A 56541-nucleotide genomic window follows, 5' to 3' on the forward strand; every position below is an offset into this window, starting at 1 on the left:
TAAAACTAAATATATTCATCTTAAACAATTGACTATACGCAAATTTACTAAATTTAGGTGAAATTACGGATATTCAAAAAAAATTTAAACAGACTCTTATGATAAAAAAAATCGGTCATTTTTTGATCGATTTTTTATTGTATGTGTTCATTTCGATTTAAAAACAGAGGAATTTAAAACAAAAACTAAAATTCTACCATCCTCCTGAAGCACCACCGCCTCCGAAACTTCCGCCTCCTCCGAAGCCGCCAAAACCGCCTCCTCCTCCGCCGGAACTTCCACCACCAAATCCACCTCCGCCAAAGCTGCCTGGAAAAGGGAAAAATCCACCCGGATAATTTCTGCGGCCTCTTCTGGAAAGGATCACATCGTCATCATCATAATTTCCGCCGCCTTTTCCTCCTCCTTTGTTTCCGAAAAGGATGGCAATAATGATGAAGATAACAAATGCAATAATGATAATTTTAAAAATACTTCCGTCTCCATTTCCGCTTTCACGATTGTTCAAAGGTTTAAATTTCCCCTGAACCGCTTCCATAATTGCCGATGTTCCTCCGTTGATACCTTCGTACCACTCGCCTTGCTTAAAATGGGGGGTAACAATATAGTCTAAGATCTGTCCTGCAACAGATGCGGTAAGGTATTGTTCCACCGCTCTTCCCTGTTGGATAGCCATCGTATGATCTTCCGTTGCAATAAGAAAAACGATTCCGTTATCCACATCTTTTTTTCCGATCCCCCATTTCTCGCCAAACATCGTTGCCAGAAAATTAATGTCTTCTCCTTTTGTGGAAGGAATAATAACCACTTCAATCTCTGTAGAGGTAGAATCTGCAAATGCGATCAGTTTTTTATTAAGCGCATCTTTTTCCTCCTGCTTCAGAAGATTGGCATCATCATAAACAGGATACAGAACGTCTGGTTTTGGGGGAATGGTATATTGTGCCGATACAAAAGTGTAAAAGCATACCAGTAAAAATGAAAAAACTATTTTAAGAGAACGTAATTTCATTAGGAAGTTCGTTGTGGTTTTCTCCTGTTACAGGAAAATATTTTTTTAGTTCCAGACCGGTTTCCAGAATTCCGCTTTTTAAAGCCTGATAATAATTTCCTTTGGCAAATTCAGACGTAATATAGTCGTGCAGATGATCCCAGTAAGATTGGCTTACTTTTGCATGAATTCCGGTATCTCCGATGATGGTAAGATATTTCTGTTCGAAATTGACATGAAAAAGCACCGCATTTCTTTCTTTGGTTTTGTTCAGGCATAACTCTTCAAAAACTTTGAAAGCAATTTTTGCATTGTCTTCATCCGTATTTGAATCGATATGCACTCTGATCTCGCCGGTAGAATGCTCTTCTGCTGACTGAATAGCTTCCACAAGGGAAGCTATCTGCTGATTTGTTAAGAAACTGGTTGCCATTATTCTGAGAATACTTCAGGTGCCTTTTCTGCTCCTGCTTCCGCTTTGAACAAAGGTTTTTCTTTAAAGTTGGTGAAATTCGCCAGAATATTATTCGGGAATTGCTTTATAGATACATTATAATCTTTTGCTGCATCATTGTAGTAAACAGTTTCTGTTCTGATGCTGTTTTCTATCGCGATATACTCTCTCTGGAAATTAATGTATTGCTGATCTGCTTTTAAATTAGGATAAGATTCCACCACTGCCATCAATCTGCTTAAAGCTCCGGATAATTCTCCCTGTGCAGCCTGAAATTTAGCAATATCCTGCTCAGTCATATTGGTAGGATCAATATTGATAGAAGTTGCTTTGGAACGTGCCTCAACAACTTTCGTTAAGGTTTCCTGCTCGAATTTGGAATAAGATTTTACCGTTCTTTCAAGATTCGGGATAAGATTTGCTCTTTTCTGATAAACTGTTTCTACGTTAGACCATTTTGCATTAACCGTCTGTTCTTTGTCTACAAAGCTGTTGTAGCCGTTTTTGCCCCAGAAGAAAATAACTGCGACAATAATAAGAAGAGCGATACCAATAGTTCCTGCGCTCAGACAACCTTTATTTTTCATAGTTTGAATTTTTTTAATATGTTTTGTGCTAACCAAATATACAAATTATGTGCTAATTTTGTAAAAATTTATTTTAATGACAACAATTGTGGTGGCAATGGGAGAGAAGAACGAAATTGGTTTTGAAAATCAGTTGCTTTGGCATCTTCCGAAAGATCTGAAACACTTTAAAGAAATCACTTCGGGGCATCCGGTGATCATGGGAAGAAAGACATATGAAAGTATCGGGAAACCGCTTCCCAACCGTACCAATATTGTTGTGTCCAGAAAAACCGACTGGTTCGAAGAAGGAATTTTAATCGTCGGAAGCATCAAAGAAGCCGTAAAATTCGCTAAAAAAATTGACGAAGAAGTTTTCATCATCGGAGGTGGTAAAATCTATGAACAGACGATGGATGTCGTTGATAAACTGGAAGTAACTTTGGTAAAAACAGATCTTGAAGCAGATACTTTCTTTCCAAAGATCGATCCAAGGATCTGGAAAAAAACAGAGGAAATCTGCCATGAAAAAGACGAAAAAAACCAGTATGATTTCTGTTTTCAAACGTTTGAAAGAGTTTAATGTTTAAAGTTCTCAGTTCAGGATTTAATACAAAACTTTAGACTCTGAACCTTAAACTTTGAATCTTAAATTTCTTATCTTTGCACTTCTAAAATTTAATAATGAATAAATATATAAAAATTGCAGTTGCGGCGGTTCTTATTCTTTTAGGACTGTATATGATGTTCTTTACGAGAAACTTAGGCTGGGGAATCGTTGTGTTCCTTCTGGCTGCAGCACCTATTCTGCTTTTCTTTAAAAATGAATATATTCTTTTGGCTTTCTGGCAATTAAGAAAGCAAAATATGGAAAAAGCAGGTGAGTGGCTTAAAAATATTACAGATTACAAAAACCAGCTTCATAAAACGCAGTATGGATATTTTCACTATTTAATGGGATTAACTCAAGCTCAGGATCATCCTACAAAAGTGGAACCTTTCATGAAAAAAGCTTTGGAATATGGTCTTAACATGAAGCATGACAGAGCTATGGCAACTTTAAATCTAGCAGCCGCAGCAATTTCTAAAGGAAGAAAACAGGAAGGACAAAAACTTCTGGACGAAGCAAAACGATTAGACAGTGCAGGAATGATGACCGACCAGATTAAAATGATGAAGGAGCAACTGAAAATGCCAACGATGCAGAAACATATGCATAACCCGAATATGAGAAACAGAGGTAAATTCTTTTAATGAATAACTCCAGTAAAAATAACAAAAGCATCTAATTTTTTAGGTGCTTTTTATTTTGCGAATTTAGGAGGTGGAGGTGGAGGTTCTGGTGATTTGAAGAATGTATCATTAGGATAAATTTTCTTACGGAGTAATCCGAAACGATCTAATTTTTCAAGATTATCTCGCAGACCATCACTGTAAAAAGATTTTGCTTGGGCTTTGTTTTTATAATGAATGCTTACAATTGCAGAATTTGTTTCCGTTTTTGGTTTATTTTCTTTGGATAAATATTTAAAATAATTCTCAAAGCTCAATTGATTTTTATTGCTTGCTTGGTAAACTATTTTTGGTAATGTCTGTTCTCTTTTTTCAAATGAACTTATTTCCGAATAGGTCTGAAGAAATACAGTATCTTTTTGTTTGATAAAAGTATACAATTCATGAGATAAAAATAAACAGGCTGAATGATTTACACTTACTTCAATAGTATCACCATTTTCCATTTTGTCTGAAAATTGATATAAATCTTTTTCTAAATCAAAATTACTCTCTTGCTGACAAGAGAGGAGCAATAAGAAAATGAAAAAAGAAATGCATTTTTTCATACATTACATCTCAGAGTTATTCTCATACCCATAAAATTTCGGGATCTGCCAATGATATTTCACGGCTAAAGTTCTTATGGATACAATTAAAAGAATCGTGAAAATCTGAACGATAGTATAAGTTAAAGTAGTAAATTTTGTCAATAGTAAAAAAGCAGAACCTCCCACAATACAGGCGGTTGCATAAATTTCTTTCCTGAAAATTAAAGGAATTCTGTTGAGCAATATATCCCTGATAATTCCACCGAAACAACCTGTAATTGTTCCCAACCCGATACAGATTAATGGATGAATATCTGCATTTAAACCCTTCTGAACACCAATAATGGTAAACAATCCTAATCCAAAACTGTCAAAAATAAATAAAGTTACCCTGAAATTTTTTTCAAAAGATTTAAAAATCATGGTGAAAATACTGGTCAGAATAATCAATGCACACGTAAGCAAATCATGCATCCAGAAAACCGGAATATCAAGCAGAAGATCTCTCACGGTTCCACCACCGACAGAAGTTACAAAAGCAATAATCAGCACACCGAAAGGATCGAGCCGCTTTTGCATCGCCGCAAAACTTCCCGACATCGAAAATGATATCGTTCCCAAAACTTCTATGGCAAAATTGAACTGTTCGTGCATGTTTTATGGGTAATGAGTAATTGGTAATAAGTAATATGATTATAGTATTGTATTTTGAGATAATTTAAATTTATAAGCAGTCATTACTTTTACCAATTCATCACATTCTGATCTTAAATGTGAGATTTTTCCGGAATCTAAATATTCCAGCTCATCAATTATTTCTAACCAGAATTGAGTTTCATCAATTTCTTCTACAACAATGCAAATTTTAGCAAATCTTTCCTTTTCGGATCTTGCTCTCGCGACTGCTCTGTAATTAGCAGCTACAGAAGTTGCTGATCTTATAATTTGTTTTCTTATAACTGAAAGATCATCAGAATAAGGTAATGGTGATAACGATTTAATAATCGAAATCGAAAAATCTTTAGTTCGATCTCTAAACACCTGATTAAAATCCATAGTTGTAAAAATTACTCATTACCAATTACTCATTACTTATAATTGCACTCTCACCGAATCCGGAACCAAGAGCTCATATTCTCCGCCGTGATTGATGATTTCCCTTACAATGCTGCTGCTGATGAAAGACTTTCCTGAAGACGTTAACAAAAATACCGTTTCCAGTTTTTTGTGGGCTAAAGTTCTGTTGGTGTGGGCAATGGCTTTTTCAAACTCAAAATCAGCAGGATTTCTTAAACCTCTGATGATGTATTGTGCATTTTTTTCGAAGCAGTAATCAACGGTTAATCCTTCAAAATAATCCACTTCCACATTTGGGAATTCTGCAACGGAATTTTGGATGAATTCCATTCTTTTTTCCAGCGGAAACATATATTTTTTCTGGGAATTCTGCCCGATCGCAATTATCAGTTTATCAAAAAGCGGTGCCGCTCTTTCTATAATATCATAATGTCCTAAAGTAATCGGATCGAATGACCCCGGAAAAACAGCAATTTTCATGCGTATAAAAGTTATAAGTTATAAATTATGAATGATGAGGGTAGAAATGTAGAAATCTAAACTTCCAGCTTTTATCCTCAATCTTCCATCCTTTTAATTTTTTTGTAAAGCTTTTTCAACCTCGTTTCCACAAAGATCTGTGATGGAAATTCCGTAGATTTTTGCCTGTTGCGGAAGAATACTTGCGGGAGAAAATCCCGGATTGGTATTCATTTCCAGCATGTAAGGAATTCCGTCCATCAGAATATATTCACTTCTTGAGAAACCACTCATCCCAAGAGAATTGTAGGCTCTTTTTGCGATTTCTTCTACGCGGATTCTTGTTTCATCGTCGATTCTTGCAGGCGTAATTTCCTCAGAAGCTCCTTCGTATTTGGCTTCATAATCGAAAAATTCGTTGGTAGGAACGATTTCTGTAATTCCCAGAACAATTGTTTCTCCTTTATAATCGATTACTCCCACAGAAACTTCCATTCCGTCGAGGAAACTTTCAATTAAAATTTCGTCATCTTCTTTAAATGCGATCTCGGTTGCAGCAAGGAATTCAGCCTTTTCTTTCACTTTAGAAATTCCCAAAGATGATCCCGACTGATTGGGTTTCACAAAAACAGGCAAGCCAAGAGTTTCTATAATTTCGTCAACCTTAATTTCTTCTCCTTTTCTTAAATAAACACTCTTCGCAGAAGGAATTCCGTATTTTGAAAGTACCGCTAAAGTATCTTTTTTATTGAATGTTAAAGCACTCTGATAAAAATCGCATCCCGTGTATTTCTGTCCGATCGCGTCCCAATACGCCTGAAGAATTCCGTTTTCGCCCGGTGTTCCGTGGATGATATTGAAACATACATCAAATTTCAATGGGGCATTGTTATCTAAAGTCACAGAAAAATCGCCTCTGTTTATGGGGAATTTCTGCTCATTTTCGCCTAAAAAATACCATTCATCTTTCAGGATAACTACTTTATATACATCGTAAAGATTTCTGTCTAAGGAATCGTAGATTAATTGTCCGCTTTTCAATGATACAACATATTCGTCTGAATAGCCTCCCATCACTACGGCAACTTGTTTTTTGCTCATTTTTGTTTAGTATCAATTAAGGCAAATTTAATGATTTTATACAACGCGTAAACCTAAAACCTGAAATTTTAAAATCAAAAGTGAAATGTGTTAAATTAAAAGCACATTCTAAAATTATTAGTTATATTTGCTGTCTAATTATAGTCATTTTAAGTATGCTTAAATCACTTTTCAATTGGAAAGTTTTACTGAACTTAGTCGTAGCCATCGGTGTTTTTGTGGGGTTGGTTTGGCTTACGTTTCGTTGGTTAGAATATCATACCAATCATGGTCAGGAAATTCCCGTTCCAAATATTGTTAATAAAACTGTACAGGAAGCCATCAAAGTATTGGATGATTCGGGATTGGAATATGAAGTAGATAGTGCTGAATATAATCCTAAATACAGACCTTTTCAGGTGTTACAGGTGTACCCGGTTCCGGGTTCCCGTGTAAAAGACGGAAGAGCAATTGTTCTAAGAGTAAATCCAAGAACCTGGGCTAAAGTTGAGGTTCCGGATGTGATTAATAAATATTCAGGTCTTGCTTTCCAGCGTCTGGAACAGGTGGGTCTGAAAGTTGGAGACACCATCTTCGAGCCAAGTATTCAGAAAGATGCAGTTATCCGAATTTTATATAACGGAAATGAAGTAAAACCAAAAACTAAACTGGCGAGATTCTCTGTGGTGGATGTCGTTATTGGTTCAGGACCATTACGAAACATTGCGATTCCTAATGTTGTAGGATTAACAGTGAAAGAAGCGAGACAGGTCATTGCAAGAAGTATGTTTGAAGTAGGTCTTGTAGATCATGAAGACGGAAGCAAGGATGAATCCGATGTTATCTATTATCAGGATCCTGCAGCCGGAGATGTCCGGGATCAGGGAATGCAGATCGATCTTTGGGCAAGTAAGAAAACATTGGCTGAACTGAGTGCAAAAATCGAACAGCTAAATTCTACCTATAGAATGAAAGTAGACACCGCTCTGCCTCCGATCCAGTATCAGGAAATGCCTTCACGTCAGGAGCCGTCACAGGATATTCCTCCGCCGCCTGTAACTCCGAGAAGAGAAAATCCTAAACCATCTACAGATGCGATAAAGACAGATGCTTCTAAAAGTACAGTAAAATCAACGACATCAGTAACCGAAAATAAACCAAAAACTACTACTTCCAATACAGGTAGTAGTTCTGGTAATAATACATCAGTAAATAAAACTGCTGCGACGACTTCTGCAAAACCTGCAGAAAAGCCGAAAGCTAAGAAGATGGTTATAGAATAAAACTATAAATATTATAAAAAATACAGGCTTCAACTTTCATTATGTTGAAGCCTTTTGTATAAAAGATAAAACAATGGCAGAAGATAACGAAGATTTTTTGGACGAAGAATTATTAGATCAGAACAGTATCGATAATCTTGATATTGATGAGGAAAATAAAGGATTGTATGAGCACCTTAACATCACGGTAGACAAAAGTCAGGAACCGTTGAGGATCGACAAGTTTTTATTGATTTTCCGTCAGAATTCTTCCAGAAATAAAATTTCACAGACCTGCAGAGCGGGAAACGTTATTGTAAACGGTGTTGCGGTGAAGCAGAATTACCGGGTAAAACCGGGAGATCAGATTTCTGTACTTTTGGCACATCCTCCGAGGGAAAATGTTATCATTTCGCAAAATATTCCTATCAATATTGTATACGAAGATGATGATCTTATCGTTGTAGATAAAGATCCGGGAATGGTAGTGCATCCGGGATTCGGGAACTGGGACGGAACTTTGGTGAATGCTTTGGCGTACCATTTTGAGCAAAATGGCGAAAAATCTGATCTCGACAGGGTAGGACTGGTGCACAGAATTGATAAAGACACCTCCGGATTACTGGTTGTTGCAAAAAACGAATATGCGCTGAGCTTTTTGGCAAAACAATTTTTCGACAGAAAAACCAAAAGGTTGTATTGGGCATTTGTTTGGGGAAATGTGCAGGACGATGAAGGTACAATAAGAGGTCATATCGGTCGTCATCCGAAAAACAGGATGCAGATGCACACCTATGAAGACGGAAGTCAGGGAAAGCATGCTGTAACGCATTACAAGGTTTTAGAAAGATTTAAATACATGACCTGGGTAGAATGTAAGCTTGAAACCGGAAGAACCCACCAGATCAGAGCGCATTTCAAACATATTGGTCATACTTTATTCAATGATGAAAGATATGAAGGGCATACCCCTCTCCGTGGAGTGAATCTTCCTAAGTATAAGCAGTTTATAAAAAATGTCTTTGAGATTTTACCCAGACACGCGCTTCATGCCCATACTTTAGGATTTATACATCCTACTACCAAGAAGGAATTATATTTTGAAAGCCCAATGCCGAAAGATATGGCGGATGCTGTAAAAAAATGGAGAAATTATTTAGAAAACTAAAAATATATTGAGAATTTTTTTATATTTGTTGAATTGAAATCAAGATTTGTTATGAGAAAACTATATGCTATCGTATGTTTAGCTCTTTTGTCAAATGCATACAAAGCACAAGAAACTTTACCGTACTATCAACAATATCTTTTAGACGGTGAGTTTTTGTTCAACCCGGCACAATACGGAAAGACCGACTATGTGCAGCTTAATCTTAACTATCAGCAGCAATTTTCTAAGTTCAGTGAGTCTCCAAACGTTCAGTCGGTAGGGATCAACGCGAACATTTTTGATAGAGTGGGAGCAGGTTTATCTGTATTCAGAGACAGCAACGGCCCTATTTCTGCAGGTGGTATTACAGCGGGTGCTTCATATTTTATTCCTCTTAGCAGCGACGGAGACAGAAAAGATCAGTTCTCTTTCGGTACAAGCGTTAGCTTCTACAATATGAATTTTGATTATTCAAAGATTAATACGCAGGATGCTTCAGATCCATTATTGCAGGGAAGTGAAAGTAATATCTTCATGGCTTATGCAAACTTCGGAGCACAGGCAACTTACAAAAATATTTTCGCTGGAGTTTCAGTTAACGATATCGCACTTACCAACGATGAAGCGATCGTAAACGGACGTGAGCCTTCTCCAATTAAGTTCTTCTTAAACTTAGGGTATGACTGGCATGTAGGTGATAACATCTATTTCACACCTTCAGCTTTAATCAACCTGAACACAAACTCTACAAGAACGATTGATTATAACTTAATGGCAACGTTCTTTAACGATATCAATGCATTCTCTTTCGGGGTAAGCTACAGATCTGTTCAGAACAGATTCGACAGTCAGCAATTACAAATCGCTCCGGTTGTAAAAGTAAGATTCAACAAATTCATGATTGGAGCTACTTACAACTTAGGTTTGTCTGATATTCAGGAATATGGAGGAAACAGTTTCATGATCGGGTTAGGATATAACTTCGATAACTTCATTAACCACAGAGGTTATAGATATTAATTGATTTAATTTAAATAAATTTGAGCTCTGAATTTTTTCAGAGCTTTTTTTATGATTTACATTCACATTCCGTTTTGCAGGCAAAAGTGCAGCTACTGCAATTTCCACTTTTCTACATCTTTGAACTTTAAGGATGAAATGCTGGCTGCGATGAAGAAAGAAATCTTTCTCCGAAAAAATGAATTGCAAAACAAAAACTTACAGTCACTCTATTTTGGTGGCGGAACACCTTCCATTCTTTCGTCGGATGAAATCAAATCTTTAATTGATGAGGTATTAAAACATTTTACTTTTGAAAAGGATATCGAAATTACTTTAGAAGCCAATCCCGATGATTTGGATAAAAACTTCCTGAAAGGACTGTCGGAATCTCCTATAAACAGATTATCAATCGGGATCCAAAGTTTTTTTGAAGAAGATCTGAAATTAATGAATCGGGCACACACTGCAAACGAAGCCGAAGATTCCATCAAAAGAGCCCAGGATTTTGGTTTTGAAAATTTAAGCATTGATCTAATTTACGGTTCACCAACTTCCAATCTGGAAATCTGGAAAGAGAATTTAAATAAAACCATTGCGCTTGAAGTTCCGCACATTTCTTCTTATGCTTTAACGGTTGAGCCGAAAACGGCTTTAGAAAACTGGATCTCAAAAGGAAAAGTAAAAAGCCCGAAGGAAGAAGAACAAAACAGAGAATTTTACTACTTATCGGATTTTCTGAAAGATAATGGTTTTGAGCATTATGAAGTTTCCAATTTTGCCAAACCCGGATTTTACTCAAGACACAATTCTTCCTACTGGAAATATAAAGAATATCTGGGAATTGGTCCTTCTGCTCATTCTTACAACGGTTTTGATGTCAGAAGCTGGAATGTCGCGAACAATCAGCAGTATATCAAAAAATTAAACTCAAATCTTTTGGCTAAAGAAGAGGAATTTCTTTCGCAAAACGATCAGTTTAATGAAATGCTCATGATTGGTTTAAGAACAATATGGGGTGTTGATCTGGAAAGCTTAAAGGAAAAATTTAATGACAGCATTTTAGAACATTTTCAGAATGAAATCAAATCAAAACTGGAAGAAGGAATTCTGGTAACAGAAAATAACCACCTTAAAATTCCGGAAAAACACTGGTTTATGGCAGACGGAATTGCTTCGGATCTGTTCATCGTCTAAGATGAAAGTCTAAAGCCGGAAGTCGGAAGAACGGTTTGTGAAAAACTTATAACATCCATATTTTGCATCCAACAATTTCACTATTTTTGTATAAAATTTCAGCTCAATTTTGAAAACTAAAAAGCAGGATTATTCGCATCTTTCCCAGAAGCAGCCTATCGGAATTTTCGATAGCGGAGTGGGCGGACTTACAGTTGCCAAAGAAATAAAAAGACTTCTTCCAAACGAAGATCTGATCTATTTCGGCGATACCAAACATCTTCCGTATGGTGAAAAATCGAAGGAGGCGATTATCGAATATTCTACAAAGATCACCAATTTTCTGTTGGAGCAAAACTGTAAAGCGATTGTTATTGCCTGCAACACAGCAACGGCAAATGCGCTGAATGAAGTGATGCAGTCTGTTGCGGGAAAAGTTCCTGTGATTGACGTAATTAATCCGGTTGCAGAAAAAGTATCCTATGAAATCCATAATAATGTGGGTGTCATTGCAACGAAAGCTACTGTGAATTCGGGATTGTATAAAAAAAGCATCAGAAAGCACAATAAATGGATCAAGGTGGATGAACTGGCAACGCCTTTATTGGTTCCTGCCATTGAGGAAGGTTTTAAAAATCATCCGATTACGCATGCGATTATCTACAATTACTTAAGCAACAGTAAATTAAAGAATATTGAGACCTTAATTCTGGGTTGTACGCATTATCCGTTGCTGATTGATGAAATCAAGCAATATTACGGAAATCGTGTCCGTGTGATTGATTCTCCGAATATTGTCGCCAATCATTTAAAAATCATTCTGGATAAGTATCATCTGCTGAATGAGCAGAATCCGAAACCGAATTACCATTTCTATCTTTCAGATTTAACGAAAAATTTCGAAAAAATCTCAAAGAAATTCTTCGGGAAAACCATCGATTTAGAATTGAAAGTATTATAAAAAACAAAAGCTGTCTCAATTTGAAACAGCTTTTTCTATATAAGATTCTTTAACGCAAAGATTTATTTTTCAAAGTTTATTTTTAGTGAGCTAAGAATTAATCAATTGAAAATTGATTTTATAAAGCATACTTCATAAGCGACTTTGTCGCCACTCTTTGCTCTCTTAAATAATTTCGGGGATTATATTAATCTTTGCATTTAAATAAATTAAATTTCCAAAATTACGTGCTGTCTTTCCAGTCTTCTTTTCGGGGTATGAACCGGCTGATTTTTATCTTCTTCAGACTTTACTCCAATCACTACTGCAAAAACACTTTCGTATTTTTCGTTCTTTAAAATCGCATCATACTTTTCAGTTTCAATTCCTTCCATCGGAGTAGAATCTATTCCCATATCTGCACACGCAGAAAGCAAAACGCCCAATGAAAGATAAACCTGATGTTTCAGCCATGATCTGATCTCCGCTTCTCCTTTCGGTTTTACAAAAGTTTTATAATAAGTTACCGAACCTTCCGGAAGATTTTCTTCAATCTGCTTTTCAAAATCTTCAGGGTTTTTCAGTGCCTGAAAAACGATAAGGTGACTTCCGTCCAATACTTTTTCCTTGTTAAAATAAGAAGCTTCGGCAAGCTGTATTTTTGTTTCCGGATCCGATACAAACACAAAATTCCATGGCTGACTGTTAATGGAAGATGGACTTAAATGCAGAATTTCTTTAAGCTGCTGAATCTGCTCTTCACTTATTGTACCTTGAGGATTATACTTTTTTACGGTATATCTCGATTTCATTTTTTCTAAAAAGCTCATAATTTTTATACTATATTTTTTATAGTTGCAAAATTAATGTATGTTTGATATATTTGCAATAACGGTCTAAAATGATAGTATGAAAAAAATGTATTCCATAGATAATAAAGAATATCCGTGCTGTACAACAGTTACCATGAGATTTATCGGCGGAAAATGGAAAGCGGTCATTTTGTTTTATCTGATTGATGGAGCAAAAAGATACAACGAGCTAAGAAAATTAATTCCCACAATTACAGAAAGAACGTTAAGTTTACAGCTAAAACAGCTTGAAGAAGATCATATTATCGACAGAAAGGTGTACACAGAAAAGCCGCCTTTAATGGTGGAATACACTTTAACGGATTTCGGGAAAACGTTGCTTCCTCTTTTAAAAGAAATTGCAAAATGGGGCGAAAGTGCGGTTGTTTCTTCTGAAAAAGTAAAAATTGTTTAAAACAAAAAATCAGGAAAATTATTCCTGATTCTGTATTTCTGTAGTTTCTTCCTTATTCGGTTCAAAAAAGCTGAAACTTACATTTCCGTATTTTCGGGTATCGATTAAATTCGGATGATCAAATTTCATTCGGCTTTGGTGTTCTATCACTAGAATTCCGTTTTCCTTCAGGTATTTATTGTTTAAAACCAGAGAAATAATTTCCTGATACTTTTTTTCTTCCATTTCGAAAGGAGCATCGGAAAAAACGATTTCAAAAGATTTTTTGTTTCTGAATTTCTTCAGCCAGTCGAAAACATCACCCCGCTGAACATTCACCTGCAGACTGAATCCAAGTTCAGAAGCGGTAGAATTAAGAAAAGACGTATGTTTCGGATTCATTTCTACGGACGTAATATCCTGACATCCTCTTGAAGCAAATTCAAACGAAATAGAACCGATTCCCGCAAAAAGATCCAGCACGGAAACCGACTGCATATCGTAGGTGTTTTCCAGAATACTGAAAAGTGCTTCTTTGGCAAAATCCGTGGTCGGTCTTACATCAAAATTCTTCGGAGCGGCGATTTTTTTGGCTTTCCATTTGCCGGATATGATTCTGTACATAATTGATAGGTTTTAGATTGTAGTAAAAGATTGCAGATAAACTAAAACCTGCTATCTGATCTTCTGCAACCTAATTTAATATAAAATTTTTAGAAGGAATATTATCAAATACAATTTTCAGATTCTTTACGAATTTCTGAAGCTCTGAAATAAAGGTTTCATTCTCAGTAGTTTCTCCGTACGCGTAGAAATTGGTTTCATTGATCCCGAAACCGATTTTGCTTAACGTAAACATCACGAAATAAAGAAAATCGACCTCAGAATTAACATCCAGATTGTTGTATAAAATAATTTTTTTGTTGTCTATCGCGAAAAACTCACATTGATTATGATACAGGTTGATGTGAATTTCTTTGCTGTTTTTGTTATTAATGGAATTTAAAAACTTTTCACCGGAAAAATTAAACTGAACAGGCAGCGCGAGTTCTTTAATCTTTTTGTAAAAATGCTTCGGGAATGTATAATAAAACTGAATTTTAAACTTTTCATTAATCGAAAGCATTAGTTCTTCTTTCTCTTTATCCACAGGAGCGTTGAAGGCGATAAGATCGAATCCTGCTTCATGTTCCGAAAAACCTTCCGGCATCAACGTGAAATGATTGAGTGCGGAAATCACATGGATCTCATCAAATCTCTGCAGAAGAAGCACTTTATCCAGCATATCCGAAATAAAGTTTTCCGGAGATTCTTCATCCACGAAATACGATTTCTCTTCCACAATGCTCTTATTTTTAGCAATCTGGTAGATTAATCCGTCTTTGGTAAAAAGTAAATTAAGTATATTCATAATTTGATTCCTGCAAATTTAGTGAAATTCTACCATTACCGCACCCGATTGATGATGAAGTATTTCCTTATTATAAAAATCTACATTTGTCTGGCTTTCTAACGTATCGAATACCATTTTCTGCAAAACTCCGTCTCCGATTCCGTGTACGATTTCCAGCCTTTTCAGATTGTGTTTTCTGCAAAAGTTGATGGTTTCCACCAGTCTTTCTTTTTGGATGAAAAGTCTTTCAAAACTGGTATAATCATTTGGATTTTTAACTAAATTATGAAAATGAAGATCAAGAACCAAATGATTTTTCTGATGTGCTTTGGAAATTACCTTTTTCGGCTCCGCTTTTTTTATGATGGGGGTATTTTCATAAAAATCAGAAATTTTCGGAACCAGTTTCTCCTTCGGATATTGATGCGTAAAACCGTATTCATCTTTAAAAACCACGATATTTCCTTTCACGGAAGTAACCACCCCGCTTAAATCTTCATCTACCACAGAAACTTTATCACCAATTTTCATAGTACTGTCATTGCGAGGAACGAAGCAATCTCTTATTATTCTTAACTCCTCAATTTTTTTCTTAATGGTTTAAAAATTATTTTAAAACTTCGGTCCCAATTCAATAACCTCCAAATCCTTTATTTCCGTATCATCGATTACAAAACGCATCATCGTTCGCATTTTATGCCATCCCTGTTTTCCGCACGCTCCGGGATTCAGGTGGAGAAGATTGTTTTTTTCATCAAACATTGCCTTCAAAATATGAGAGTGTCCCGAAATAAACAGCTTCGGAGCTTTTTCAGCAATCTCCTGCTTTGCCAAAGGTGTATATTTTCCCGGATAACCGCCGATGTGGATCATAAGAACTTCTACATTTTCGCATCTAAAACGACTCACTTCCGGAAACTCGGAACGGATTTTTGCGTTGTCGATATTTCCGTAAACTCCTTTCAGTGGTTTTATCTTTTCAAGCTGCTCGATGACATCCATACTTCCGAAATCTCCGCCATGCCAGATTTCATCCGCCTGACTTGCATATTCTAAAGTGCGGTCGTCGATGTATGAATGAGAGTCGGAAAGAAGTAGGATTTTCGTCATTATTTAAAATTCTCTGCAAAGATAAGATTTGAAATTATTTTTTCTTAAGATTTATAAACATCTTTAATGTTAACTGTTCTTCTGTGAGATTTGAAATGATATAGTTTCCTTTTAAACTTACATTTGTGGTGAAATTGATATGAATGACAGAGTCTGAAATCTTTTCCCAACTTCCTTTTATCTTTTTAAATTTAAACTTCGGTTTTTTATCTTCTGAATAACAAATATTTTCAACCCAGTTGGCAATAACTTTTCCATCTTTACTAAGTCTAAAGTTTAATGTGTTCTTATCAGAATATTTGCTTTTTTCATAAACAGCATTTAGGTGTTCCGTATTCTTAAATTTCCATGTTTGAAATAAGTATGGATTATCGACCGTATTTTGACTTTTAATCAAATTAAAAGGAAGTTGTGTTAGTAGAAAAATATAAACTGAAGTTTTCATCACAATAAAAAAGTATTTTAACCGAAAATAAAGAATCTTTTTTTGAATTGATGAATCTTTACATTTAAATTTGAAAAGAGTTTAAACCGCTTTATTTACTACATTTGAAAAAAATTAAAAATGAAGCAGAAACTTTCTTTTTTCCTTCTTCTTTTATCGGTTGGTATTGCGAATGCGCAGGTTGAAGAGAAAAAACTGGATGAATTGGTCCAGAACACTTTAAAAACTTTCGACGTTCCGGGAATGTCGGTTGGTGTCATCAAAGACGGAAAAGTAATTTATTCCAAAGGTTTTGGGGTACGTTCCTTAACTTCCAAACAACCGATGGACGATACTACATTGGTCGGAATCGCCTCCAATTCCAAAGGTTTTACTTGTACTGCACTTGCCATTTTAGCAGACGAAGGAAAACTGAACTGGGACGATAGAGTTTCAAAATACATTCCTGAATTTCAGATGTACGATCCGTATGTTTCGCAGAATGTTACCATTAAAGATCTGGTAACACACAGAGCCGGATTAGGTTTGGGACAGGGAGATTTGATGTTCTTTCCGGAAGGCGGAAATTTAACGGTAAACGACATCGTTCACAACGTAAGATATTTAAAGCCTGAAAATCCTTTCAGAACAAATTTAGACTACAATAACATCATGTTTATTGTAGCCGGAGAAGTAATCCACAGAGTTTCGGGATTAAGCTGGGCAGAATTTATCGAACAGCGCATTATGAAACCTGTAGGAATGACATCCAGTTTCGGAAGTTATAACAGAGCCAAAGCCGTTGCCAACAAAATTGACGCTCATGCACCGGTAGACGGAAAAGCCATCGCTGTTCCTCACGACTGGAACGAAACAGCCAACGCAGCCGGAGGAATTATGAGTAACATTAAAGACATGACCATCTGGGCAGAATTCCTGTTGAATAATTTCACAACGAAAGACGGCAAAAAATTGGTTTCAGATAAAAATGTTCAGCAGTTGTGGAGTTTACAAATTCCGAGTAGTGTGGCGGCGAAAAATCCTTATGATACCAGTTTCTATGGATACGGAATGGGTTGGTTTTTAAGCGATGTGAAAGGTCATAAACAAATTCAGCATACAGGAGGACTGATCGGAACGGTAACGCAGTTTACGCTGATTCCGGATATGAAGCTTGGAATTGTTGTTTTAACAAACCAGCAATCGGGAGCGGCTTTCAACACGATTACCAATACCGTGAAAGATTCTTATCTGGGAATTGCAGACCGCAACTGGCTGAAAACCTACGGCGACCGGATGAAAAAAATGGAAGAAAGTTTTGATAAGCAGAAAAAAGAGGCTTTTGCAAAATCTGAAACATTTAAAAAAGATAAAAATTTACAGCCAAAACCGGAGCAGTTTGTAGGAATGTACAACGACCAATGGTTTGGTGATGTGGAAATTGCGCAGCAGGGAAGTATCTACAGAATTTCCTGCAAAAGTTCTCCACGTTTAAAAGGTGAACTTCTTCCGTATTCCAATAATTCATTCATCATTAAATGGGACGACAGAAGCTACGATGCCGATGCTTATATTATTTTTGATTATGATGAAACCGGAAAAGCTCAATCTGCAAGATTAAAACCCATTTCAGATGTTACAGATTTCAGTTTTGATTTTGATGATCTGGATCTGAGACGAAAATAATTCAGGAAAAATCATTCAATATGATTATCAATAGGGACGGGCTTTAGCCCGTCTTTTTGTTTGAAGTGGAGAAAAAGGCTTTAGCAAAATTATTGATTAAGTTTATTTAGGCTTTTTTTATAAGGGTTCAAAAAGTTTTTAACACTTAAGTCACAGAAGATTAAATAAAAAAAATGCGAATATTTTAGAACACATTAGTTTTTAAAAATCTTTGATTTTTATTCTTTTGAGGACTTTACATATTCTAATAACGCTTTAAAATCTTTTGCGACTTTTGTGGTTAAATTCACCATTCACAAATTTACTTTTCACCTACATTCTAAAACCACCCCGTCAAAAATTCTTTCGAATTTTCGCCACCCCTCCAGAGGAGGGGAATTTTTTACAGACGATTTATTTAATCTTTCCCGGATCGTAGAAAAACAGCAGTTTCTTTTTGGCTCCGTCGAATTCTGACCACGAATTGCAGTCGATCTCGAAACCGGCAACACCGCAGGTTGGAAAATGGAAAATATCTTCGGAAATGGAATTCGCAAAATTGGAAATTCCGTTGTTGTGAGAGAAAAAGGCAACCGATTCGTGGCTGTCGTCCAGATCGTAGATTACGGATTCGAAATTGCTTTCGGAAGGATTATAAAGTTTCTCATTCGTATTAATGCTGATCTGGTAAGCCTGGTTGAAAATTTTGCACGTATTCAGTGCGCGTACTGCGGGGCTCGATACAAAGTAATCGATCGCTACGTTATTGTTTTTCATGAATCGGGACATATGCATTGCTTCTTCCAAACCCTTGTCTGCCAAAGGTCTGTCAAAGTCTTCCGTTTCTTCCGGCCAGTCACTTTTCGCATGTCTTACGAGGATGAGTTTCTTCATAATTTTGTTTTTGAAGAATTAAAATTATAAAAAAATTAGCGGATTAAAACATTGATTTATAAAAAAAACTGTGTTTGGAATAAAATCATTAAAATTTACTAAATTTGCAAACCTATGGGACAAATCCTTGCAATAGACTACGGAAAGGCTCGTTGCGGCATCGCTGCAACGGATGATATGCAGATTATTGCGAGCGGTCTGGAGACGGTACAGACTTCATTAATTATTGATTTTCTGACGAAATATTTCGGTGAAAATCGGGTAGATGAAGTGGTAATCGGTCTTCCGACAGATTTAAAGGGGAATATATCTGAAGTGGAAACAGATATTTTAAAATTCATTGAAGTTTTTCAGAAAGAATTTCCGATGATAAAAGTACACCGCTTCGATGAGAGATTTACCTCCAAAATGGCTTCGTTTTTTATTTCCCAAAGCGGAAAGAATAAAAAGAAAAGACAGGAAAAAGGATTAATAGATAAAGTAAGCGCAACCATCATATTGCAGAATTTTTTAGAACAAAGAACAAGATGATTTTACCGATAAGAGCCTTTGGTGACCCAGTTTTAAGAAAAGTAGGGAAGGATATAGACAAAGATTATCCCGAGCTACAGGAGTTGATAGGCAACATGTTCGAAACCATGTACAGCGCCAACGGAATTGGTTTGGCTGCTCCACAGATCGGACTGGATATCCGTCTTTTTGTGATCGACGTAAGTCCTTTGGCAGAAGATGAAGATTATGAGGATATTAAGGATGAACTGGCAGAATTCAAGAAAGTATTCATTAATGCCAGAATTCTTGAAGAATCCGGAGAAGAGTGGAAATTCAACGAGGGATGTCTTTCTATTCCGGATGTAAGAGAAGATGTAAAAAGAAAAGGAACCATCGTGATCGAATATTATGACGAAAATTTTGTAAAACATACAGAAACTTTTTCCGATATTAGAGCCCGCGTAATTCAGCATGAGTACGATCACATAGAAGGAATTTTGTTTACAGACCATTTAAGCGCCTTGAAGAAGAAGCTTGTAAAAGGAAAACTGTCTAAAATTACTCAGGGTGATGTAAGCATCGGTTACAAGATGAGATTTCCAAAATAAAGTTTGAATTAAAATAAAAAAAATATTAAATAGCAAAAGGCGGAATGCCGATTGCAGAATTTACAAAAAATAAAATTATGCTGTTAGAAAAAATAATTTCAATTTCAGGAAAACCAGGACTTTTCAAATTAGTTTCACAATTAAGAAACGGATTTATTATTGAAGACGTTACCACGAAGAAAAAAGTAAGCATTGGAAACTCCAGTCAGGTAAGTTTGTTGGATAACATTGCGATGTTTACCTTTGATAAAGAAGTTCCGTTGTTCGAAGTTTTTGAAAATATTGCTAAAAACTACGATTACAAAGAAGCGATCCACCATAAAGCAACAGATGCTGAACTGAAAGAATTCATGACGGCTTCTCTTCCGAACTACGATACCGAAAGAGTATATGCTTCAGACATCAAAAAACTGGCGCAGTGGTACAACATCCTTCAGAAAGCGGGATACATTACGCCGGAAAGCTTCGTAAAAGCAGAGCCTGAAACATTGGAAGGTGAAGCAGCAACGGAAGACGTAAACGTAGAAAAAGAAGCGCCTAAAAAAGCGCCAAAAGCAGAAAAACCTGCAGCTCCAAAAGTAAAAGCAACTTCTGCTGCAAAATCTGCTCCTAAAAGCACCCACAGAAAGCAGGGATAATTCATTTACTTGAATTTAAAATATAAAACCTCGTCAGAAATGATGAGGTTTTTTTGTTGTTTGTGATGTAATGAAGAATATTTTATTAAAAATTCCGTATAAATACGGATTGCCGTAAACGTTGATAATTGCTTATTATTACATTTGTTTAATGATTGCTATAAATATTTTTGAATTTCTTTATATTGTAGATTAATTCTTGCATTGTCTAATGTTAAAAGTATTAAGTATAATAAATATAAAAATCAATGACTATGAAAAAAACAATTACTTTTTTAACTATTCTAATATCAATAATTACTATTCAGGCTCAAGAACAGATTAATTCATTGACTTATGATAATACTCAGGATATAAATTTTTTCAATTCTGTTAAAAATGGAACTCAAATCAAGGAATATATTACCAATAATAAAAATAGTGTTAAAGTAGGTGATACCTTAATATTAGGTGCTCCTACCTCTCAAGAGATGAATACAAGAACTTATTCAGGCAGCTATGGTAATAGAGCAAGAGGAGGGATAGCACAATCACGAAGTACTTCAAAGAAAACCTACGAATTTATACAATTGGGTAGACCCGCTGGATTTGGAAGTATTATGTCTGCTATGAATGGTGATGCGCAAAACATGGCAGATAACAGTTTGAAGAATACGAAAGTCATAGTGAATGAAATAAAAACATATCATAGAGGCAGTAAAAATAAACCATTATATGTAGTTATGATTTTAGGAGAAATAAATGGTAGAGCTTTTGGAATAAATAAATTTTTAAGTGTAATGGATACCGAATTGGGTATTGAGTCGGGAGAAATTCTTTTGAAAAACAGAAAAATGACAAGAGATGAAGCGATTGCAAAACTGAAAGAAGCAAAAGAACTATTAGAAATTGATATGATGAGCAAAGAAGAGTTTGAAGAATTAAAAAAAGAATTAGCCCCAATCGTTAATAACCAATAGTTCTATGATATGTTTTAGAAATATTTAGTAAAATTTTTTTTATTACAATTTTTGATTTTTATAAAAGTTTTTGCCACTGTTAGACTGTAATAAATAATCATAGATAAATTAAGAATTATTTAATGTTGATTTAAATAAAATATAATATTAGATTGAATATAAAATCTCAAAAAACGATAAAAATTTTAACTAATTAAAACAAAATTTTCACATTAAAAACATAATTATAATGAGTAATGATAGCATTTCAATTGGAAAAACTACTGATTCTTTTGAAGATCTTCAAATTTTAAGTAAAAAAGAGGCTGAAAAAATCTCAAAGACACTTGAGATTAGAGAAGGAGAAGAACTCAGATTTGGATTTTGGACTTCCGATTTTCCAGAATTAATTTGCGAAGCTTTGTTTCGCAAAAATGTAGAAGGTAACATAGAATTCGAACTAGATTTTGAACAAACAACATTATAAGCAAAAATACTCTTCTAAAAAAACTATATAGGAAATAAATAATCTCACAAAACGATAGAATTTTATAACTGAAATAATAAGTTTACATTATACATTAACCAAAAACTCCTGAAAACTCAGGAGTTTTTTATTCAATCCCCTCAATCTCCACAACCTCACTTTCCATCACCTTTGTTCCGGTTTCGTTGTAAACCTGCTTTACGGTTACTTTAATTCGGTCGTGTTGCGGAGTGGGGAAATCCATTAGTTCGGAAATATTTTTGTAACCGAATGCTTTTGCCAGTAATGCAATATGGCGAGTGGAATATTTATGATTTTCTTTTATATTTTCAACATTACCAACAAAACTTCTCGCTAAGCCCATTTTTAGGCTTAATTTCTCTTGAGATAATCCTTTTTCAATTCTCAACTTTTTAATATGATTGATAAGATCATAGTCAAATTGAGTTGTTTCAAACACGAAAGTTTTGTCCATATTAAAAAATATTACACCTATATATTGGTGTATTAAAAATTTATTCTTATATTTGTGTCAGCGAATTAGCAAAAGCCTCGAAAGACCAATTGAAAAGACGCATTCCGAGCCCACAACAAAAAGTACAGCACTTTTTCGTCGGTAAAAATGCGGTCTTTGGATAGGTTTCAGGTACAAATTTTCAAAATACACAGATGATGAAAAAGAAGATCTCAACCCTGCTGTTTTCAGCCCTTCCCGAATAAATGGAGTTCTGCTGCAAAACCAACAACAGCGCTACACCGAGACTGCCCGCAAACGCAGGAAGTCGGAGTACGGTTTTACCCAAAAACCTTTACCCTTCGAAATTCCTTTACGGCAAAAGGAAAGCCGAAGTACGCTAAAAATCACCCTTAAAAGTACTGGCTTTCTTTTAATTTTCCAAATTATTTTCATCCCGAAAGGAATTTAAAAAATGCAAAAGGTTTCTCTGCCAAAGATCGGGAAGCGCTGTTGTTCCATTTGGCAAACTTTTGCCATCAAAACAAACGGATTTTAGAATTTTTTAAAGGGCTTGTTTAAGCTTTTTTATAAATAAAAATATTCTTGTTGGAAAACGCGAAGGCGCAAAGTTTTTTTATACATATCAAATATTTTAAGGCGCAAGAAAATCAAAGATTTTCTTTTATAATGTTGATGAAGAATTTTATCGCAGATAAAATCCTTGCGTCTTAAAGCATACTATTTTAAAACAACTTCGCGCCTTTTCGAAAATCCAACCTGTTGAAATCCAATCTGTTAAAATCCAAAAAACGATAACCCAAAAACAGACTCATGAAAAAGAAAAAAACAGATTTCGAAGCCAAATTCTGGTCAGGAACGAGAAAACATACCGCCATAAGTTTACTGGAAACCTTTTTCCAGTTCAATGATCTTGCTGCAACGAAAGAAACCCTCAATGAAATGGTACAATCTTCAGTACAGAAAAACACCCGAATTGCAAAAGAACCCGCCGAAATTTTCTATTTGTACCAATCGTTACGGTCATTCATTCTCGTTGCTCATCACATCGCAAAAAAAGGTAAAAAAGGGAAGTTTAAAAACTCAACGGAAATCAGTTTTCCCAAAACAGCAATAAGCCTTTCAGAAAAAGAATATCGGAATCCGTTGCGCGTATTTCAGAACGCTTTTAAAGTCTGCACTTTGCAGGATTTTGATGATTTTCTGTCGGCAACAGCTTACTTCTCATTAGGAGATTTCAGTTGTGACACTGAAAAGAAGATCATCATTCCTTACTTCCAGCTCATAAAATTACTGGAAGCCGCTCCGCTTATTGTGGAAAATCGCTATAAAAGTATGAAGGGATAAGGTTGGTTGAGCGTAATCGGTTGGCTGAGCGGAGCCGAAGCCAACCGCAGACTGTAATGACTTGTAATGTTGGCTTCGGCTCCGCTCAGCCAACTGCAATGGTCTGTAAAATAAAACGAAGAATCAAAATGGAACGAGTAAAACCGTTGGCTTCGGCTCCGCTCAGCCAACTATGATGGTCAGTAGAATAAACTCAAAATCATAATGGGATGAGCAAAACTGTTGGCTTCGGCTCCGCTCAGCCAACTATGATGGTCTGTAGAATAAAACCAAAAATCATAATGGGAGGAGCAAAACCGTTGGCTGAGCGGAGCCGAAGCCAACGACAACCCTCATTTATTTCAGGACAGAAGAACTTTCACAAAGATTTCCCGTAAATTTGTAAGACTTGAATTCTCAATTATGAATACCAAACAGGAAAAACTGGAAGCTTTCGGAAGATTATTAGACATTATGGACGATCTGCGCGAAAAATGTCCGTGGGATCAGAAACAGACGCTGGAATCGCTCCGCCATTTAACGCTGGAAGAAACTTACGAACTTTCGGATGCCATTTTGCAGAATGATTTGCAGGAAATAAAAAAGGAGTTGGGAGATGTGCTGCTTCATCTGGTTTTCTATGCCAAAATAGGCTCTGAGAAAGGCAGTTTCGATATTGCGGATGTCATTAATTCTTTGAACGAAAAATTAATTTTCCGCCATCCTCACATTTACGGAGACACGGAAGTGAAAGACGAAGAGGAAGTAAAACAGAACTGGGAAAAACTGAAACTGAAAGAAGGCAACAAATCTATTCTCGGCGGTGTTCCGAAAAGTCTTCCGAGTCTGGTAAAAGCCTACAGAATTCAGGATAAGGTAAAAGGAATCGGTTTCGAATTTCATGATGCGGAAGATGCGTGGAAAAAAGTGGATGAAGAAATTCAGGAATTTCATGCGGAAACTGATCTGGATAGAAAAGAGCAGGAATTGGGCGATGTATTTTTCTCATTAATCAATTATGCCAGAATTTCAGGAATCAATCCCGATTCTGCACTCGAAAGAACCAACCTTAAATTCATTTCAAGGTTTCAGAAAATGGAAACTTTAGCTTCAGAACAGAATCTGAATCTTGCCGATCTTTCTCTGGAAGAAATGGATGTTTTGTGGGAAAAAGCTAAACGTTTACAGTAAATGAAGGTACAGAACCCGACGCAGAACAGATTTCAGTATCTCTTGGAGTTTAAGCAGACGGAAAGGAAATGGCATTTTCCTTTTCTTGCCGCGCTTTGTATCGGAAGCTGTCTTTTCATCGGATATTTTTTAGGAAAACCGAATTACGGCGCGCTTTCGAGTTTGGGCGCTTTAACGATTTTATATTTTACTTCGGTACCGATTACACAGAGAATGATTCATCTCGCGATTTGTGCTTTCGGAATTGTTTTCTCTTTTACGGTAAGTTCTTTTTTCGGGTTTAATATTTATTTTGCCGTGCTGTCGGTTGCCGTTATTTCTTTTCTGGCGCATTTTATTTCTTCGTATTTTAAAATTCCGCCGCCGGGAAATTTTTTCTTCATCATGGTCGCAGCAATGGCAAGTACCTATAAGTTTGATCTGGAAATGATCCCCACAAGAGTAGGACTGGTTGCAATGGGAGCGATACTTTCCTGTTCCTTTGCTTTTCTGTACTCCGTTTTTATTGAAAAAAGCAAAGTGGTAACCGTACCGAGAAGAAGTTTCAACAAAAGAAGATATACAAAATTTGTAGAAAGCACCATCATCGGTTTTTTTATGGCGCTTACTTTAATCATTGGTCATCTTCTGGAATTTAAAAATACTTATTGGATTTCCATCGCGGCAGTCGCCATTATGCAGGGAAGGAATTTTGAACACGTCCGACAGAGAAATATGCACAGAATTCTGGGAACTTTCATCGGAATTGGTTTGGCATTGGTGATTCTGCTTTTTAATCCCGAAAAGATCATCATGATCGTTATCATTACCGTTTTACAGTTTATTATTGAATTGTTAATTGTAAGAAACTACGGTTTTGCGGTGGTTTTCATCACGCCTTTAACGATTCTTCTGGCGGAAACGGCAAGTGAAATTCATCATGATGTGGAAATTTTAATGAAGGCAAGATTATTGGATACCATTATCGGAAGTCTTATTGGTTTGGCGGCAGGATTTTTCCTCCATCATCAGCAGATTATTAATAAATTAGAGAAAAATATAAGGTTCTCTTATTTTCAGTTTAAAAAATTAAAAAAATAAATATGTTGCGCATCGTCGTTTTATCGTCATTTTTACTGTTGAGCTGTAATCCAAAAGCTCAGGAAGCTCCCAAAACCGATGATCTGAAGGTTGAATTTTCTTTGCCTAAAAAACTAAAGGAAGTTTCCGGTATTACTTTGTCTCAGGATAGCAATACAATCTGGGCAATTGAAGATCAGGGAAATAAAAACGTTATTTACGGAGTAGACCGAAAAGGAAACCTTACGAGTGATGTTCTGGTAGAAAATGCAGAAAACCACGACTGGGAAGATATTACCAAAGATGCAGCCGGAAATATCTACATCGGCGACTTTGGAAATAATGAAAACGACAGGCAGAATTTATCGATTTTAAAAGTTGATTTAAAAGATGCCTCCCAAAAATCCACAAAAGTTACCCAAACCACAACATTTCATTACGAAGGACAGACGGAATTTCCGCCAAAGAAATCCAACTGGCTATACGATTGCGAGGCTTTCGTAGAGATGAATGGAAATTTCTACCTTTTCACCAAAAACAGAAGCAAAGGTTTCGACGGCACTTTTTTAGTTTTTCAGGTTCCTAACAAAGCAGGAGATTTTGAAGCAAAACTGATCGGGAAACTGAAACTTGATGGAGGATACAGCGATGCTGCAATTACTTCCGCAACCATCAACAGCACGAAAGATAAAATTGTTCTTCTGAACCATAAAAATATCCAGATCCTCACTGGTTTTTCAGCAGATGATTTCAGCAAGACCAAGATTGAAAAAGTTTCACTCAACCACAATTCTCAAAAAGAAGCCGTTGTATTTGCTGATGATAAAACACTGCTTATCGCCGATGAAAAGGATGGGAAAGAAGGCGGAAATGTGTATCAGTTTAGTTTAAAATAAATGAATTTAGACGGATACGTCATGCAGAATGATGTCATACTTAAAGGATCTCAACAACGCATTTTCAATAATGAACACTATATTTTAATTGCCTGTTTTTATCAAAAAGACTTCGACAAGCTCAGTCTGACACCGCCACAAAACAAAAGTTAGTATTAGGAATGTTATGCTGAATGATTGTCATCCTGTAAAGGATCTAATAATGTTTTTATCAAAAAGACTTCGACAAGCTCAGTCTGACACCGCCATAAAACAAAAGTTATTATTAGGAATGTCATGCTGAGCCTGTCGAAGCATCTTTCAAATTATAATGAAGTAAAAGATCTTTGCTCTTTTAGGAGCAGAATCTGTGTAGAAATAAGAATAAGTCTATCAATCAATCCGTAGGATTGATATCTGTAATACGATAAATGTTCTAAAGATAGCGTTCCTACGGAACGCTGAATCTACTCCTAATATGATTTCTACACAGATTCTGGCATTTTACTGCAAACTTTAATAACAAAATCCGCAGAAACTTTCTGCGGATTTTTATCTCTATAATTGTATAATTTTTAAAACGTCATTCCCACACCTCCGGAAATTCTTCCTCCGTCGCTTCCGTAGAAATAGTTCAGTCTTGCAGAGAACATTTCTACAATACTCAGCCAGAAACCTGCGCCTACAGACTGATGCCATTTTTTAGAGTCTTCATTGTCATTCCACACTCTTCCGACATCATATCCCAGTAAAACGCCCATGTTTGCCGGAACAATATTGTTTTTTACCCTTCCGAAATCCCAACGGATCTCCGAGTTATTGGTAAAATAGGATTTTCCTGAGAATCGGTCGTTTCTGAAAGCTCTCATTCCATTGTTTCCACCGATGGCTGCTGCCTGATAAAAATCAAAATTGTTATTGTTGATCCACATTCCGTTGCTGGAGTTGGCAAAAACAAAATTTCCGCGGCTGTCTAATCTGTGATCTATGGAAAGCGTTCCTTTTAAGATCAGAAAATTTCTTTTGGTATCGGCAAGATTGGTTTTCCAGTCTGCATTTACTTTAAATTCCATTCCCATGGTCGGGAAAGCATTGTTATCCAGATTTTTATAGCTGAAGGTGTAATTTCCTCCTGCAAACTGCTGATTATCGAAAACTTCAGGTCTTACATCGGCAGAAAGATCCACAAAGCGGTCGCCGTTTCGCTGTACTTTATTATTTTCAAAAGTCAACTGAAACTGATTGAAAACATTCGTCCAGCTTTTCTTGGAAACGGAAGGTGCAAAATTGATCTTTGAAATTCTTGCCCTGTTGAATCTTCTGTCTTCTGCTTCCTTATCGTAAAAACTTTCATTGGATAATCCGAAGAAATTTTCGGCGAAACGCGGTGTGGTAAATCCTGCGTCAAGATTAAAATCCCAGCTTCCAATGGCTTTTTTAAAGATCCCCTTATAATAGGCATTAAAACCGCCTGTTGCCGTATAATAATTAACTTTCAGGCTGTGCTTTTGGGTAAAAGGAGAGCGGATAAAATTGTTGACCGTGTAATTAACCAACGCACCGAGAATCACTCCGTCATCCGGATTGAAATCTGCATTCGGATATCCTGCTACAAAGTTGTATTTCGGATGTTTATAGTTGTAGGTATTGATGTCGTAATCGTCGGAAATATTTTTCGTCGCACCATTTGTATTGTAGGTATTTTTCTGAGATTTAAAATCATAGATCTTTACTTTGCTTCCATTGGCAACATTGTAGGTATCGTGATTGTATCCTCCGATAAGTCGGATGTTCATTTTAGGTCTTCCGTCTCCGGAAACTTCGTAGATATCATCATCTTCCAGTCCGTAAATCCACAGTTCCTTTGTTTTGGAATCGTCATATGTTTTTTCGAAAACCAGTTCCGGATTTTCTTTGTTTTTGTCTAATTTATATTGCTTTACATTAACGGTATTTGCCGTTTTTGTAATCACAAATTTATCAGGATTCACCGTTCCTGCAAGAGGAACTTTTTCCTGCAGTACCTCATAATATTGCGAAGCGTAGGTTTCTAATTTTGTCTTTCTCAGTTTCAGTTTTCGCTGAATATCTGCAATGGTTTCATCCTGAACTTCTTTCGGAAGATTGGCAAAGGTTTCATCAATATCTTTATCCGATAAATGTTCCTGTATGTATTTCGCCTGTGCAATCCAGTCTTCCTGCGTAGAACCTTTCAGGAATACCAAATCCAGAGGATAAGGTTCCATAGCAAGCCATTTTACACTTTTAATATCATCTTTAAAGGTTTTCATATGGTGGATTGCCGGAATATTCATAATGATTTTAAAAGCAGCTCCGTCGTATTTACTGAAAGCCTGATCTCTGTCTTTGGCAATCGGTTTGTAAATTACCTTATCACCTTCTTTGTATTCCGCCCATTTCCATTGGTCAGAATGTCTGTCCCAGTCGCCGATCAGCATATCAAAAATTCTTGCTCTGATGTAGGTTTCTTTATCTACCGAGTATTTATAATTTTTACCGAAATTCTTTAAGACATCATCTGTGGAAAGAATATCCGTTGCGTTATCCAGTGAAGCGAGTGTTTTAGGATCGGATGAAAAACGTTCTTCCACCATATAAAATTCGTCCCCGTAATTGAGATTGTATTCTCCCAGAGCTTTTTGTTTAGGAATGTAAAACAACCGCGGATTGCTGTGGAAAAGATCAATTTTATCCGCCATATTTCCGATGGCAAATGGTGTAAACGGATGATTGGTTGTATAAAAATCCAAAAGGAATTTTTCAGGAAAGGTATTATTGAGCTCGTTCCCGAATGTACTTTTCTTAAAAGCCATGTTGTTCAGAAAACGCACAGCACTTTTTTTAACGCCTCTCATTACAAATTCCTGTCCGTCCTGTGCTTTCAGTCTTAAACTGTTAGACTGGTTTCCGCCGCCTTCACGAAAAGGAGTATAACCCCCGTCAAGTGTTGAAATGTTTGCGGTCGGAGCTTCAATAGGCATTCCGTAATATTTTCGGTAATGTTCTCCCCAAAGCCACGTATAAAATTTTCTTTTTTTCGTTAATTTTTCAGGATAAATGGTTGAGGTTATCGCAGAAGGAAAAGAATTCGGGTAATTATTAACAAATTCTTTCGGCTTATCGATCACCTGAATGTGCGAAAGCTGTTCCAGCGCATTGTTTTTTGTTGAAAAATATTCTACATCCGAGCTTTTGTCTTTTCTGATATTCAGAACTGCAAAACCGCTTCCTCCATAAGAAAAATCTGTTTTCTCGCCAATTGTTGCAGGATCTACCTTAGAACCGGCTCCGCTTACGATCTGTCTGATGTTTCTGAATTCATGATACTGTAAATTATGATCGTGTCCCGAAACAAAAATGATGTTTTCCTTTTCCTGAACAATGCTTTTTATTCTGTTGGCTAAATCTGCATAATGCTGGTTGTTGAGATCTTCAGGGCTTACTCCCGATGAACTTCTTACCACATTAATGAGACTGGCAACTCCCGGAGCCGGAATTTTACTTTTCAGCGGAAAAAGATGAGATTTTGCAGAGGTGTATCCTGCATGAGTTCCGCTACTGATAATCGGATGATGCAGCGCAACGATAATTCTTTTGTCCTGATTTTTATTAATTAAATCTTTAAACTCTGTGAAAAGATCTTCCCGCGTTTTAATATCGCAGTTTTTATTAATTCCCGGATAGTTGTTCCAATTGACGAGAGCCCATTCCGTGTCGATTACGATCAGTTTAATGTCCTTGGTAAGATTAATATCATCAATCGGGCATGAATTTTTAGGAAGAAATGCTTTTTTATCGTTTAAATAATTTTTTACGAGTTCTTCCTGCGCTTTTAAACCGTCCAATCCGTTGTACCAGTCATGATTTCCCGGAATAACAAGCGTTTTTCCTTTAAAGTTTTTTACAATGGATAATTGATCTTCCAGTTTCTGTTTTGCCAGTGGATAATTTTTATCAGATTCTTTTGGCATTCCGGAAGGATAGATATTGTCGCCCAAAAAGATCAGCATCGAATTGCTGTCTGCTTTTTCAAGCTGGCTTTTTAACAGATTCAGGGTGTTCTGAGCCTGTGCTTCGTCTGCATTTCCGGCATCGCCTACGAGAAATATTTTAAAATCGGTGGCAGATTTTATATCAGAATTTTTAATTTCAGATAAGTTTTTACCCTTTTTTACGTTATATGTTGCGCAGGAGTAGAGAACTCCGGCAGACAATGCTACTCTGATGACAACAGACGTATTTTTTAAATGAGTTTTAAAGGATAAATTCATAAATTTACAATAATAAAATTTCGGTGATGAATATTTTACAAAAAGCCAAAGACTATGTCGAAACCTTATTCAAAGATAAACTATCTTCAGTATATTCTTATCATAATTTTATACATACTACCTTCACAGTAAATAAGGCTGAAGAAATTCTTAAAAACACTCAGGTTTCTGAAGAAGATCAGGAGAAAGTAGTTCTGGCTCTTTGGTTTCATGATACAGGGTACATAGAGTGTGCCAAAAATCATGAAGAGGCAGGAGTAAAGATTATGAAAGATTTTCTGCAGCAGGAAAATTATCCTGCAAACTATATCGAAGATGTTTCCAAGCTTATTTTGGCAACCAAAATAACGTATGTTCCGCAGAATCTTCTGGAAAAAATAGTGAAAGATGCAGATTGCAGCCATTTTGCAAGCCACGATTATAACGATATTTCCGATGCCCTCAGAAAAGAGTGGGAGCTTACCAATGTACGCTGCTATTCTAACGACGAATGGAACGCCGGAAATTTGGATATGCTGAAAAACAAACATCAGTTTTATACAGAGTATGCAAAAAAAGAATGGCAGCCTCTGAAGGAGAAAAATATTAAAAAAATTGAAAAGAAGTTGGAAAAAGACGAGGATAAAAAAGAGAGTTCTGAAAATAAAAAGTCAAAGGAGAAGGAACCAAAATCCGACAGAAGTGTAGATACGCTGTTCAGAGTGACTTTAAGCAATCATACAAGACTGAGTGATATTGCCGACAGCAAAGCGAATATTCTTCTTTCTGTAAATGCCATCATCATATCAGTTTGTCTTTCTGTTTTGGTTCCGAAACTGGATACGCCTAAGAATTCTCATCTTATTATTCCAAGTTTTATTTTGCTGGCTTCTGCGGTTCTTACCATCATTTTTGCCATTTTATCCACAAAACCGAATGTCACCAAAGCAAAATTCAGTTTACAGGATGTTGCCGACAGAAAGGTGAATCTTTTATTCTTCGGAAATTTCAACAGGATGATTTTTGATGATTATCAGGATGCAATGAATGTTCTTATTAAAGACCGCGATTATATTTACGATTCTATGGTGAAGGATTTGTATTTTTTAGGAAAGGTTTTAGACAGAAAATACAGGCTTTTATCCATTACGTACCAGATTTTTATGGCAGGAATTGTAATTTCTGTTCTGTCTTTTGCGTATGCGTTTTTAAGTCTTTAGATAAAATATCAACTTAATAGGAAAGCTCACCCGGTTGGATGAGCTTTTTTATTGTACTAAAGATACTCTTAAAGCTAAAAGTCCTGTAATTCCCTGCAAATCTTCTACTTTCAGGAATTCTATGTCGTTTTGGAGAATTCCTTTCTTTTGCAGTTTGTTGATGTAATCGAGATATTCTCTCTGATTTTCCATCCCGAAATAAACGATGGTTATTTTTCCGGGGCAGGTAATTCTGTCGTCTGAATCTTTTACGTGGGCTTTATCCAGACGTTTTTTAATGATTTCATAGTACGAATTATAAGCTCCGTCTACATCAAAACGCTTTTCGTCCATTCTGAAGCGGATGTCTATTTTTTCATTATATACAAAAATCAGCGAAGCAATATTGAGACAAACCGGAAGATCTTTTTTGAAATTTCGGAATTCAATTTCCATATTGCAGATGGTTTTTAACTGCCAGTAACGAAGTTTGTTAACAATTTTTGGATGGTAATGAAGATCCGGCGCAATGTTTTGTCCGGTGTACAAATTATGCTCCACCCCGTCTGATTTAAATCTTTCATAATAATGCGGAAAAATCTGCTGTGCCTGTATCTGCGCTTCATCCAGAACGTCTGCCAGTTTTCTGTTGACTAACGTTATCGAATCATCCAGGCTTTTTCTATGGGTATAAAAGAGATCGGTCTGGCTAAAAACCTGCGCAAAATAATCTTTTATTTTTGCCTTTACTTCACTGGAAGATTTTACTTCCAGTTTAGCCTGAAGATAAGGATGAATTTCATCTCTCAATAATCCCTGAAACCTCTGTTCGCTGTCTGCTTTGATCTCATTATTTAGTTCGTTTTCGAAAATATCCAGAGCCGGTAAAAATTTTTCTGAGTCTGAAAGGGTTAAATTAAAAATCTCGTAAAGGGATTCAATCTGTTGGTTGAGATCTTCGAGCATTAAATTAAAACGTTTTTCCGAAGAAGAACGGATGTCTGAAAATCCAAAGAGCGGGGTAAGGTTTTTAAATGAAATTTCTTTTAAAGAATATATTTTATTGCCAAGAGAAGCGTTGAAATATTTTTCGGCTTCATTTCTGAATTTCCATACCACGCTGTTGTGGATGGTGGTATATTCACGCTGAATGATGGCTTCAATCTGATAATTTTTTTCAAAGCTGAATCTGCTCAGCGAGAAAATAATCATGTTGCTGAACGATTCCATTTTTTTCAGTTTAAGACCATTGAAGCTGTTCGGAATAGGAGAGGTAAACTCCATGATAGCCAAAAGCTCGTTGTCTTTCACGATCGGGATAACCATAAAACTGTTGATGTTGTTTTCCTTTAAGATACTGAAAGAAGGTTTCATTTTCGCTTCTTCTTCGAGATGATTAAGGTTTGAAACAACAATAGGTTTCGGGTTGTAGTGAAGATTGATGATGGTACTTTTTCTTGTATCTTCATCTATGGCATTGATCCAAAAGTTCAATACATGATTGGTGAACATATTTTCATACACCGGCATTTTTTCCAGCCGCTGCTCTTTTTTATTGTAAAGCATCAGTCCGAAATTCAGCTCCGGAATATCAAAATACGATTTGAATATTTCAACAAGGTTTTCATCCTGCGAGAAGTTTTCAGAATCTATTTCGATCATGGTAGATTTAAGATCGGAGAGGGCAATTTCACTGGTACAGTCTACAAGAGAAATAATAGTAAACCCTTTTAAAATCCATGATTCCGGCTGAAAATGTTTCTTCCACAGTTTAAAATCATCTAAATTTTCCAGCAAGATATCCAGAATTTCATCGGAAGGAATTTTTGTTCCTTCAGCAGGAAATATTTCGGTAAAATCTGCATTTACCGTAATTTTATAATGCTTCATGATTCCCTGTGCATTAGGAATATCATAATAAAAAGGAATGGTACTTTTTATATCTTTTTTGAAGTAGCTCTGCAAAATAAGACAGCAGCAGAAGACATAAAATTCGTCATCATCAATACCACGCAATCCGATCTCGAAATCTTTTCCGGCATCTTTTAATATTGCCTTGAAACGGTCTGTATAATTAAAGGTGAGATTGGAAAGCGGAACACTTGCCGCTTTTATTTCGTTATTGGTAAGTCCGGTAGGGAAGAGGTCTGCAAGAAGAAGTTTGATGAGGTCTTCATTTTTTTCAAGCAGAGAAATATCCTGAAATCCGTTGCGGAATTCGTTGAAATTTTTAGTCTTTTCAATTAAAGATTCAGCATAATTGGCTCGGTATTCCAAACGGTCATTATATCGAATGTGTTCCAACACATCCAAATATTTTTTGAACGAAATAAAAACCTGAAATGGAGTGTCTTTTTTATATAGCTGTGACACAAAAACTGAAATTTAGAGTAAAGGTAAAAAAAAACCACAACTTAAGGGTTGTGGTTCTCTATTTTAATATGATTTTTTATAATCCGAAAAGTCTTGCAAACAGATCCGGGAAAACTCCAAGAACAACAATGGATGCAATAACAAATACTCCTACGATGTTGTACGTGATCGTTACTTTTTCTGAAGATTTAAATGTACTTTCTTTGAAGAAGAACATGGAAATAATCAGTCTTAAATAATAAGCAATAGAAACTGCTGAACCTAAAACAGCGATCAACACAAGGAAAACTCCGTGTTGAGAATTCATTGCCTGAGAAAATAAAGAGAATTTCCCCATGAAACCTGCTGTTAACGGAATTCCAGCCATTGAAAGCATAGAAACTGATGCAGTGGTTGCCAATAAAGGTTCTGTTTTTGCCAATCCTTTGAACGCTCCGAAAGACGTTTCTCTTTTCAGTTTTTCAACATAAATCAGACACATGAAAACTCCTACTGTAGCCAAAGCGTAAGCAAATAGATAGAACGCCAAATTGTAAGTAGAAAGACTTGTCATTCCGAAGAATACCAAACCGATGTATCCTGCGTGAGAAACTGAAGAGTATGCCAACATTCTTTTTGCATTCGTCTGAGCCAGTCCCATAACGTTTGCCAAAAGCAATGTAATGATTAAAAATACTCCGAAAACATTGATCCAGTTTTCTGTAACTCCGCCAAATCCTATCGTCATTAATCTGAATAATGCGAAAAATCCTGAGATTTTTACCACACTCGCCATGAAAGCGGTGATTAATGAAGGTGCACCGTAATAAACATCCGGACTCCACATATGGAAAGGTGCTAAAGCAACTTTAAATGCCAATGCGCAAAGAATCAGAAGAACACCTAAGATGAACATGACATCTTTAGGGTTTGAAACTCCGAAGTCCTGAATTTTATATAAATCAAAACTTCCTACACTTCCGTAGATAAATGCGATCCCGAATAACAGGAAACCTGTTGCGAATGCACCCATAAGAAAATACTTGATGGAAGCTTCGTTGGATCTCAGATCTGTTTTGTTAGCACCTGCCATTACATATAAAGGAATAGAAAGGATTTCAACTCCTAAGAACAGCGTTACCATATTCTGATATCCGAAAAGGATAATCCCGCCACAAAGAGCGAAAAGCATTAAAGCATACAGTTCAGACTGGTGGCTTCTGTGGTTGCTGAATGCAAAACCGCCCAGAAAGAATAACAATAATGTCGTTACGATTGATATTTTTGTGAATAGCGCAGTATTGGCAGTGTAGTCATACATATGTTTGTACTGTCCGAAGAAAGCACATTCCGGCATGAAACTTACCCATAATGCGATGATTAATCCCAAAATCCCAATGTATCTTGCGAATTTCCCTTGTTCAAAAACTCCTGAAAATAACGCAACAACTGCCGTTAGGAAAACAATAATTAAAACACTCATTTCTTAAAATATCAAATTAGCTTACCATTGATTGGTAGATAAACTTCAACGAACTATTCACCATTTCGATTATCGGTTGTGGGAAAATACCAAATACAATCACAAAAACCGCTAAACTTGCCAATACAGAGAATTCTGCTGCAGAAAGATCTTTTACTGTGCTTAAAACCGCTTCATCACCCTGTCCGAACATTGCTTTTCCGTAGAATCTCAATAAATAGACAGCACAAAGGATTACGGTAAGACCTGCAATTACTGCTGCCAATCCGTTAAAATCATATACCGATTTCAACAGGATAAATTCCCCGATGAATCCATTGGTCAACGGAACTCCCATTGAACCTAATATAATGATCAAGAACAATACGGCAAACTTAGGAGCAACTTTCGCCAGACCTCCCATTTGTCTGATGTCTCTTGATTTAAATCTCTTGTATAAAATATCGCAGCAGTAGAATAAACCTACAACGTTGATACCGTGAGCAAAAGTCTGTACCAAAGCTCCTTCAGCACCTTCGATATTGAAGTTTCCTCTTAAGGTTATTACTGCCGAAGCAAAAATACCTGCCACCATTAACCCAACGTGAGAGAAAGAAGAATATGCAATAATTCTCTTCATATCAGTCTGAATGATCGCAATTAAAGCACCGTGAACAATTCCCACAATAGCTAAGATAATCACAATCTGTCCTGAAATTCCTGCAATCGGAAGGGGAGTGATCGGTAAAAGATAACGCATAACTCCATAGATCGCCATTTTCAGCATGATCCCTGATAAAAGCATCGAACCTTGTGTTGGCGAATAGGTATACGTATCCGGCTGCCACGTGTGGAAAGGGAAAACCGGCAATTTCACTGCAAAAGCAAAGAAGATAAACCAGAATACAACGGTTTGTTGTGTTTCGTTTAACTGTGCATTATATAAATCTGTCAGCGCAAAAGAGGCAGAGTGATTGTATACATAAATCAATCCTGCTAACATGAATAATGATCCAACGAAGGTATAAACGAAGAATTTCGTAGTGAATTCAAATCTTTTATTTTCCTGACCCCAGATTCCGGCAATAAACCAAATCGGAATCAAAGTAACTTCCCAGAAAATGTAGAACAGCAAACCGTCCAGCGAAGTGAAAACACCTACAAGACCGAACTGCATTAGCAGAATTAAACCATAGAATGTATTTCTGTAGTTTACATTTTCATTAAAAGAAGATAAAATAATGATCGGCGCCAGAATATTGGTTAACAATAAAAGAAGTAAACTCATCCCATCGATTCCGAAATGGAGAGAACTCTTCATAAATTGTGACCAAGGATAGTTGATCTCGTGCTGCAATACGCTGTCTACCGTAGGATTAAAATCAAAATCCGCAGTGATGTAGAAGGTAATCAGCATTTGTACCAACGCAATTCCCAGTGCCAAATATTTGCTGGATTTATCTTTCCATGCAAAAACTAATCCCGAACCTACCAGAGGTAATAGTAATAGTGTTAATAATAAACCAGACATTATTGTAATATAAAGTTAACAATCAGTATAATTCCCACAGCCAAAGACATGATTAAGATGTAATTCTCAACATTTCCGTTCTGGATACGCTTCATGGCTTTTCCGCTGTCTTCAGCTCCTTCACCTACGAAGTCCACAAAACGATCAAGAATACCTTTATCAAACATCTTTCCTCCGCGTCCTAATCCTTCAACAGTTTTTACAATTAATGCATTGTAAATTTCGTCAATATATAATTTTTTAGCAGACAGTTTTTCCCATCCTGTGTACTGCTGTTCCGGTAATGCCTGTTTTTTCTTATTCACATAAGTATTTTTAACAAGGAACCAAACGCAGAAGAACATTACAACTGTTGCTCCTAAAAGTATCATTTCAGTCCCAAACGGAACTCCCGAAAGAGTTGCTTCCATTTGTTTAAAGCTTTCCTCGGTAAGAACAGGCTTCAGCCATTCCATTAATTTGGCATAATGACCGTGACCGATGAAGTGAGGAAGGTTAATTAATCCACCCAAAACAGAAAGAACAGCCAATACGATCAATGGTAATGTCATATTCGAAGGGCTTTCGTGTAAGTGGTGTTTTTGTTCTTCGGTACCTCTGAACTCTCCGTGGAAAGTCAGATAGTACAATCTGAACATATACGTAGCCGTAACAGCCGCTAAAACAAATAAAATTACCCAGTACACAGGATTTTTAGCAAAAGCCGCCACTAAAATTTCGTCTTTGGAAATCATCCCTGAAAGCAAAGGGAATCCTGAGATTGCCAATGTTCCGATAAGGAATGTAGCGTGTGTGATCGGAATGTATTTTTTCAGACCTCCCATGAAACGCATATCCTGTTCGTTGCTCATCGCGTGGATTACAGATCCTGCTCCCAAGAACAATAATGCCTTGAAGAAAGCGTGTGTCATTACGTGGAACATCGCTGTTGTATAAGCTCCAAGACCTAATGCGATGAACATGAATCCAAGCTGAGAAACGGTGGAATACGCCAGTACTTTTTTGATATCGTTCTGACGAAGCGCGTAGAATCCTGCCAAAGCTGCCGTTAAGAATCCGATGAATAAAATTACTCCCTGAACGGTAGGTGCCAAAGTGAATAAGAAGTTGGATCTTACCACTAAATAAATACCTGCCGTTACCATGGTAGCTGCGTGAATTAACGCTGAAACCGGAGTAGGTCCCGCCATCGCATCCGGCAACCATGTATATAATGGAACCTGAGCAGATTTACCGGTAGCACCAATAAATAAACTCGTTGTAATGAAAATGATTACCGTTCCGTCCAATTCAAATTTTCCTGCATTTTCTTTGATTGTTAAATAATCCACAGCATTTGTCTGTGAAGCTAACATGAAAATACCTATTAATAAAGCAAGGTCACCAATTCTGTTCATGATGAACGCTTTTCTTGCCGCTTTACCATACTCTTCGTTGGTGTACCAGAATCCGATCAGTAGATAAGAACACAATCCTACACCTTCCCATCCGATGAACAGGATTAAGTAGTTGCTTCCCATTACCAATAACAACATAGAGAAGATAAACAGATTCAGATAAGTGAAAAACTTATAGAAACCTTTATCGTGGCTCATATATCCGATAGAGTAGAGGTGAATTAAAGATCCAATCCCTGTGATGATCATCACCATCATTAATGATAACTGATCGATCTGGAACCCGAAATTAATCTGAACTCCGTTTACTCTGAACCATTCAAAAGCTTTTACAATGACAGGCTGGCTTTCAGAATCAAAATTCATGAAAATACTTACTGCGATGCAGAAAGATGCAAAAACCATTGCTGTAGCCAAACTACCGACAACTATTTTTGGAAGATTTTTTCCGAAAAGTCCGTTTATAAGAAAACCTAAAAGTGGTAAAAGTATTATTGCATACACTAAATTTTCCATTCTTATCCTCTTAATTTATTAAATATACTTACATCAACAGAACGGGTATTTCTATACAGCATAGCAATAATTGCCAGACCTACCGCTACTTCCGCAGCAGCAACCACCATAATGAAGAAAACTAAAAGTTGTCCGTCGCCATTACCTTTGTATGCAGAAAACGCAGCCAGTAAAAGGTTTACAGAATTCAGCATAAGCTCTACACAACCCAAAATAACAATCGCGTTTTTTCTCAGCAATACTCCCAAAACTCCCAAACAGAACAGTACTGATGAAAGTATGATGAAATAATTCAGAGGGACGCTTTGTATAAATGTATTTACTTCTCCCATAATTTTATAGATCTTTTTTACCGATTAATACCGCACCTACAATACCTGCCAAAATAAGGATGGATGCAAGCTCAAACGGCAAAACATATTCATTAAACAAAAGTCTTCCCAGATTTTTCGTCAAACCAACTCCGTTGTCTACATTTTCAACAACGATCTGGTTCTGCTGAACACCTCTGAAAACGCCTAAAACTCCAATTAACAAAAGTCCTGCTGTAAAAACTCCGGCAAATTTTAAAGTATTGCCCTTCTTACTTTCGTCTTGTTTATTAAGATTAAGCATCATCAGAATGTAAAGGAACAATACCATGATCGCTCCGGCATACACAATAATCTGGATAATCGCAAGGAACTGTGCATTCAGAAGGATGTACATGCCCGCAATAGAGAACATTGTAACAATTAATGACAAAACAGCGTACAGAGGATTTCTTGCAAAAACGAAGTAAACCGCACTTGCCACCGCTAAAAACGCCACCAAGAAAAATAAAAACTGATCCATTATTTTACCGCATTTTTTTGTTTCTCGGATTGTCTTTCTGTGATGTCAATCCTTTCATTTATTTTTTCTACTAATTTATCTTTTCCGTAAATGAAAGAACCTCTGTTGGTTTCCACGTCCACCAATCTGTCGGTAAGATAGATCGCAGATTTCGGACAGGCTTCTTCACACATACCGCAGAAAATACATCTCAGCATATTGATTTCATATACCGATGCATATTTTTCTTCTCTGTAAAGATGCTTTTCTTCCTTAGTTCTCTCTGCAGCAGTCATGGTAATTGCTTCTGCAGGACATGCCACCGCACAAAGTCCGCAAGCCGTACATCTTTCTCTGCCTTCCTCGTCTCTTTTCAAAACGTGCTGACCTCTCCAGATTTCTGCTCTCGGTTTCTGTACTTCCGGATACGAATATACTGCGGGAGCCCCTTTCAATACGGTTCTTACAGCATGCTTAAATGTAATCCCCATTCCTGTAAAAATCGCAGGTAAGTAGATTTTTTCAGCAAGGGTCATTTCTTTATTAGAAACAACTTTTGATCTGTTCGTAAGTTTCATTTAATTATAGATGTTAGATGTTAGACATTAGATTTTAGACGAATCTTGCCTGTTATCTTAATTTTTAATATTCTATTCATACACAAACCTTATAGGTTTTTAAAACCTATAAGGTTTAGATACATTAATTAATTTCCAAATGCTAAAATTACAGCACCTGTAATTAATAAGTTGACCAATGCCATTGGAATCAGAGTTTTCCATCCTAAGTGCATTAATTGGTCATATCTGAATCTCGGAAGTGTCCATCTGATCCACATAAAGATCAGAATTCCGATGATGGTTTTAATTAAAAACGCCACAATACTCAAAATTCCGGCTGTATTTTCTCCCCAGTTCTGAGTAACCCATTCAATTCCGGGATAATTGTAACCTCCGAAGAATAAAACAACCATGAAAGCATTCGAAATAAACATATTCACGTATTCACCGAACATGTACAATCCTAATTTCATGGAAGAATACTCCGTAGAATATCCTGTTACCAATTCAGATTCACACTCTGGTAAATCGAAAGGGTGTCTGTTGGTTTCTGCCAAAGCTGCTACAATAAATACTAAGAAAGCAATCGGCTGGTAGAAAATATTCCAGTTAAGACCCGAAACCCAAGGAATGAATCCCCACAGTTTTCCGTTTGTCTGGCTTTCCGTAATTTCTTTTAAATCTAAACTTCCTGTCATCATAATGATGGAAAGCAAAGCCAAACCCATTGCCAATTCATAAGAAATCATCTGAGAAGAAGCACGGATCGCTCCCAATAATGAATATTTGTTGTTGGAAGCCCAACCTCCGATCATAATTCCGTAAACTCCGATGGAAGCCATTCCGATGATGAAAAGTACACCGACATCAATGTTTGCCACCTGAAGATCGTAAGAAGTACCTGCAATATTTAAACTTTTACCCCAAGGAATAACAGCTCCTGTGATTAACGAAATAAACATCACTAAAGCCGGACCCAGTACGAAAAGGAATTTTTCTGCATTGGCAGGGGTAAAATCTTCTTTAAAGAAAAACTTTCCACCGTCGGCTAAAGGCTGAAGCAATCCGAAAGGTCCTGATCTGTTGGGACCAATTCTGTCCTGCATGATAGAAGCTACTTTTCTTTCTGCCCAGGTAGAGTAGGCTGCAATCGTTAACGAAAGCAGGAAAAGCGCAAATACAAGTATAAGTTTAAATGTAAGTAAATCCATTTTTTATTTTAAATGTTTTGAAGATGGGAGCTGGGAGCTGGAAGTTTATCACATCGTGGCATCAACCCTTCATCACATTACCAATTTATTTTATTTTTTAACGATTTTAAAGTTAAAAGCAGAAGCGGAATATTTTACGGTTATAAACCTCCATCTTCCATCTTCAGACATCCAACTTCTTATTTTTCGTCTTTTTCACTGATTTCCTTTGCCATCGGATTATCTAAAACTCTTAGTTCATCTTTAGGCTTTTCATAGTGGTTCAATGAAATTACTGAGTGTCTGTCGATGTGTCTCGGACCTTCAATATTCCAGTCAGAAAGCTCTTTTCTATCGAAACGGCAGGTGTCGCAGATAAATTCTTCAACTTCTCCCCACTGGTCTTTTCTTGCGGTAACTCTCACGATTTCATCACCTTTCATCCAGACTACGGCTTTTCCGGAACATTTATCACATTTGCAGGTAGCATTCATCGGTTTTGTAAACCATACTCTGCTTGAAAAACGGGCTGTTCTGTCGGTTAATGCTCCAACCGGACAAACGTCGATGACGTTTCCGATGAAATCATTATCCAAAGCTTTATTTAAGTAGGTTGAAATTTCAGCGTGATCCCCTCTGAATAAAATTCCGTGTTCTCTTTCTCCGGTTAACTGGTTTGCAGCGAGTACACATCTTGCACAAAGAATACAACGGTTCATATTCAGTTTGATGTGCGGACCCAAATCGTCTGCTTCATATGTATTTCTTTCGAACTCCGTTCTGGTTTCAAGATTTCCGTGTTCATACCCTAAATCCTGAAGATGACATTCTCCAGCCTGATCGCAGATAGGGCAGTCTAACGGATGGTTTACCAAAAGGAATTCCGTAACTGCTTTTCTTCCTTCCTGAGCTTTTTCAGAAGTAAGATTTTTTACTTCCATCCCATCCATAACGTTGGTTCTGCAGCTTGCCACCAATTTCGGCATAGGACGCGGATCTGCTTCAGATCCTTTGGAAACTTCCACAAGGCAGGTTCTGCATCTTCCGCCGCTGGTTTCCAGTTTGCTGTAGTAGCACATTGCAGGAGGTACAGATTTTCCGCCGATTTGTCTTGCAGCTTCCAGAATAGAAGTACCCGGCAAAACTTCAGTAGTCTGTCCGTCTATCGTTATTTTGAATTTTTTAACCTCTTCGCTCATATTCTATGCTTTTCGCTTAATAATTAAGCTCTATAAATTTTTAAATCTCTCTAAATTAAAATTATAAGTTTCTGTAAGAAGATAATCAATATGAATTTTAAATTCTTTAATATGATTGTCAAAATCTGGATAAGTTTGAATAATATGTTTAACCAGATTTTTATACTTACTTTCCTTATCTATCTGTTCACTTTTAGTTTCTTTCTTGAATGATTCAAAATCAATATAATCGAATTCAATTAGATCTTTACTCTGAAGTTTTAAAAATTGACAAAGCCAATCTTCAAAGGCTTTAGGACAAAGTGCAAAAATAAACTGATATTTTGTTTTATCCTTATAAATCTTGAAACTATTTCCTTCTTTAATTTTCTCGAAGCTTTTTAAATTAGGATTAAGCAATAAATCTTTTCTATCCTCATCTACAATTCCGATAAGAAATTCTCCTTTTACTCTCTCAAAAGCTTTTATAACTTCATTTTTATTTTTTTCTTTTCGAATGCGTTTTTCATTTTGTAATAACTTTCCGAAAAAATATTTATCTGCAAAACATTCAACAGCAACAACCCTTTCCATGATTAATTATTTTCCCAAAGACTGTCGAAGTTGAAAAATACGTTCATCCCATATTCATAAACATCATCATTAGTTTCTTTATCTAATTTTTTGACTTCTGTTTTTCCGTCAACATTATTAACAAGATAAATCTGTAAGTTGTTTCTGCTTTCCTCGTCTCTCAAAAACTCCTGTATTATAAAATCACTGTGAGTAACCATGAAAAACTGGTTATTGTTTTCATTGTACTTTACTTCATTAGTAAATTCTAAAATATAAGGTTCAAAACAATGAGCTTCTGGTTCTTCAAATAATAAAACTGAATCTTGATTGCTCATAATTGCAGTTTTGTAAAAAATTAACCTTTGAAGAGTGTCTGCAATCATATTATAAGAAAGAGAGAATACTGTTCCATCCTCATATTCTTTAAATATTTTTAAATTATTTGAACCTCTTTCAATTAATAATTTTAAATTATTTACAGATAAAAATTGATTAACAAAATTTCTTATTTCAGGATTACTTGAAATTACTGTACTAATATTTTCGCCAAAAGGAGAAATTAGAAAATTAGAAAATTTTATTATATTATTTTCTATTTTAAAAAAGTACTTTCTAATTTTCAAATCCCTTTTTACAAGGTCTGGAACAGTAGATGTCTCTTGATGTCCCATAGTCGAAAATTCTTTTAATTTAGTTTTCTCAATAGAGTTATTTTCTAAATGAATTTTTAATCTGTCGTTATTAAAATTGTAAAATGAAAAAATTTTTTCTTTGTTTAACTTTATTTGTGAACTTTTGCTATAGTCTCCTTCAAAAAAAAGATCACTTAAGTTCTCATATCTTACAAAATTTTTAAGGTTCTGTGGATTTAAAAGACTAAAAAATAAATCAAATATTCCCACAGCCTCCAAAATATTACTCTTTCCGGCATTCGGCTTTCCTGCAAAAATATTTATTTTCTTGCAACCGTCTATTTTTAAATCTTTAATTGATTTAAAATTGGAAATTTCAATATTTTGAATGTGTTGATTCACTATTAATTATACTTTTTTGTATTAAATGTATACCCGATTCCGGCGAGAACCTGTCCGAAAACAAAATCCTGTCTGGCTTTATCCGGTTTATTATTTAATGTCGTTTTAATGTCCCACATATTGATGTACCCGGCTTTTACTTCTGCTCTCAGCATCCAGTTTTTCCAGAATACAAGGTTAAGACTGGATCTTAAATCGGTTCCCATTCCGGCAACGTGAAAACGGTCGCTTCTCTCGTTACCAAAAAGTTTTACATTACTTTTCGGAAACATAAACCCGATTCCGGCTCCGTAAGACCATACCAGATCGATGTTTTTTTTATGAACCAGATTTTTATATTTTTCAAGCCCGACATTTTCATAATTTAATCCGTCTGTATGCTCAAAAGTAAGGAACTTTTCATCAGCAAGATTTACCTGCCCGTTCTGTACCATCGCTGCATATTTCGGATCTGAAATATTTCCTGAAAACCCAACCGTCTGATCCTGGTTCATTACATATTTCATGTGATCAATTCCTAAAACCAAAGCTAAATTATCTTTAATAAAATAACCAAGTCTGAAATTATATTGGGTCACTGTAAACCAACTTGGATCGAAATAAACAATTCCGAATTTCGTTGGTCTGTCTTTCGCAGAGACATTATTTAACTGAAAATCATAACCGTTTCCCGAGAAATGAATGTCAGAATTGCTGTAAGCCGCTCTGTTCCATCCGTAGAAAACGAAAACCTGACCTTTTTTGCTTAAGGCTAAAGGTTTTTCTTTTTTTTCAGCTTTGTATGGAGTCGCCTCCAGTTTATATTCTTTTTCTTCTAATGTATCTTTTTTTACCTGTGCGAAAACAAAACCCGACATCATTAGACCTACTGCCAATATTTTTTTCATCTTAAGCATTCTTCTCAACTGCAGGAATCGGATCTGCATAATGTGCCAATCCGTAGTTCTGAGTCTGTGATAACTCAGGGTTTTTAATGTGCCATTCGAATTCATCTCTGAAGTGACGAATAGCCGCTGCAACAGGCCATGCTGCTGCATCACCTAACGGACAAATTGTGTTTCCTTCGATTTTTCTCTGAATGTCCCAAAGTAAATCGATGTCTTCCATTTTTCCTTCTCCTTTCTCGATTTTCTTTAAAATCTTGTACATCCATCCCGTTCCTTCACGGCAAGGCGTACATTGTCCGCAACTTTCGTGATTGTAAAATCTCGCTAAAGTCATGGTATGTTCTACGATACACTGATCTTCATCCAAAACAATGAATCCTCCTGAACCCATCATGGTTCCGGTAGCAAAACCACCATCAGCCAAAGATTCGTAGTTCATGTATCGAGGTTCTCCGTTTACGGTTTTTAATAATAAATTAGCCGGAACAATCGGAACAGAGCTTCCTCCCGGAATACAGGCTTTTAATCTTTTCCCGTCTTTAATTCCTCCGCAATATTCTTCAGAGTAAATGAATTCTTCAACCGTAATGGTCATGTCGATTTCATACACTCCGGGTTTGTTGATGTTTCCACAGGCAGAAATCAATTTTGTTCCTGTAGATCTTCCAACTCCTATTTTAGCATATTCAGCTCCTGTAATTTCAATGATCGGAACAACTGCTGCAATAGACTCAACGTTGTTTACTACCGTTGGTCTTTCCCAAAGTCCTTTTACAGCAGGGAATGGCGGTTTTAGTCTCGGATTCCCTCTTTTACCTTCAAGAGATTCAAGCAATGCGGTTTCTTCACCGCAGATGTATGCTCCACCTCCTCTCTGAACGTAAATTTCGCAATCGAAACCGGTTCCTAAAATATTTTTACCTAAAAATCCTGCTGCCTTCGCTTCTTCAATAGCTTCTTCCAGAATATCAGGAATCCATGAGTATTCTCCACGGATGTAGATATAGGAAACATTTGAACCTAAACAGTATGATGAAATAAGCATTCCTTCAATCAGTAAGTGAGGAAGAAACTCCATCAGATATCTGTCTTTGAACGTTCCCGGTTCAGATTCGTCGGCATTTACAACAAGGTGTCTCGGAACACCTTCCGGTTTTGCAAGGAAGCTCCATTTCATTCCTGTTGGGAATCCTGCTCCACCACGTCCACGAAGTCCTGAAGCTTTTACTTCTTCAAGAATTTCGTCAGGAGTCATTTTTAAGGCTTTTTCAGCAGCTTCATAACCTCCGTTTTTACGGTAGGTTTCAAAGTAGCGGATGCCTTCAATATGTGCGTTTTTAAGTAAAAGTTTTTTACTCATTGTTATTTGCTTCTTGCAATAGGCTTTTGGCTTCTTGCATTAATTATGATTAAACGTTAAGTGAATAATTTAAAATCTAAAATGTAGAATTTAAAATTTCTATTAGTCTAAAGCGATCTGTCCTTCTCTGCAAAGATCAAGGATCTCGTCTACTTTTTCTATCGTTAAATTTTCATGAAAAAATTTCCCTAACTGCATCATCGGAGCATATCCACAAGCTCCCAGACATTCAGCAGGTTTTAAAGTAAACATTCCGTCTTCCGTAGTCTGTCCGTCTTTAATGTTCAGTTTTGTACGGATATGGTCTAGGATTTTTTCACTTCCCGAAACCATACAAGGTCCGGTTCTGCAAACCTCCAGAACATATTTACCTACCGGCTTCATGTTGAACATGGTGTAGAAAGTAGCTACTTCATAAACTTCGATAGGTTTGATACTCAATAATTCTGCAACATAATCCATTACCGGAACGTCTAACCAGCCTCCGAATTCTTTCTGTGCCAAATGAAGTACAGGAATAAGGGCAGATTTTTGTCTTCCTTCAGGATATCTTGCGATAATTTTGTGTACCTGTGCTAAACTTTCCGGTTTAAAAGCTATTGTTTCGCTCATATTTAAAGATTTTAGATTTTAGATTTTAGATTTTAGATGAAAATCTTAGTTCTAAAAATCTTATCAATTTTGATATTAATTTATATTTAAAGAGTTTAGATTAATTTAAAATTTATAATCCAAAATCTATAATTTCTTTTATGCGTCCAATTCTCCCGCAATAATATTCATACTACACATCGTAACGATCGCATCTGAAATTACAGAACCTGTAATCATCTCAGGATATGCCTGATAGTAGATGAAACAAGGTCTTCTGAAATGCAGTCGGTAAGGGCTTCTTCCGCCATCACTCACAAGATAGAAACCTAATTCTCCGTTTCCGCCTTCTACTGCATGATATACTTCTCCTTTCGGTACATCTGTTTCTCCCATTACAATTTTGAAATGGTAAATCAGTGCTTCCATTTTCTTGTAGACATCTGCCTTTTCAGGAAGATAGAAATCCGGAACATCCGCGTGGAATGGTCCTTCAGGAAGGTTTTCGTATGCTTGTTTGATGATTTTGATAGATTCCCAGATTTCCTGCTGACGAACCATGAAACGGTCGTAGGTATCTCCGGAAGTTCCTACCGGAATGATGAAGTCGAAATCCTGGTAAGAAGAATAAGGCTGCGCAACTCTCACGTCATAATCCACACCGGTTGCACGTAAATTCGGACCTGTGAAACCATAGCTTAATGCTCTTTCTGCAGAAATAGATCCTGCTCCGATGGTTCTGTCCATAAAGATTCTGTTTCTTTCTAATAATGTACAGAATTCTTTGAATCTTGGCGGGAACGTTTTAAGGAAATCCTTTAATAACTCATGGAATTTTGGAGTGAAATCTCTTTCAAAACCTCCGATTCTTCCCATATTGGTCGTCATTCTCGCACCGCAGATCTGCTCATACATATCATAGATACGTTCTCTTTCGATGAACATATAGGTAAGACCGGTAATTGCTCCGGAGTCCATTCCTGTTACACCGTTACAGATCAGGTGATCTCCGATTCTCGCAAGCTCCATTAAAATAACACGCATATAGTCTACACGTTTTGGAACTTCAACGCCGATCAGTTTTTCAACCGTCATGTGCCAACCTAAATTGTTAATCGGCGCAGAACAGTAATTCATACGGTCGGTAAGGGTAGTGATCTGAGAGTAGTTCCTTCTTTCAGAAATTTTCTCAAATGCTCTGTGGATATATCCCACAGTCTGCTCTGCATGAAGGATTCTTTCTCCGTCCATCGTTAAGATATTCTGGAAAATACCGTGCGTTGCAGGGTGGGTAGGTCCTAAATTGAGGGTGTATAACTGTCCGTCAATCTGTTCCTTACTTTCGTATTGGTTGAGTATATTAGATAATGAGTTATCTTTCATAATGATTGCTTTTAGCTATTTGCTTCTGGCTATTGGCTCGCTGCCATTGGTGCCATTCGCTTTTTTATCTTCCGAACATGCTGTCGTTCTTGTCTGTTCTTGTTCCGTCTTCCAGACGATATTCTTTCAGCATCGGGTGGTAACCAAGATCTTCCATATTTAAAATAGGTCTAAGATCCGGATGTCCTTTAAATTTGATTCCGTAGAAATCATACGTTTCTCTTTCCATCCAGTTGGCTCCTGCATATAATTCCACTAAAGAATCTACTTCGATGTTTTCTCTGGACATGAATATTTTCAGACGTAATCTGAAGTTCGTCATCATATTGTGCAGGTGATAAACCACGCCGATTTCCTTTTCCGGAAACTCAGGATAATGGATTCCGCATACATCGGTAAGGAAATTGATTTCCAGTGATGAATCTTTCAGATAGTGAACGATTTTTTTCAGATCTTCCTTCTTTACTTCAATCGTCAACATGCCATAAGGCTCTGAACTTGCAATAACAGACTCCGGAAATTCTCTTGTAATTGCTTCTAATACAAATTCGTTTGTCATTTCCGTTAGTTGCTAATATTGTAAGAATCTAATAATTTCTGATATTCAGGCATATCTCTTCTTCTGATGCTTTCGCTTTCCGCCAAAGCCTGAACCTGCATTACGCCTTCAATAATCTGTTCCGGTCTCGGAGGACATCCCGGAACGTAAACGTCTACCGGAATAATTTTGTCAATACCCTGTAAAACAGAATATGTATCAAAAATACCACCGCTGGAAGCGCAGGCTCCAACTGCAACTACCCATTTCGGTTCTGCCATCTGCGTGTACACTTCTTTCAGGACAGGTCCCAATTTTTTGGATATTGTTCCGCAAACCATCAACATATCTGCCTGTCTTGGAGAGAAAGAGTTTCTTTCCATACCAAATCGGGAAGCATCGTATGTTGGATTCAGCGTAGCCATAAACTCAATACCGCAACAAGAGGTTGCAAATGGTAACGGCCAAAGAGAAAATTTTCTCGCCATCCCGATTACACTGCTCAGTTTCGTTGCGAAAAACCCTTCTCCTTCAAATCCTTCCGGAGCAGGTGCATCTGTTCTTATTACTGGTTTGTTATCTGACATTTTAGTAGATTTTAGATTTTAAATTTTAGATTCTAAATTATTGTTAATATAAACTTTAATCGAAAATCGCCATCTAAAATTTGTAATTTAAAATTTATAATTTCTTATTTATCCCAATCTAAAGCGCCTCTTTTCCAAACATAGAAAAATGCCATGAAAAAGATTGCCACGAATGTAAGAACGGCAAGGAATCCTTCCATTCCGAATTCTCTGAAGTTTACCGCGTACGGATAAAAAAATACGATTTCAATATCGAATAATACGAATAATACCGCCGTCAAAAAGTACTTAATGGAAAACGGTGTTCTTGCATTTCCTTCTACCGGGACTCCACACTCCCAGCTTTGGTTTTTCACAGAATTTCCTTTTTTCTGTTTTGGACCTAAAAAATGCGCTCCAAGCAAAGAAATGGCTACGAAACCGATCGCAACACCTGCTTGTATAAGGATTGGAATATAACTTTCAGGTAAATTCATTTTTGCATTATTATCTCAATTTGCAAATTTAGCGAATAAACAAGAAAGCATGAAATTTATGAGGTTAAAAGTGGCTCCAAAATAGGCAAAACAGGTAATTTAGAATCATTAAAAATAACAATTATTTTTTCATTTTTCTGATGAGAGAATACGCCATAAAGGAAATATAGGCAAAAAGGAGACTTGCGTAGATAATATTCACCGCCGTATTGGTTCTGTCGTCCGCCAACTGGAAAAATAAATTGTATGCAATGAATCCGGCAATTAAAATTCCGAAAATGATGAGTTGTGGCTTCATATTTTAAAACTTACAATAAGTCTACTTTTTGATGATGAAAAATTATTTAATTTCCAGAGCGTAGGTTCTCCTTCTTTTATGGTTAACGGGATTGTAATCCTGCCAAAGAAGCTGAATGCTTTTGTTCTCTTCCAGTTCAGGATTGGTTTCCAGATATTTCACTCCTTTTTTATTGAAGATATCCCAGATTTCTTTAAAAATAATGGACGTTACACCACGTCTCTGATAATCGGGATGAATACCGATCAGGTAAAAATTAGCCCTGTCGTTTTTCTTTCCTGCCTGTAAAAAATGCCACCATCCGAAAGGAAGCAGTTTTCCTTTGGATTTTTGCAAAGCTTTTGAATAGGAGGGCATTGTAATGGCAAAAGAAACCAGATTGTTATTTTCATCTGCGATACACACGATGAAATCTTTATCGATTAAAGGGAAATATTTCTCTTTGTAGGTTTTTCGCTGTTCATCTGAAATAGGAGTGTAGGTAGAAAGGTGCTTGTACGTTTCATCCAGCAGATCAAACATCGCATCCACATACTGCAGAATTTCTTCTTTAGATTTAAATCTTAGAACTTTCAGATGATATTTCTGGGAAATCAGTTCATTGAATTTGTAAATTTTCTCAGGAAGGGAATCAGGAAACATGATTTCAAATTCCACCCATTCCTTTTCTTTGGTTAAACCCAGTTTTTCCAGATGTTGAGGATAATACGCATGATTGTAAATTCCGATCATCGTTGCCAGTTTATCGAAGCCTAAAGTCAGCATTCCGGCTTTATCAAGGTTGGTGAAACCCATCGGTCCTTCAATCTTTCCGATATTTTTTTCTTTGGCGTACTCAACTGCCTTTCCGATGAGTGCCTGAGAAACTTTTTCATCATCAATAAAATCAATCCAGCCAAAGCGTACTTTCTTTATCCCTAGTTCGCGTTCTTCCTTATGATTGATCATTAAGGCAATTCTTCCGACGATTTTATTATTCTGATAGGCAAGAAACTGTTTGGCTTCAGAGTATTGCAGTGCCGGATTTTCCTTCGTACTCCATATTTTAATCTCATCATTAATAAGAGCCGGAACGTAATACGGATTGTTTTTGTACAGATCCATGGGAAATCTTACGAATTGCTTTAGCTGATCGCTGTTTTTTACCTCAATAACTGAAATTTCTGACATGATTCTTTCGTGAAATTATGGAACAAATATAGCTAAATTAATACAATACTTTGGCACAGTTTTTACATCATATGGGATGAAAAGTATATTATAAAAGATTACAGAGATGAATGGTTATTATTTGATTATTATTGTTTCGATGGCGGTAAGCTGGTTTGTTTCATGGAGGCTGAAATCGAAATTCGAAGAATATTCTAAAGTCTATCTTAGAAACGGACTTTCAGGAAAAGAAATTGCGGAAAAAATGCTGAGAGACAACGGAATTAATGACGTACAGGTAATGTCGGTTCCGGGACAGTTAACAGATCATTATAATCCCGAAAATAAAACAGTTAACCTATCCGAAGCGGTGTATATGCAGAGGAACGCAGCAGCAGCGGCTGTTGCAGCTCATGAATGCGGTCATGCCGTTCAGCATAAAGTAGGATATTCTATGTTACAGCTTCGTTCTAAATTGGTTCCGGTGGTAAGCATAAGTTCCAACCTGATGCAGTTTGTCATTATGGGAGGGCTTGTTATCATGGCATTAAGCGGAAGTAAACTTGTTCTTACAATAGGAGTGATTATGTTTGCTTTTACAACGCTTTTCGCATTTGTGACGCTTCCGGTGGAATATGATGCAAGCAACAGAGCGATGAAATGGCTTCGTGATACAGGCACGGTAACAACGGAAGAGTATGTAGGCGTAAAAGACAGTCTGAAATGGGCAGCAAGAACATATGTGGTGGCTGCAATCGGATCTTTGGTACAGCTTCTTTATTTTGCTTCCTTATTAATGGGCGGAAGAAGGGATTAATCTTCAAATGTAAACGAAACATATTGCATCTCGGATAGTTTGTCCGAGATGTTTTTTTGTGCAATAAATGATGTTCTATATTCAATTGAAATTAATATTTTTATGAAATAATCAGGAAACATCAATGCGCGATAATTATGAATTAGAAAAGCAAACCAACTATTTAATCAAGGGTATTAATTTTTTATGGTTTTTAACTAAAGTAGGGAGCTATAAAACTTGGATTACAGAAAGAGTATATCCTGTAATCCCTCCAATAAGCAGTTTAGAAAACATTCCTGCTTTTGTCCATCAGTTTTTATTCGGAGCTTCTTTGTCTGCATTATTACTTGTTGTATGTATTAAACCCAAAAGATGGGTGCTTATTTTTTTATTTTTATCCGAAATAATGAGCTGTTTGTTAGATACGGTGAGATGGCAGCCTTGGGAATATATGTATCTGTGTTTTTTACTCCTGATTATTATTAATTTCTACAAGCGAGAAAATATTTTGATTTTAGGTCATTTATTTTTAGTGTCGGTCTATATTTTCAGTGGTCTTCATAAATTCAGTCGCAGTTTCCTTTCTTTGGTATGGCTCAATATGTTTTTAAGGGATTTTCTTGGCTTGTCGATGGATTTTATTTTAAAGTATAAGCTTTTTTTTGTGGGCTTATTCATTCCTTTTGTAGAAGTTCTTTTAGCATTACTATTATTGTTTTCAAAGTCAAAGAGAGTGATTAGTTATCTATTAATGGGTATGCACTTAAGCATTCTTATTTTTATAGGACCATTCGGGCTGAAATATAATTCAATAGTCTGGCTCTGGAATTTTGCCATGATATTTATTTTAGGCATTATCTATTCAAAACCCATGGAAGGTCTTAATAAGAAAACCATTGCCACAAATGCATTGTTTTTGGTACTGTGGTTTGTACTGCCTGTTTTTAGTTTCTGGGGGAGTTGGTATCAGTATTTTTCATTTAATTTATATTCCGGAAAAGGCTATCAAATGAATATCTGTATTTCACAAAATGTAAAAGAATTAAAACCGTATTTTGAAGCTGAACCCAATAATTTTTGTAAAGGAAGTCGGTATATAAATTTACAGGAGTGGGCGTTTAAAGAAATAAAATCGGCACCGATTCCGGAAATTGAAATTCAACGGAAGATCGCAGTTTATTTGAAGAAAAAATATCAGAAAAAGAATATTCAAATTATACTTTATAACATGGAAGAAAATAAAATGATAAAACTTTGATCTTAATTGATCTGAGTATGATATAATAACATTACAAAAATATCAATACGAATTGCCTTTACCTAAACTTATCATCAATTTCAGTTGAAGCCATTTTTTGATTTGCAATCTTTACGTGAATTCATTTTAATTGAGCACTTTATATTCCACAAATTGCATATTGATTAAGGATTCCAAAATTTCATCTTTGTGTCTTAATTTTATTTTTGCTGAAATTATTGCTCTTTCCTGTGCATCAAAATTGATGATTTTCGCATCATACTTCGACAGCAAAGTGAAAATAATATTCTGCTGATTAAAATTAAACTGAATCTCAACAGTCGTTTCCAGTTCTTTTGTAATGATATTTGCTTCTTCCAGTGTAATTTTTGCCGATTCTTTATAGGCTTTTACCAAACCGGAAACCCCCAGTTTTGTTCCTCCGTAGTAACGGACAGAAATAACCAGAACATTCGTAATTTCATTTGCTAATAACTGGTTGTAAATCGGAAGTCCGGCACTTCCCGAAGGTTCTCCGTCGTCATTTGCGCGGTAATTTTCTCCGTTAAGTCCCATTCTGAAAGCATAACAATGATGCGTTGCCTTCGGATGTTCTGCACGAATCTTTTCCAAAGCGTGTTTCAGTTCTTCCTCGTTGTTCACCGGGAATGCAAAACCCAGAAATTTGCTTCCCTTTTCTTTTAACAAAGTATTTTCTACTGCAGATTCTATCGTCTTAAAATTGAACATATATAATGAGGAAAAATATTTTTTCGAATGTTAGAATAATTGTTCAAAGGTAAAATATTTTTAAGAAAAAGTCCCGGAAACGGACAATAAAAAAGAGAACCGTTACAGTTCTCTTTAATCCGTTAACAAGGAAAGCTTCCTTCCAGCCAAGGCGGAGGACAACTCATACTCGAAGGGGTTTTACAGCATCTTTGCAGGTTTGCAGGATAATAAGAACAGCAAACCGGTGCTATTCCGCCAACAAGATCTTTAAGTTCTTTTCTGGGTAGCTTTTTTAGATTTTTCATATAGTTTGAATTAGTTGTGGAGATGATTAAAATTTCTGATCAGCATTAAACCGGCTCTCCTGGATTTCCGGGACCATTATTACTGGTACATTTTGTGCCGATCGGAAGACAATAATATCTCTGACGCGGGATGCAGCATTTGTAATATCCTGTTATGCAGTTTTGATCACAGGTTTCGATTCCTCCCAGAACGCTTTTCAGTTCATGTTTTGATAATTTTCTTAAATTTTTCATGATGATGATTTTTAGTTCATCATAAAGCTACATAATTAATTTCAAACTACGGTGAAAAATTATAAAATATTTATTATGTTAAATTTTTGACTGTTAAATGTTTAAATGATTTCTGAAAGGAAAAAATCAACGCGGTTATCTCTGATAATTTCAGTTTTGAAAGGATTTGACTGGTCAAAAACAGGAGCTTTGGTTCCGTTTTCCAAAAGTAGATTTTCGTTAGTAATTATCACAGTTTCGTCCCAGAGATTGGCATCTATAAACTGCTGTAAAGTGAATTTTCCACCCTCGATAATCACAGACTGAATCTGCTCTTTATAAAGAGCTTCCATAAGATTCTGAAGGAAATTGTCCTTTTCGGTTTTAATAAAATGAACATGATCTGCAATTTCTTCTTTTACAGAATTAATCACGATTGTTTTCGCTTCTTCGTTGTAAATTTTAAAATTCTGAGGAACTTTCAGATCAAAATCAATTAAAATTCTCACAGGATTAACGCCTTCCACATTTCTTACCGTTAAACTTGGATCGTCATTCAGTGCGGTCTGTGTTCCGACTAAAATAGCGTGTTCATCTGCTCTCAACTGATGCACAAACTGATTCACCAGAGAATTTGAAACAGCGGTTGGTTTAAAGTCTTTATCCAGAAATCCGTCTCCGGACTGAGCCCATTTCAGAATAATGTAAGGTCTTTTCTTTTCGTGGTAAGTGAAAAATCTTTTATTAAGATCAATACATTCTTTCTCCAGAACGCCTGAAACTACTTCAATTCCTGCATCCTGAATGATTTTTTTTCCTTTTCCGTTCACTTTGTCATGAGAATCCATCGCCCCAACAACCACTTTTTTAAAGCCTAATTCTTTGATTTTTAAAGCACAGGGCGGCGTTTTTCCGTAATGTGCACAAGGTTCTAATGTAACGTAAATAGTAGATTCGGGGATTAAAGATGGGTCTTCAACAGAATTAATGGCGTTAATTTCCGCATGAGGTTCTCCTGCTTTCTGATGATAACCTTCGCCGATAATTGTACCGTTGTGAACAATCACACTTCCCACCAAAGGATTCGGATAGGTTTTTCCGATGGCTTTC

62 protein-coding genes (1 of these 62 only partly in view) are annotated in these 56541 nt (G+C 36.3%); 21 read left to right on the forward strand and 41 right to left on the reverse strand.

Annotation, left to right across the window (positions count from 1 at the left end):
- Positions 1-193: 193 nt before the first annotated feature.
- Genes B0E34_RS00180 through B0E34_RS00190 form a run of 3 tightly spaced genes read right to left on the reverse strand, consistent with a single transcriptional unit; the run spans position 194 to position 2032 of the window.
- The gene (locus B0E34_RS00180; protein WP_087705771.1) at positions 194-1012 is read right to left on the reverse strand and encodes a TPM domain-containing protein; all 819 of its coding nucleotides are present in this window, start codon (positions 1010-1012) and stop codon (positions 194-196) included.
- Entirely contained in the window at positions 993-1424 is a 432-nt protein-coding gene (locus B0E34_RS00185; protein WP_087705773.1) for a TPM domain-containing protein, read from the reverse strand. Before B0E34_RS00185 ends, B0E34_RS00180 begins: the two co-directional genes overlap by 20 nt.
- Entirely contained in the window at positions 1424-2032 is a 609-nt protein-coding gene (locus tag B0E34_RS00190; protein ID WP_087705775.1) for a LemA family protein, read from the reverse strand. Before B0E34_RS00190 ends, B0E34_RS00185 begins: the two co-directional genes overlap by 1 nt.
- A gap of 76 nt (positions 2033-2108) precedes the next feature.
- Here B0E34_RS00190 and B0E34_RS00195 point away from each other — a divergent pair, with 76 nt between their 5' ends.
- Together B0E34_RS00195 and B0E34_RS00200 are read left to right on the forward strand one after the other, a co-directional pair.
- Positions 2109-2594, forward strand: a complete 486-nt coding sequence (locus B0E34_RS00195) for a dihydrofolate reductase (RefSeq protein ID WP_087705777.1) — start codon at positions 2109-2111, stop codon at positions 2592-2594.
- Between the two features lie 101 nt (positions 2595-2695).
- Positions 2696-3265, forward strand: a complete 570-nt coding sequence (locus B0E34_RS00200) for a hypothetical protein (protein ID WP_087705778.1) — start codon at positions 2696-2698, stop codon at positions 3263-3265.
- 50 nt (positions 3266-3315) lie between these two features.
- On the opposite strand, the gene B0E34_RS00205 is transcribed toward B0E34_RS00200, so the two are convergent.
- The 5 genes from B0E34_RS00205 to B0E34_RS00225 form a co-directional block, all read right to left on the reverse strand.
- Positions 3316-3852, reverse strand: a complete 537-nt coding sequence (locus tag B0E34_RS00205; protein WP_087705780.1) for a hypothetical protein — start codon at positions 3850-3852, stop codon at positions 3316-3318.
- Between the two features lie 3 nt (positions 3853-3855).
- On the reverse strand, positions 3856-4488 hold the full coding sequence (locus B0E34_RS00210) for a trimeric intracellular cation channel family protein (protein WP_076393091.1): 633 nt from the start codon (positions 4486-4488) through the stop codon (positions 3856-3858).
- A gap of 39 nt (positions 4489-4527) precedes the next feature.
- Positions 4528-4890, reverse strand: coding sequence for a four helix bundle protein (locus B0E34_RS00215; protein WP_087705782.1), 363 nt, complete (start codon positions 4888-4890; stop codon positions 4528-4530).
- 36 nt (positions 4891-4926) lie between these two features.
- Positions 4927-5391 carry a pantetheine-phosphate adenylyltransferase gene (gene coaD, locus B0E34_RS00220; protein ID WP_076393087.1) on the reverse strand — a complete coding sequence of 155 codons (465 nt, stop codon included), beginning with the start codon at positions 5389-5391 and terminating at the stop codon, positions 4927-4929.
- Positions 5392-5484: 93 nt separating this feature from the next.
- A complete protein-coding gene (locus B0E34_RS00225) occupies positions 5485-6471 on the reverse strand; it encodes a D-alanine--D-alanine ligase (protein ID WP_076393085.1) in 987 nt (328 codons plus the stop codon).
- Between the two features lie 155 nt (positions 6472-6626).
- On the opposite strand from B0E34_RS00225, the gene B0E34_RS00230 reads away from it, so the two are divergent.
- The 5 genes from B0E34_RS00230 (at position 6627) to murI (ending at position 11998) form a co-directional block, all read left to right on the forward strand.
- On the forward strand, positions 6627-7733 hold the full coding sequence (locus B0E34_RS00230) for a PASTA domain-containing protein (protein WP_087705784.1): 1107 nt from the start codon (positions 6627-6629) through the stop codon (positions 7731-7733).
- A gap of 73 nt (positions 7734-7806) precedes the next feature.
- The gene (locus tag B0E34_RS00235; RefSeq protein WP_185117432.1) at positions 7807-8880 is read left to right on the forward strand and encodes an RluA family pseudouridine synthase; all 1074 of its coding nucleotides are present in this window, start codon (positions 7807-7809) and stop codon (positions 8878-8880) included.
- 51 nt (positions 8881-8931) lie between these two features.
- Positions 8932-9882, forward strand: a complete 951-nt coding sequence (locus B0E34_RS00240) for a PorP/SprF family type IX secretion system membrane protein (protein WP_076393081.1) — start codon at positions 8932-8934, stop codon at positions 9880-9882.
- Positions 9883-9933: 51 nt separating this feature from the next.
- Positions 9934-11058: a radical SAM family heme chaperone HemW gene (hemW, locus tag B0E34_RS00245; RefSeq protein WP_087705786.1), complete on the forward strand. Its 1125-nt coding sequence runs from the start codon at positions 9934-9936 to the stop codon at positions 11056-11058.
- 109 nt (positions 11059-11167) lie between these two features.
- Positions 11168-11998 (forward strand): glutamate racemase, encoded by an 831-nt coding sequence (gene murI / locus B0E34_RS00250; protein WP_076393077.1) that lies wholly within the window; start codon positions 11168-11170, stop codon positions 11996-11998.
- Between the two features lie 209 nt (positions 11999-12207).
- Here murI and B0E34_RS00255 read toward each other — a convergent pair whose 3' ends face one another.
- Positions 12208-12807 (reverse strand): nitroreductase family protein, encoded by a 600-nt coding sequence (locus B0E34_RS00255; RefSeq protein ID WP_165762922.1) that lies wholly within the window; start codon positions 12805-12807, stop codon positions 12208-12210.
- A gap of 88 nt (positions 12808-12895) precedes the next feature.
- Between B0E34_RS00255 and B0E34_RS00260 the strand changes: the two genes are divergently transcribed.
- Entirely contained in the window at positions 12896-13243 is a 348-nt protein-coding gene (locus tag B0E34_RS00260) for a winged helix-turn-helix transcriptional regulator (protein WP_087705857.1), read from the forward strand.
- A gap of 18 nt (positions 13244-13261) precedes the next feature.
- Here the strand turns inward: B0E34_RS00260 and B0E34_RS00265 are convergent, their stop codons facing one another.
- The 5 genes from B0E34_RS00265 to B0E34_RS00285 all read right to left on the reverse strand — a co-directional run bounded on the left by B0E34_RS00265 (position 13262) and on the right by B0E34_RS00285 (position 16170).
- On the reverse strand, positions 13262-13846 hold the full coding sequence (locus B0E34_RS00265) for an RsmD family RNA methyltransferase (protein WP_087705788.1): 585 nt from the start codon (positions 13844-13846) through the stop codon (positions 13262-13264).
- A 70-nt stretch (positions 13847-13916) separates the two neighbouring features.
- The gene (locus tag B0E34_RS00270) at positions 13917-14633 is read right to left on the reverse strand and encodes a DUF3822 family protein (protein ID WP_087705790.1); all 717 of its coding nucleotides are present in this window, start codon (positions 14631-14633) and stop codon (positions 13917-13919) included.
- An 18-nt stretch (positions 14634-14651) separates the two neighbouring features.
- Entirely contained in the window at positions 14652-15146 is a 495-nt protein-coding gene (locus B0E34_RS00275) for a Smr/MutS family protein (protein ID WP_076393067.1), read from the reverse strand.
- Positions 15147-15227: 81 nt separating this feature from the next.
- Positions 15228-15725 carry a metallophosphoesterase family protein gene (locus B0E34_RS00280; protein ID WP_087705792.1) on the reverse strand — a complete coding sequence of 166 codons (498 nt, stop codon included), beginning with the start codon at positions 15723-15725 and terminating at the stop codon, positions 15228-15230.
- Between the two features lie 34 nt (positions 15726-15759).
- On the reverse strand, positions 15760-16170 hold the full coding sequence (locus tag B0E34_RS00285; protein ID WP_087705794.1) for a hypothetical protein: 411 nt from the start codon (positions 16168-16170) through the stop codon (positions 15760-15762).
- Between the two features lie 120 nt (positions 16171-16290).
- Here B0E34_RS00285 and B0E34_RS00290 point away from each other — a divergent pair, with 120 nt between their 5' ends.
- The gene (locus B0E34_RS00290; RefSeq protein ID WP_087705796.1) at positions 16291-17835 is read left to right on the forward strand and encodes a serine hydrolase; all 1545 of its coding nucleotides are present in this window, start codon (positions 16291-16293) and stop codon (positions 17833-17835) included.
- A gap of 393 nt (positions 17836-18228) precedes the next feature.
- Here the strand turns inward: B0E34_RS00290 and B0E34_RS00295 are convergent, their stop codons facing one another.
- Positions 18229-18708: a SixA phosphatase family protein gene (locus tag B0E34_RS00295; RefSeq protein WP_087705797.1), complete on the reverse strand. Its 480-nt coding sequence runs from the start codon at positions 18706-18708 to the stop codon at positions 18229-18231.
- Positions 18709-18822: 114 nt separating this feature from the next.
- Between B0E34_RS00295 and ruvX the strand changes: the two genes are divergently transcribed.
- The 5 genes from ruvX (at position 18823) to B0E34_RS00320 (ending at position 21871) form a co-directional block, all read left to right on the forward strand.
- Positions 18823-19239 carry a Holliday junction resolvase RuvX gene (ruvX, locus tag B0E34_RS00300; RefSeq protein WP_087705799.1) on the forward strand — a complete coding sequence of 139 codons (417 nt, stop codon included), beginning with the start codon at positions 18823-18825 and terminating at the stop codon, positions 19237-19239.
- Positions 19236-19808, forward strand: a complete 573-nt coding sequence (gene def / locus B0E34_RS00305; protein ID WP_087705801.1) for a peptide deformylase — start codon at positions 19236-19238, stop codon at positions 19806-19808. Before ruvX ends, def begins: the two co-directional genes overlap by 4 nt.
- Positions 19809-19885: 77 nt before the next feature.
- The gene (locus B0E34_RS00310) at positions 19886-20446 is read left to right on the forward strand and encodes a DUF5606 family protein (protein WP_087705859.1); all 561 of its coding nucleotides are present in this window, start codon (positions 19886-19888) and stop codon (positions 20444-20446) included.
- Between the two features lie 254 nt (positions 20447-20700).
- Positions 20701-21405: a hypothetical protein gene (locus B0E34_RS00315; protein ID WP_123956483.1), complete on the forward strand. Its 705-nt coding sequence runs from the start codon at positions 20701-20703 to the stop codon at positions 21403-21405.
- A 229-nt stretch (positions 21406-21634) separates the two neighbouring features.
- The gene (locus tag B0E34_RS00320; protein WP_087705805.1) at positions 21635-21871 is read left to right on the forward strand and encodes a hypothetical protein; all 237 of its coding nucleotides are present in this window, start codon (positions 21635-21637) and stop codon (positions 21869-21871) included.
- Positions 21872-21998: 127 nt separating this feature from the next.
- Here B0E34_RS00320 and B0E34_RS00325 read toward each other — a convergent pair whose 3' ends face one another.
- A complete protein-coding gene (locus tag B0E34_RS00325; protein WP_087705807.1) occupies positions 21999-22346 on the reverse strand; it encodes a helix-turn-helix domain-containing protein in 348 nt (115 codons plus the stop codon).
- 813 nt (positions 22347-23159) lie between these two features.
- Here B0E34_RS00325 and B0E34_RS00330 point away from each other — a divergent pair.
- From B0E34_RS00330 to B0E34_RS00345, 4 genes are all read left to right on the forward strand, one after another.
- Positions 23160-23693: a hypothetical protein gene (locus B0E34_RS00330; RefSeq protein WP_087705808.1), complete on the forward strand. Its 534-nt coding sequence runs from the start codon at positions 23160-23162 to the stop codon at positions 23691-23693.
- A 402-nt stretch (positions 23694-24095) separates the two neighbouring features.
- The gene (gene mazG / locus B0E34_RS00335; protein ID WP_087705810.1) at positions 24096-24863 is read left to right on the forward strand and encodes a nucleoside triphosphate pyrophosphohydrolase; all 768 of its coding nucleotides are present in this window, start codon (positions 24096-24098) and stop codon (positions 24861-24863) included.
- Entirely contained in the window at positions 24864-25943 is a 1080-nt protein-coding gene (locus B0E34_RS00340) for an FUSC family protein (RefSeq protein ID WP_087705811.1), read from the forward strand. It begins immediately after the preceding gene.
- A gap of 2 nt (positions 25944-25945) precedes the next feature.
- Complete coding sequence (locus B0E34_RS00345; RefSeq protein WP_087705813.1) at positions 25946-26818, forward strand: hypothetical protein; 873 nt, start codon at positions 25946-25948, stop codon at positions 26816-26818.
- Between the two features lie 554 nt (positions 26819-27372).
- Here B0E34_RS00345 and B0E34_RS00350 read toward each other — a convergent pair.
- Positions 27373-31089, reverse strand: a complete 3717-nt coding sequence (locus tag B0E34_RS00350) for a metallophosphoesterase (protein WP_087705815.1) — start codon at positions 31087-31089, stop codon at positions 27373-27375.
- 26 nt (positions 31090-31115) lie between these two features.
- Here B0E34_RS00350 and B0E34_RS00355 point away from each other — a divergent pair, with 26 nt between their 5' ends.
- Positions 31116-32288: a Pycsar system effector family protein gene (locus B0E34_RS00355; RefSeq protein WP_087705817.1), complete on the forward strand. Its 1173-nt coding sequence runs from the start codon at positions 31116-31118 to the stop codon at positions 32286-32288.
- 48 nt (positions 32289-32336) lie between these two features.
- Here B0E34_RS00355 and B0E34_RS00360 read toward each other — a convergent pair whose 3' ends face one another.
- The 20 genes from B0E34_RS00360 to B0E34_RS00450 form a co-directional block, all read right to left on the reverse strand.
- A complete protein-coding gene (locus tag B0E34_RS00360) occupies positions 32337-34640 on the reverse strand; it encodes a GAF domain-containing protein (protein WP_087705819.1) in 2304 nt (767 codons plus the stop codon).
- A gap of 76 nt (positions 34641-34716) precedes the next feature.
- The gene (locus B0E34_RS00365; RefSeq protein ID WP_076393035.1) at positions 34717-36102 is read right to left on the reverse strand and encodes an NADH-quinone oxidoreductase subunit N; all 1386 of its coding nucleotides are present in this window, start codon (positions 36100-36102) and stop codon (positions 34717-34719) included.
- A 16-nt stretch (positions 36103-36118) separates the two neighbouring features.
- A complete protein-coding gene (locus B0E34_RS00370; protein WP_087705821.1) occupies positions 36119-37612 on the reverse strand; it encodes a complex I subunit 4 family protein in 1494 nt (497 codons plus the stop codon).
- Complete coding sequence (gene nuoL, locus B0E34_RS00375; RefSeq protein WP_076393031.1) at positions 37612-39525, reverse strand: NADH-quinone oxidoreductase subunit L; 1914 nt, start codon at positions 39523-39525, stop codon at positions 37612-37614. The genes B0E34_RS00370 and nuoL overlap by 1 nt, the downstream gene beginning before the upstream one ends.
- A 2-nt stretch (positions 39526-39527) precedes the next feature.
- Positions 39528-39857, reverse strand: coding sequence for an NADH-quinone oxidoreductase subunit NuoK (gene nuoK, locus B0E34_RS00380; RefSeq protein ID WP_034703571.1), 330 nt, complete (start codon positions 39855-39857; stop codon positions 39528-39530).
- A gap of 4 nt (positions 39858-39861) precedes the next feature.
- The gene (locus tag B0E34_RS00385) at positions 39862-40359 is read right to left on the reverse strand and encodes an NADH-quinone oxidoreductase subunit J family protein (RefSeq protein ID WP_076393029.1); all 498 of its coding nucleotides are present in this window, start codon (positions 40357-40359) and stop codon (positions 39862-39864) included.
- Positions 40359-40916 carry a NuoI/complex I 23 kDa subunit family protein gene (locus tag B0E34_RS00390; protein WP_027380121.1) on the reverse strand — a complete coding sequence of 186 codons (558 nt, stop codon included), beginning with the start codon at positions 40914-40916 and terminating at the stop codon, positions 40359-40361. The genes B0E34_RS00385 and B0E34_RS00390 overlap by 1 nt, the downstream gene beginning before the upstream one ends.
- Positions 40917-41044: 128 nt before the next feature.
- A complete protein-coding gene (nuoH, locus tag B0E34_RS00395) occupies positions 41045-42109 on the reverse strand; it encodes an NADH-quinone oxidoreductase subunit NuoH (RefSeq protein ID WP_087705823.1) in 1065 nt (354 codons plus the stop codon).
- A gap of 179 nt (positions 42110-42288) precedes the next feature.
- Positions 42289-43287 (reverse strand): NADH-quinone oxidoreductase subunit G, encoded by a 999-nt coding sequence (locus tag B0E34_RS00400; RefSeq protein ID WP_087705825.1) that lies wholly within the window; start codon positions 43285-43287, stop codon positions 42289-42291.
- 30 nt (positions 43288-43317) lie between these two features.
- Complete coding sequence (locus tag B0E34_RS00405; RefSeq protein ID WP_087705827.1) at positions 43318-43860, reverse strand: hypothetical protein; 543 nt, start codon at positions 43858-43860, stop codon at positions 43318-43320.
- A gap of 2 nt (positions 43861-43862) precedes the next feature.
- Positions 43863-44876, reverse strand: a complete 1014-nt coding sequence (locus B0E34_RS00410) for an AAA family ATPase (RefSeq protein ID WP_165762923.1) — start codon at positions 44874-44876, stop codon at positions 43863-43865.
- 2 nt (positions 44877-44878) lie between these two features.
- Positions 44879-45763, reverse strand: coding sequence for a hypothetical protein (locus tag B0E34_RS00415; RefSeq protein WP_087705861.1), 885 nt, complete (start codon positions 45761-45763; stop codon positions 44879-44881).
- 1 nt (position 45764) lies between these two features.
- Complete coding sequence (gene nuoF, locus B0E34_RS00420) at positions 45765-47123, reverse strand: NADH-quinone oxidoreductase subunit NuoF (protein WP_076393023.1); 1359 nt, start codon at positions 47121-47123, stop codon at positions 45765-45767.
- A 102-nt stretch (positions 47124-47225) separates the two neighbouring features.
- Positions 47226-47735 carry an NADH-quinone oxidoreductase subunit NuoE family protein gene (locus B0E34_RS00425; protein WP_076393021.1) on the reverse strand — a complete coding sequence of 170 codons (510 nt, stop codon included), beginning with the start codon at positions 47733-47735 and terminating at the stop codon, positions 47226-47228.
- A 138-nt stretch (positions 47736-47873) separates the two neighbouring features.
- Positions 47874-49097, reverse strand: a complete 1224-nt coding sequence (gene nuoD, locus B0E34_RS00430; protein ID WP_076393019.1) for an NADH dehydrogenase (quinone) subunit D — start codon at positions 49095-49097, stop codon at positions 47874-47876.
- 64 nt (positions 49098-49161) lie between these two features.
- Positions 49162-49656 (reverse strand): NADH-quinone oxidoreductase subunit C, encoded by a 495-nt coding sequence (locus B0E34_RS00435; RefSeq protein ID WP_076393017.1) that lies wholly within the window; start codon positions 49654-49656, stop codon positions 49162-49164.
- Positions 49657-49661: 5 nt separating this feature from the next.
- A complete protein-coding gene (locus tag B0E34_RS00440) occupies positions 49662-50222 on the reverse strand; it encodes an NADH-quinone oxidoreductase subunit B (protein WP_047397471.1) in 561 nt (186 codons plus the stop codon).
- Between the two features lie 104 nt (positions 50223-50326).
- Positions 50327-50698 (reverse strand): NADH-quinone oxidoreductase subunit A, encoded by a 372-nt coding sequence (locus B0E34_RS00445; protein WP_027380112.1) that lies wholly within the window; start codon positions 50696-50698, stop codon positions 50327-50329.
- Positions 50699-50819: 121 nt separating this feature from the next.
- Positions 50820-50996: a hypothetical protein gene (locus B0E34_RS21190; RefSeq protein ID WP_165762924.1), complete on the reverse strand. Its 177-nt coding sequence runs from the start codon at positions 50994-50996 to the stop codon at positions 50820-50822.
- 42 nt (positions 50997-51038) lie between these two features.
- The gene (locus B0E34_RS00450) at positions 51039-52166 is read right to left on the reverse strand and encodes a GNAT family N-acetyltransferase (protein ID WP_087705831.1); all 1128 of its coding nucleotides are present in this window, start codon (positions 52164-52166) and stop codon (positions 51039-51041) included.
- A 106-nt stretch (positions 52167-52272) separates the two neighbouring features.
- Between B0E34_RS00450 and B0E34_RS00455 the strand changes: the two genes are divergently transcribed.
- The gene (locus B0E34_RS00455) at positions 52273-52962 is read left to right on the forward strand and encodes a zinc metallopeptidase (RefSeq protein ID WP_087705832.1); all 690 of its coding nucleotides are present in this window, start codon (positions 52273-52275) and stop codon (positions 52960-52962) included.
- A gap of 124 nt (positions 52963-53086) precedes the next feature.
- Positions 53087-54202 (forward strand): hypothetical protein, encoded by a 1116-nt coding sequence (locus tag B0E34_RS00460; RefSeq protein WP_087705834.1) that lies wholly within the window; start codon positions 53087-53089, stop codon positions 54200-54202.
- Between the two features lie 126 nt (positions 54203-54328).
- Here B0E34_RS00460 and B0E34_RS00465 read toward each other — a convergent pair whose 3' ends face one another.
- From B0E34_RS00465 to ribD, 4 genes are all read right to left on the reverse strand, one after another.
- On the reverse strand, positions 54329-54931 hold the full coding sequence (locus B0E34_RS00465; RefSeq protein WP_087705836.1) for an IMPACT family protein: 603 nt from the start codon (positions 54929-54931) through the stop codon (positions 54329-54331).
- 122 nt (positions 54932-55053) lie between these two features.
- The gene (locus tag B0E34_RS21195; protein ID WP_165762925.1) at positions 55054-55218 is read right to left on the reverse strand and encodes a bacteriocin-like protein; all 165 of its coding nucleotides are present in this window, start codon (positions 55216-55218) and stop codon (positions 55054-55056) included.
- Positions 55219-55263: 45 nt separating this feature from the next.
- Positions 55264-55452 (reverse strand): bacteriocin-like protein, encoded by a 189-nt coding sequence (locus tag B0E34_RS00470; protein ID WP_087705838.1) that lies wholly within the window; start codon positions 55450-55452, stop codon positions 55264-55266.
- 101 nt (positions 55453-55553) lie between these two features.
- Positions 55554-56541, reverse strand: the 3' portion of a protein-coding gene (gene ribD, locus B0E34_RS00475) for a bifunctional diaminohydroxyphosphoribosylaminopyrimidine deaminase/5-amino-6-(5-phosphoribosylamino)uracil reductase RibD (RefSeq protein ID WP_087705840.1). Its footprint extends 44 nt past the window's final position; 988 of the gene's 1032 nt are visible here — the last part of the coding sequence; its start codon lies beyond the right edge, outside the window — the gene reads right to left on this strand; the stop codon is at positions 55554-55556.

The sequence above is a fragment of the Chryseobacterium mucoviscidosis genome, from assembly GCF_002177115.1.
In the GTDB taxonomy this organism is placed as follows: Bacteria; Bacteroidota; Bacteroidia; order Flavobacteriales; family Weeksellaceae; genus Chryseobacterium; species Chryseobacterium mucoviscidosis.

What these genes read in the sequence shown, in the direction of transcription:
- B0E34_RS00180 (WP_087705771.1), bottom strand. Translation starts at nt 1,012, where the DNA reads ATGAAATTACGTTCTCTTAAAATAGTTTTTTCATTTTTACTGGTATGC.
- B0E34_RS00185 (WP_087705773.1), bottom strand. Translation starts at nt 1,424, where the DNA reads ATGGCAACCAGTTTCTTAACAAATCAGCAGATAGCTTCCCTTGTGGAA.
- B0E34_RS00190 (WP_087705775.1), bottom strand. Translation starts at nt 2,032, where the DNA reads ATGAAAAATAAAGGTTGTCTGAGCGCAGGAACTATTGGTATCGCTCTT.
- B0E34_RS00195 (WP_087705777.1), top strand. Translation starts at nt 2,109, where the DNA reads ATGACAACAATTGTGGTGGCAATGGGAGAGAAGAACGAAATTGGTTTT.
- B0E34_RS00200 (WP_087705778.1), top strand. Translation starts at nt 2,696, where the DNA reads ATGAATAAATATATAAAAATTGCAGTTGCGGCGGTTCTTATTCTTTTA.
- B0E34_RS00205 (WP_087705780.1), bottom strand. Translation starts at nt 3,852, where the DNA reads ATGAAAAAATGCATTTCTTTTTTCATTTTCTTATTGCTCCTCTCTTGT.
- B0E34_RS00210 (WP_076393091.1), bottom strand. Translation starts at nt 4,488, where the DNA reads ATGCACGAACAGTTCAATTTTGCCATAGAAGTTTTGGGAACGATATCA.
- B0E34_RS00215 (WP_087705782.1), bottom strand. Translation starts at nt 4,890, where the DNA reads ATGGATTTTAATCAGGTGTTTAGAGATCGAACTAAAGATTTTTCGATT.
- coaD (WP_076393087.1), bottom strand. Translation starts at nt 5,391, where the DNA reads ATGAAAATTGCTGTTTTTCCGGGGTCATTCGATCCGATTACTTTAGGA.
- B0E34_RS00225 (WP_076393085.1), bottom strand. Translation starts at nt 6,471, where the DNA reads ATGAGCAAAAAACAAGTTGCCGTAGTGATGGGAGGCTATTCAGACGAA.
- B0E34_RS00230 (WP_087705784.1), top strand. Translation starts at nt 6,627, where the DNA reads ATGCTTAAATCACTTTTCAATTGGAAAGTTTTACTGAACTTAGTCGTA.
- B0E34_RS00235 (WP_185117432.1), top strand. Translation starts at nt 7,807, where the DNA reads ATGGCAGAAGATAACGAAGATTTTTTGGACGAAGAATTATTAGATCAG.
- B0E34_RS00240 (WP_076393081.1), top strand. Translation starts at nt 8,932, where the DNA reads ATGAGAAAACTATATGCTATCGTATGTTTAGCTCTTTTGTCAAATGCA.
- hemW (WP_087705786.1), top strand. Translation starts at nt 9,934, where the DNA reads ATGATTTACATTCACATTCCGTTTTGCAGGCAAAAGTGCAGCTACTGC.
- B0E34_RS00255 (WP_165762922.1), bottom strand. Translation starts at nt 12,807, where the DNA reads ATGAGCTTTTTAGAAAAAATGAAATCGAGATATACCGTAAAAAAGTAT.
- B0E34_RS00260 (WP_087705857.1), top strand. Translation starts at nt 12,896, where the DNA reads ATGTATTCCATAGATAATAAAGAATATCCGTGCTGTACAACAGTTACC.
- B0E34_RS00265 (WP_087705788.1), bottom strand. Translation starts at nt 13,846, where the DNA reads ATGTACAGAATCATATCCGGCAAATGGAAAGCCAAAAAAATCGCCGCT.
- B0E34_RS00270 (WP_087705790.1), bottom strand. Translation starts at nt 14,633, where the DNA reads ATGAATATACTTAATTTACTTTTTACCAAAGACGGATTAATCTACCAG.
- B0E34_RS00275 (WP_076393067.1), bottom strand. Translation starts at nt 15,146, where the DNA reads ATGAAAATTGGTGATAAAGTTTCTGTGGTAGATGAAGATTTAAGCGGG.
- B0E34_RS00280 (WP_087705792.1), bottom strand. Translation starts at nt 15,725, where the DNA reads ATGACGAAAATCCTACTTCTTTCCGACTCTCATTCATACATCGACGAC.
- B0E34_RS00285 (WP_087705794.1), bottom strand. Translation starts at nt 16,170, where the DNA reads ATGAAAACTTCAGTTTATATTTTTCTACTAACACAACTTCCTTTTAAT.
- B0E34_RS00290 (WP_087705796.1), top strand. Translation starts at nt 16,291, where the DNA reads ATGAAGCAGAAACTTTCTTTTTTCCTTCTTCTTTTATCGGTTGGTATT.
- B0E34_RS00295 (WP_087705797.1), bottom strand. Translation starts at nt 18,708, where the DNA reads ATGAAGAAACTCATCCTCGTAAGACATGCGAAAAGTGACTGGCCGGAA.
- ruvX (WP_087705799.1), top strand. Translation starts at nt 18,823, where the DNA reads ATGGGACAAATCCTTGCAATAGACTACGGAAAGGCTCGTTGCGGCATC.
- def (WP_087705801.1), top strand. Translation starts at nt 19,236, where the DNA reads ATGATTTTACCGATAAGAGCCTTTGGTGACCCAGTTTTAAGAAAAGTA.
- B0E34_RS00310 (WP_087705859.1), top strand. Translation starts at nt 19,886, where the DNA reads ATGCTGTTAGAAAAAATAATTTCAATTTCAGGAAAACCAGGACTTTTC.
- B0E34_RS00315 (WP_123956483.1), top strand. Translation starts at nt 20,701, where the DNA reads ATGAAAAAAACAATTACTTTTTTAACTATTCTAATATCAATAATTACT.
- B0E34_RS00320 (WP_087705805.1), top strand. Translation starts at nt 21,635, where the DNA reads ATGAGTAATGATAGCATTTCAATTGGAAAAACTACTGATTCTTTTGAA.
- B0E34_RS00325 (WP_087705807.1), bottom strand. Translation starts at nt 22,346, where the DNA reads ATGGACAAAACTTTCGTGTTTGAAACAACTCAATTTGACTATGATCTT.
- B0E34_RS00330 (WP_087705808.1), top strand. Translation starts at nt 23,160, where the DNA reads ATGAAAAAGAAAAAAACAGATTTCGAAGCCAAATTCTGGTCAGGAACG.
- mazG (WP_087705810.1), top strand. Translation starts at nt 24,096, where the DNA reads ATGAATACCAAACAGGAAAAACTGGAAGCTTTCGGAAGATTATTAGAC.
- B0E34_RS00340 (WP_087705811.1), top strand. Translation starts at nt 24,864, where the DNA reads ATGAAGGTACAGAACCCGACGCAGAACAGATTTCAGTATCTCTTGGAG.
- B0E34_RS00345 (WP_087705813.1), top strand. Translation starts at nt 25,946, where the DNA reads ATGTTGCGCATCGTCGTTTTATCGTCATTTTTACTGTTGAGCTGTAAT.
- B0E34_RS00350 (WP_087705815.1), bottom strand. Translation starts at nt 31,089, where the DNA reads ATGAATTTATCCTTTAAAACTCATTTAAAAAATACGTCTGTTGTCATC.
- B0E34_RS00355 (WP_087705817.1), top strand. Translation starts at nt 31,116, where the DNA reads ATGAATATTTTACAAAAAGCCAAAGACTATGTCGAAACCTTATTCAAA.
- B0E34_RS00365 (WP_076393035.1), bottom strand. Translation starts at nt 36,102, where the DNA reads ATGAGTGTTTTAATTATTGTTTTCCTAACGGCAGTTGTTGCGTTATTT.
- B0E34_RS00370 (WP_087705821.1), bottom strand. Translation starts at nt 37,612, where the DNA reads ATGTCTGGTTTATTATTAACACTATTACTATTACCTCTGGTAGGTTCG.
- nuoL (WP_076393031.1), bottom strand. Translation starts at nt 39,525, where the DNA reads ATGGAAAATTTAGTGTATGCAATAATACTTTTACCACTTTTAGGTTTT.
- nuoK (WP_034703571.1), bottom strand. Translation starts at nt 39,857, where the DNA reads ATGGGAGAAGTAAATACATTTATACAAAGCGTCCCTCTGAATTATTTC.
- B0E34_RS00385 (WP_076393029.1), bottom strand. Translation starts at nt 40,359, where the DNA reads ATGGATCAGTTTTTATTTTTCTTGGTGGCGTTTTTAGCGGTGGCAAGT.
- B0E34_RS00390 (WP_027380121.1), bottom strand. Translation starts at nt 40,916, where the DNA reads ATGAAACTTACGAACAGATCAAAAGTTGTTTCTAATAAAGAAATGACC.
- nuoH (WP_087705823.1), bottom strand. Translation starts at nt 42,109, where the DNA reads ATGGATTTACTTACATTTAAACTTATACTTGTATTTGCGCTTTTCCTG.
- B0E34_RS00400 (WP_087705825.1), bottom strand. Translation starts at nt 43,287, where the DNA reads ATGAGCGAAGAGGTTAAAAAATTCAAAATAACGATAGACGGACAGACT.
- B0E34_RS00405 (WP_087705827.1), bottom strand. Translation starts at nt 43,860, where the DNA reads ATGGAAAGGGTTGTTGCTGTTGAATGTTTTGCAGATAAATATTTTTTC.
- B0E34_RS00415 (WP_087705861.1), bottom strand. Translation starts at nt 45,763, where the DNA reads ATGAAAAAAATATTGGCAGTAGGTCTAATGATGTCGGGTTTTGTTTTC.
- nuoF (WP_076393023.1), bottom strand. Translation starts at nt 47,123, where the DNA reads ATGAGTAAAAAACTTTTACTTAAAAACGCACATATTGAAGGCATCCGC.
- B0E34_RS00425 (WP_076393021.1), bottom strand. Translation starts at nt 47,735, where the DNA reads ATGAGCGAAACAATAGCTTTTAAACCGGAAAGTTTAGCACAGGTACAC.
- nuoD (WP_076393019.1), bottom strand. Translation starts at nt 49,097, where the DNA reads ATGAAAGATAACTCATTATCTAATATACTCAACCAATACGAAAGTAAG.
- B0E34_RS00435 (WP_076393017.1), bottom strand. Translation starts at nt 49,656, where the DNA reads ATGACAAACGAATTTGTATTAGAAGCAATTACAAGAGAATTTCCGGAG.
- B0E34_RS00440 (WP_047397471.1), bottom strand. Translation starts at nt 50,222, where the DNA reads ATGTCAGATAACAAACCAGTAATAAGAACAGATGCACCTGCTCCGGAA.
- B0E34_RS00445 (WP_027380112.1), bottom strand. Translation starts at nt 50,698, where the DNA reads ATGAATTTACCTGAAAGTTATATTCCAATCCTTATACAAGCAGGTGTT.
- B0E34_RS21190 (WP_165762924.1), bottom strand. Translation starts at nt 50,996, where the DNA reads ATGAAGCCACAACTCATCATTTTCGGAATTTTAATTGCCGGATTCATT.
- B0E34_RS00450 (WP_087705831.1), bottom strand. Translation starts at nt 52,166, where the DNA reads ATGTCAGAAATTTCAGTTATTGAGGTAAAAAACAGCGATCAGCTAAAG.
- B0E34_RS00455 (WP_087705832.1), top strand. Translation starts at nt 52,273, where the DNA reads ATGAATGGTTATTATTTGATTATTATTGTTTCGATGGCGGTAAGCTGG.
- B0E34_RS00460 (WP_087705834.1), top strand. Translation starts at nt 53,087, where the DNA reads ATGCGCGATAATTATGAATTAGAAAAGCAAACCAACTATTTAATCAAG.
- B0E34_RS00465 (WP_087705836.1), bottom strand. Translation starts at nt 54,931, where the DNA reads ATGTTCAATTTTAAGACGATAGAATCTGCAGTAGAAAATACTTTGTTA.
- B0E34_RS21195 (WP_165762925.1), bottom strand. Translation starts at nt 55,218, where the DNA reads ATGAAAAATCTAAAAAAGCTACCCAGAAAAGAACTTAAAGATCTTGTT.
- B0E34_RS00470 (WP_087705838.1), bottom strand. Translation starts at nt 55,452, where the DNA reads ATGAAAAATTTAAGAAAATTATCAAAACATGAACTGAAAAGCGTTCTG.